The sequence below is a fragment of the Burkholderia sp. BCC0322 genome (assembly GCF_902833045.1).
Lineage (GTDB): Bacteria > Pseudomonadota > Gammaproteobacteria > Burkholderiales > Burkholderiaceae > Burkholderia.
Genome location: NZ_CADFDU010000016.1, coordinates 55178 through 112848, shown reverse-complemented (window position 1 = coordinate 112848; position 57671 = coordinate 55178). Strand labels below are relative to the sequence as shown.

The following is a 57671-nucleotide window of genomic DNA, read 5'->3' as shown; positions in this document are numbered from 1 at the left end:
GCAGCCAGCAATAGCGGTAGTCCCAGTTGCGGTTGCCGCCGATCTTCTCCGGCAGCGACGTGGTCGGCGCCGCGACGATGCCGCCGGTCGGCTCGTACGCGAGCGCCTTCAGCGTGATCAGCGAACGGCGCACCGCGCCCGCGTAGCGGCCCTGCACCTGGCAGCGGCCCGACCATTCGAGCCAGTAGTTCTCGGTGCGCGCGAGCATCGACAGCGGATCGCGCGCGGGCGGCAGCCGCAGGTGCGATGCCGCATAGCTCAGCGAGAACGGCACGCGCTCGTCCGCGTTCACCGTGAATTCCGCGAGCGTATGGAGGTTTTCGCCGGTGAGCGGCACCGGCGTGCGCAGCACGACGGTGTCGGGGCCCGCGATCGCCTTCATGCCGTCCTCGCGGGTCAGCTGCGTGACCCACGGGACCGAGAAGCCGTAGTCGAAGCGCAGCACCAGCTCCATGCGCATCTTCATCGTGCCGTGGCGGCCGACGACGATCCGCACCAGTTCGGACCAGCCGTTGCCGGGCGGCATGAAGTCGATCACGGTGACGGCGCCGTCGGCGCTTTCGTAGTCGGTTTCGAGAATCAGCGTGTCGCCGCGATAGCGGCGCGTCGTGTGCGTGATCGCGGCGTCGGCGGCCGGTGCGAGCAGCCAGCGGCCGTGCTCGGGCGTGCCGAGAAGCGCCGCGAAGCAGGCGCCCGAATCGAAGCGGGGCCAGCACAGCCAGTCGACGGAGCCGTCTTTAGCGATCAGCGCGGCGGTATGGCCGTCGCCGACGAGGGCATAGTCTTCGATCAGGGCGGGCATGGGCAGGCGATCCTTGGGTATTCGAGTTCACAATGCGGACGGCGGTGGCCAAGGCTTCACGCGCTGGCGCCGCGCCCCGTATACTCGGCCGGGCGGCGGAGCGCATGAACGGCCGGCGTTTCGTCCTATCTCAACACTTGAAGCGAATCGATGCAAGGAGGATTCAATGCCCAACCGTTTACGCGAGCGTGACGCACGCGCTTCGACACGAGGGTTCCCGCTTAGGCTCGCTCACTGGATGAAAGGTTTCGCGATCGTGCTCTCCCTTTCCGCGACCCACGCATTTGCGCAGCAATCGCCCGCCCCGGCCGATGGCGTCTACAACCTGCTCGTCGGCACCTATACGGGGGGCGGCAGCGACGGCATCTATGTTTACCGCTTCGATACGAAAACCGGCAGCGTCGCGCCCGTGTCGTCGGCGAAGACCGTGAATCCGTCGTACCTGTTGCCGAGCCGCGACGGTCGCACCGTCTACGCGGTCAACGAACTGCCCGGCGACGATGGCCCGGCGACGCAGCGCGGCGGCGTCAGCGCATTCCGCTTCGACGCGAAGACGGGCGCGCTGAGCTTCATCGACCGCGTGTCGTCGGAAGGGAACGATCCTTGCTACCTCGCGCTGTCGCCGGACGGCAAATACCTCGTGACGGCCAACTACTCGGTCGCGAAGGATCCGGGCGGCAGCTTCGCGGTGTTTCCGCTGCGCGACGACGGCGCGGTCGGTCAGGCCGTGCTGACCGTGCACCATGAAGGCACGGGGCCCGTGAAGGGCCGCCAGGACGGCGCGCACGTGCATTCGACGGTGTTTTCGCCGGACGGCCGTTACCTGTTCGTGCAGGATCTCGGCGCGGACAAGATCTACGGCTACCGCTACACGGTGGACGGCAGCCGCGGGCTGATCAGCCCGACCGACACGCGCTACACGCCGGTGAAGGCGGGCTCGGGCCCGCGTCACATGGTATTCAGCGCCGATGGCCGGTACGCGTACGTGACGAGCGAGCTCAACGCGTCGGTCGAGGTGTTCGGCTACCACGACGGCAGGCTGACGCCGGTCGAGACCGTGTCGATGACCGCGCCGGGCTTCAAGGGCAAGGTCGGCGGCGGTGCGATCCATCTGTCGCCGGACGGCCGCTTCCTTTACGCGAGCAACCGCGGCGACGCGAACGACCTGGTGATCTACGCGGTGAACCAGGCGGACGGCCGGTTGAAGCAGGTCGGCCGCCAGTCGAGCCTCGGCAAGACGCCGCGCGAGTTCCTGATCGATCCGACCGGCAAGTGGCTGATCGTCGGCAACCAGGACAGCGATACGTTCTACGTGTTCAGCCGCCATGTCGAAACGGGGCAGCTCGGCCCGAATCCGCAGAAGGTGGCGGTCGGCAAGCCGGTCGACTTCAAGCTGGTGCCGGTGCAGTAAAGGAGAAAGGGCGCTGCCGATGCAGCGCCCTTTCTTGGGGCGGCCGGTTTCCCGGTGCGCCCGTATCGGTTGCCGGCGGCCGACCGGCCGCCGCGCTCAGTCGGCCGCGGCCGGCACGAGCACCTCGCGGCTGCCGTTGATGCCCATCGCCGATACGAGCCCGGCCGCCTCCATCTGCTCGACGAGGCGCGCGGCGCGGTTGTAGCCGATGCGCAACTGCCGCTGCACCGACGAGATCGACGCGCGCCGCGTGCGCACGACGAACGCGACGGCTTCGTCGTACAGCGGATCGGCTTCCGCGTCAGGCGCATCGCCGAACAGGTCCTGCGTCGCGCCGTCGGCGGCCGGGCCGTCGAGGATCCCTTCCTCGTACTGCGGCTCGCCGAACTGCTTCAGGTATTCGACGATCCGGTGCACTTCCTCGTCGGCGACGAACGCGCCGTGCACGCGCTGCGGATAACCGGTGCCCGGCGGCAGGAACAGCATGTCGCCCATCCCGAGCAGCGACTCGGCACCCATCTGGTCGAGAATCGTGCGCGAGTCGATCTTCGACGACACCTGGAACGCGACGCGCGTCGGGATGTTCGCCTTGATCAGTCCCGTGATCACGTCGACGGACGGGCGCTGGGTCGCGAGAATCAGGTGGATGCCGGCCGCGCGCGCCTTCTGCGCGAGGCGCGCGATCAGTTCCTCGATCTTTTTGCCTGCGACCATCATCAGGTCGGCCAGCTCGTCGATCACGACGACGATCAGCGGCAGCGTCGACAGCGGCTCCGGATCCTCGGGCGTCAGCGAGAACGGGTTGCCGATCTTCTTTTCCTTCGCTTCGGCGTCGCGGATCTTCTGGTTGAAGCCCGCGAGGTTGCGCACGCCGACGGCCGACATCAGCCGGTAGCGTTTCTCCATCTCGCCGACGCACCAGTTCAGCGCGTTCGCCGCGAGCTTCATGTCGGTGACGACCGGCGCGAGCAGGTGCGGGATGCCTTCGTAGACCGACAGCTCCAGCATCTTCGGGTCGATCATGATGAGCCGCACGTCTTCCGGCGTCGCCTTGTACAGCAGCGACAGGATCATCGCGTTGATCGCGACCGACTTGCCCGAGCCCGTCGTGCCCGCGACGAGCATGTGCGGCGCCTTCGCGAGATCGGTGACCACCGGGTGGCCGGTGATGTCCTTGCCCATCGCGATCGTCAGCTGCGAGGCCGAGTGCTGGTACTGGCGCGACTCGAGAATTTCCGACAGGCGGATCATCTGGCGCTTCGCGTTCGGCAGTTCGAGGCCCATGCAGGTCTTGCCGGGAATCGTCTCGACGACGCGGATCGACGTGAGGCCGAGGCCGCGCGACAGGTCCTTCATCAGCCCGACGATCTGGCTGCCGCGCACGCCGAGCGCGGGTTCGATCTCGAAGCGCGTGATCACGGGGCCGGCCGATGCGCCGACCACCGTCACCGGCACCTTGAATTCCTGCAGCCGCTGTTCGATCACCTGTGCCGTTTGCGCGAGGTGTTCCTCGGTGATCATTTCGACGTCGTCGGACGCGGGCTCGAGCAGGTCGAGCGTCGGCAGTTCGACGTTGAACGACGCGGGCGCGTGGAATTCGAACGCGTTCGGGCGCGGTGGGCGGGCGGGGGTGTCGGCGGGCGGCGGCGATGCGGCTTCGATCGGCGCGGCCGGTTCGATCGCGGCGGCGGTGGCTGCCTCGGCCGGCTGGCCAACGGGCATCGCCGGTGCGGGCGCGAGCGCCGCCGGTGCGGACAGGCTCTCGCCGGGGATCGTTGCCGGGGGTTGCGGTGCCGCGGCCAATGGGGCTGCCGGTGCCGCGGAGACATTCGACGCGGACCAGCTTGCCGGCGACGAGGCCGAGGCGGGCGGGGGGGCGAACGTCGTGGCTTCGATTGCCGCAGGTGCGGAAGCGATCGTCGGAGCCAGCGTCGCGGTGGTCATGCCGAAGGACGTCAGCGAGCCGGCCGGAGCGACGGGCGAACTGGCGATCGGTTGCGCTGGCGTTGCTGCCGCCGTGGCGATCGATGCGATCGGGGCGGAGGTCGGTGCAGTTGTGCCGAAAGCGGCCGGTGGTACGGGCAGGCTTGCGCTCGGCTGCGGTGCGACTGCGCCCGACGTGCCGAATGCGCCAAATGTCGTACCCGTCGGCGAGGTTGCCGGGTTGGCCTGAAGCGTCGGGGCGGGCGCGGACGGTGCAGTGATCGGGCCCGACACGACATTGACGGGTGTCGTGGCAGCGATCGCCGGCGCGGTCGAACCGGAAGTCGAAGCCGACGTGCCGGCCGTCGAAGGCGTCATGGCAGGCGCGGCGGACGACGCGAGTGTCGATGCGCGGAGGGGCGAACCGTCAGTCGTGCCCGCAACGCTGGCCGGAGCCGCCGGCGCGATGGATGCAGCGTTCGATGCCGAAGTGGCCGGCTGCGAAAGCGGAGCCGACGCAGCGCTGGTCACGCCGATCGGGGATGCCGGCGCGACGGATGCAGCGTTCGACTCAGCCGGTTGAGCGAGCGAACCGGATGCCGTGCCGATCGCACTGTCCGACAGAGCGGTGACGGCGACAGGCGCATTGCCCGATGCGGATGCAGGCGCTTGCGCGGTCGAACCGTGGGCGGTGCCGACGAGCGGCGACGCAGCACTCGTCGACGGAGCTTGCGCGGCGGCAAACGGTTGAGCCGTAACCGGCGATTTCGGCAATTCCGAGGTGACGGGCGTATTCGTCGTGGCCGGTTGCGCCGTTGCAGGCGCCCACGTCCATGCCGCCGCCGGTGCGGTGTCTTGAGCGATTGCCGTCAGCGGCGCGGCAGGTTCCACCGTATCCGACTTGGCTGCTTCCAGTGCGGCACTCGATGCGGACGGTGCCGACGCCGCTGCAAACGGCCGAGTTTCGGCACTTGTGCGCGATGTCGTTTCGGCGATCGGAGAGGAGGGGAGGGCCGCGAACGGCGCGACGCTCCCGGCGGGCTTCACGTCGGCGTGCGCGTCGGCGATGCCCTGCGGCATGCGGGCCGACGCCGTGCGATCGATCGCAGCAGCCGGTTTCGTCGTGTACTTGTCGTCAGTGTCGAACGATGCCGGCGGGTTGCTCGCGGCGATGTCGTGAACCACCTCGGTCGTCGGTTGCGCAGAGGCGGCGTTGGCCGGTTCCGATCCCGTCACAGCCGTCGACGGCGTGGCGACCGGGTGCCACGCGGACGCGTCGAACCCGTAAACCGGCTGGCTGGCGAGGTCTTCCCACGGCGCGAGGTCGATGGGCGCGTCGAACGCCGGCGCGGGCGTGATTCCCGATGCCGGTGCGGCAACGGCATCGTCGGCGTGCCGGATTTCGTCATCGGCGTGATGCGAGAACGCGGCGGCGTCGCTGCCGGCATTCGACACCGCGTGCGGTGCGGCGGCGTCGAACGCCACGGCGCCCGCATCGGCAACCGGTGCATGGACGGCGGGTGCTGCCGGCACGAACGCGTCGAGCATGATCGGTGCGTTGTCGTCGTACGCGGGGGGCGCATCGTGTGCGAGCGGAACACTGGCGTCATGCGCCGCTAGGCCGTGGGCCGCGGAGGCGAACCCGGTCGGCACGGTCGCTGCGGCCGGCGCTGCCATGCCGGCTGCTGCCGCGGCCACACCGGCCACGGTTGCGGCTGCCGCCGCATGCCCGGCACCGTCCGACTGCGCACCACCCAGCGTCGCCCATTGCGCGGTGCTGGCCTCGATCGAGCGCAGCGTGTCGTGCACGCTCGGCGCCGGCGTGATCGGTGCAGCGGGTTTTTCCGTCCACGCATACAGCGGTGGGCGCGCCGGCGTTTGCTGCGCCGGGCGACGTCGTGCCGCATCCGACGGCAGGCCGGCCGAACCGGCTCCTGCGGCGGGGCGTACCGGCGGGCGCTGCGGCTGCGTGGTGGCCGGCCGCGGCGTGACCGTGGTGCGCGGCGGGGTCGGCTTCAACGCGGCAGTGGCCGGTCGCGCGGCAGTCGGCCGCGGGCGGACGGGTTGGAATCCGGCAGGAAGCGGGGCTGGATCGGGGCGCGGGACTTGTGAGTTTGCCGCTGCGCGCGCGAGGCTGGCGGTGCTGCCGGTCGTCGGCGGCGGCATTGCGCTGGCCGGGGGGATCGGCGCGGGCGGTGTCGGCATGCTGCGCTGGGGCGCGGCCGGCTTCAACCAGCCCGACGGCGCAACAGGTTCCACGTGCGGACGGGCAGGCGTGCTGCTGCGTGGCTTCAGTCGCGCCTGCGGGTCGGGTTTCCACAGCGTCGGGCGCGAATATCGGCCGTTCTGGCGCGGCGCCATCGAATTGACGGTATGCGCGGTGGTCGGCTGGACGATATCGTCGTCGCGATGCAACGCGCTGCGCGGCAGGTCGGCGATGCCGCGCGCTTCGTCGTCACCGCCGTCGCGCGCCAGCTTGACGCCGAACGACGTATCGACCCACGCGGCGAACTGCCGCCAGCCGATGCCGGTCAGCCAGGGCAACCCGGCGAAGAACAGCACGACCATCGCGACCGGCGTGCCGATCGGGCCCAGCACGTGGGCGAAGCCTGCGGAGAACGCATGGCCGAGCGCGTTCGTGTCGGGGCCCGACAGTGGGCTCGTCAGCGTGCAGCTGGCCACGAACACGGCGGCGAAGCCGAGCCACAGGCGGATCGAGCCGCGGCCGGCGAGCCCGCCGCCGCCGGGCAGCATCGCCTGCACGAGACGCCAGAAGAGAAGGAGGAACCAGACGGCGGAGATGCCGAACCAGCCGAAGACAACCGTGTGCATGCTTTGAAACAGGAGTGGGGAGGGGCGCGCGGGGCGCGACCCGCCGAGTTTAACCGGCCGGCGAACAAGACTCTAACGCGGCGTGCATCCGATTCACGTCGCGTGACGCGTGCGCGCGATACACGCGCGTGGCGCGCCGTGCGAAGGCGGTCGGTCGGCCTTCGCGCGCGCCGTGCATCAGGGGCTCCGGTGCGTGAAGGTCAGCGTTGCGCCGGAAGTGGTCACGATCTGCAATTGCCGCGGTTCGCGCATCTGCACGCCGGTCTTGTCGACGTGGGCGAGTGCGTCGAGGTACGCGGTTTCGAGCTGGCCGCCGAGCGTATTCGGGCAGGCCATCCGCGTGCCGGCGAGCGGCCCGAAGCTCAACAGGCCGTTCTTGATCGCGTAGGTGCCCATGTAGCGATTGCAGCCCGAGAACCCGCTGGCGCGCCGGATGCCCGAGTCGGTCGACAGCGCGAGCTTGATCGGCTCGCCGTTGTCGCCGTGCGGGATCGCGCGCTGCGTGCCGTCGGCATTCAGCCAGCTGGTGAGTTCCCAGCTCGTGTCGTCGAGCAGCTGGACGGCGGCCGGATTGTACGGGTCGGGCGCGGGGGCGGCGGAATCGGGGTGGGTCGGCATCGCGCAGGCGGCGAGAAGCGTGGCAAGCGTCAACGCGCAAAGCGGCGCGCGCAACGGGCGAAGCAGGCCGGTGCGTGCACGTGCGGCGGCGGACAGGTGGGACATGAGCCTCGTTCCTCATCGGATTCTGATCAAGGCGTAAGAGTAACGCACCCGCCCCGCGGCAGGCGAGCCGACACTTCACGCGTGAAAACGTTCGCAGCCCGCTTGCGAGCGGCCCGCGGCCGGGCGCCGGCGCGGCGAAACGCGCAAATCCGGTGCCGTGGCGCGTGTTAACATCGGAGCCGTTTTCGTCCTCCACCAGAAGCGGGTAATCACATGCAGATCGGTCAGCGGCTCGGTACGCCGCTCTCACCCTCGGCCACGCGCGTCATGCTGCTCGGCGCCGGCGAGCTCGGCAAGGAAGTCATCATCGCGTTGCAGCGGCTCGGCGTCGAAGTCGTCGCGGTCGACCGCTATCCGGACGCACCGGGCCACCAGGTCGCGCATCGCGCGCACGTGATCGACATGACGGACGCCGCCGCGCTGCGGGCGATCGTCGAAGCCGAGCGCCCGCACCTGATCGTGCCCGAGATCGAGGCGATCGCGACCGACGCGCTCGCGGCGATCGAGGCGGCCGGCCTTGCCGAGGTGATCCCGACCGCACGCGCGACGCAGCTCACGATGAACCGCGAAGGGATCCGCCGGCTCGCGGCCGAGGAGCTCGGCCTGCCGACCTCGCCGTATGCGTTCGCGGATTCGTTCGAGGCGTTCAGCGCGGCGATCGCGAAGATCGGCATGCCGTGCGTCGTGAAGCCCGTGATGTCGTCGTCGGGCAAGGGGCAGTCGGTCGTGAAGACCGAAGCCGACGTGAAGCCGGCGTGGGACTACGCGATGGCGGGCGGACGAGTGAACCACGGCCGCGTGATCGTCGAGGGCTTCATCGACTTCGATTACGAGATCACGCAACTCACCGTGCGCGCGATCGATCCGGCGACGGACGCCACGCGCACCTACTTCTGCGAGCCGGTCGGCCACGTGCAGGTCGCGGGCGACTACGTCGAGTCGTGGCAGCCGCAGCCGATGAGCGCGGCGGCGCTCGAGAAGTCGCGCGAGATTGCGCACAAGGTCACCGAGGCGCTCGGCGGGCGCGGGATGTTCGGCGTCGAGCTGTTCGTGCGCGGCGACGACGTATGGTTCTCCGAGGTCAGCCCGCGGCCGCACGATACGGGCCTCGTCACGCTTGCGTCGCAGCGCCAGTCGGAATTCGAGCTGCACGCGCGGGCGATTCTCGGGCTGCCGGTCGATCCGGCGCTGGGTACGCCGGCCGCGTCGGCCGTGATTTACGGCGGGCTCGACGAGCGCGGGATCGCGTTCGAGGGCGTGCGCGACGCGCTCGCGGTGCCGGGCGCGGACCTGCGCCTGTTCGGCAAGCCGGAAAGTTTTGCGAAGCGGCGCATGGGCGTCGCGCTGGCGACCGGCGCGACCGTCGACGAAGCGCGCGAACGCGCGAAGCGTGCCGCCGCGGCCGTCCGGCCCGTGTCGGCCCGCTGACGCAACCAGGAGAGGACGATGACGCCGAAGTGGCTGCGTATCGGAAAGCTGGCCGCCGCGCTGGCGCTTGCAGTGAACCTCGCGGGTTGCGGCCTCGCGGCCGCACCGTGCCGGGTCGCCTCGGCCGGGCTCAAGATCGTGCCGCTCGTCGGCCATGTCGCGGCCGCACCGACCGACGCGTGTGCCGACGTCATCGATCCCTGATCACGATACCCGTCCCGATCGCCCGCAATAATCGCGCGCCCCGCGAGGGCGCGTTTTCACCCGTCTCGTGAGAGGACCTGCATGATTCGCCAAACCCTCGCCGCGCTCGCGCTCGCCGGCACGGCCGTTTCAGTCGCGCATGCCGCGCAACTGACCGTCGAGGAGATCGACGCCGATTCGCGCCAGTTCACCGTCTACCAGTGCGCGAACCAGAAGCAACCGGTGCGCGTGTCGTACTGGCTCGCAGGCAACGGCCAGAGCTTCGCGCTCGTGCCGGTCAACGGAAAGCAGATGCTGTTCGTCGACACCGTGTCGGCGTCGGGCGCGCGCTACCAGGCCGGCCGCTATACGTGGTGGACGAAGGGCAAGGAAGCGACGCTGCGCGACGAGATCGCTGACCAGAACGCGCCGCCGCTGCTGGGTGACTGCGTACAGGTCGAGAAGAAAAAGAAGAAGGGCTGAGCGCCGGGCGGGAACGTGGATCGTGCTGCCGGGCCTGCGGGCCTACCGGGGCCTGCTGGCGGCCGGCTCCCGGGCCTGACAGCCCGGCAAGCGGGCTGGCAGCGGGCGACCGCGCAAGACGATCCGGGATCAGCCCCCTGAAATCACCCGTGGGCCGATCGGGTGAGTCCGATCGGGTCATTCGTCTGCCGCACGGGCCTGCCCGGGCCCGCCGCGTGAACCGCCGTTGCGGCCGTTCGCGGCGTTGTCACGGACAGATGGCTGCGCAGTGCTACAATACGACCCTTTCCGTCGGCATTCGCGCCGAACGGAGTCCGCACGGCCTGGCGTCCAGCGTTCGCATTGAACCGGTCCCAAGCGCCAGAGCGGCGCCGCGCGGCGCGCCGCGGCTCCGTCTATTTCCGAATTGTGATGAGCGCAGGCCCGGCTGGCCTGACGCACGATGTCCCCGCCGCGCCTTTTGAGCGAAACGCCACCATGTCCGATTCTGTCGCCAAGCCCGTCGACGCAACCTTCGATCAATTCGGCCTTGCCGCCGATATCCTGAAAGCCATTGCGGAGCAGGGTTACACGACGCCGACGCCGATCCAGGCGCAGGCCATTCCGGTCGTGCTCGCCGGCCGCGACGTCATGGGCGCCGCGCAAACGGGTACCGGCAAGACCGCGAGTTTCTCGCTGCCGATCATCCAGCGCCTGCTGCCGCAGGCCAACACGAGCGCGTCTCCGGCGCGCCACCCGGTGCGTGCGCTGATCCTCACGCCGACCCGCGAACTCGCCGACCAGGTCGCCGCGAACGTGCACGCGTATGCGAAGCACACGCCGCTGCGCAGCGCGGTCGTGTTCGGCGGTGTCGACATGAACCCGCAGATGGCCGAACTGCGCCGCGGCGTCGAGATCCTGATCGCGACGCCGGGCCGTCTGCTCGACCATGTGCAGCAGAAAACGGCGAATCTCGGCCAGGTGCAGATCCTCGTGCTCGACGAAGCCGACCGGATGCTCGACATGGGCTTCCTGCCCGATCTGCAGCGCATCCTGAACCTGCTGCCGAAGGAGCGCCAGACGCTGCTGTTCTCGGCCACCTTCTCGCCGGAAATCAAGAAGCTTGCGTCGACCTACCTGCGCAACCCGCAGACGATCGAAGTCGCACGCAGCAACTCGACGAACGCGAACGTCACGCAGATCGTCTACGACGTCGCCGAAGGCGACAAGCAGGCGGCCGTCGTGCAGTTGCTGCGCGATCGCGGCCTCAAGCAGGTCATCGTGTTCTGCAACAGCAAGATCGGCGCAAGCCGCCTTGCGCGCAATCTCGAGCGCGACGGCGTGGTCGCGTCGGCGATCCACGGCGACAAGACGCAGATCGAGCGGATGCAGGCACTCGACGCGTTCAAGCGCGGCGAGATCGAGGCGCTGGTCGCGACCGACGTGGCCGCGCGCGGCCTCGACATTGCCGAACTGCCGGCCGTGATCAACTTCGACCTGCCGTTCAGTGCGGAAGACTACGTGCACCGGATCGGCCGTACCGGCCGTGCGGGTGCGACGGGCGACGCGCTGTCGCTGTGCAGCCCGAACGAGCGCAAGCAGCTCGCCGATATCGAGAAGCTGATCAAGCGTCCGCTCGAAGTGCAGACGCTCACGCTCGACAAGCCCGCGCGCCATCGTCACGACGAGCGCGGCAACGACCGCGGCGGCGATCGCAACAGCGAGCGCGGTGCCGAGCGGGGCGGCGAACGAGGCGGCCGTCGCGATCGCGACGAGCATCGTGGCGCGTCGGGGCGCCGGCCGGGCGGTTCCGAGCGCGGTCATCACCGTCGCCACGAAGCGCCGGTCGACGATTTTTTCCTGAAGCCGTACGAGCCGTCGGCGTCGGCGAAGCAGCACGACGACGCGCAGCCCGCGCAGCAGCCCGAGAAGAAGGGGCCGAAGCGTCAGGTTGCCGCACTGCTCGGCGGGTTCGGGATGCCGCGCAAGCCGTCGGTGTAAGCCGGGCGGATGTGACGGCGCAGCGCGCGAGCGCTGCAGGAAATGCGGGTGCATGCGATGAGCATGTGCCCGTTTTTCATTGGGGCTGCGGTTTGATTGGGGGCGGAGTGGGGCGCAGGCGGCGGGCGATGCAAGTGGCATCCGGCCGCTGCCCGATCGCCGCGGCTGCCGTGCGCTTAGCCGGCCTGCCGCCCGAAGCGCGTCGCCCACGCGGCCGTTGCGGCTGCGTAGAACGCATCGAGGGTCGTGCATGCGAGCGCGCCGCCGGGCGCGAGGCCCAGGTGCGCGGCCGCGGCCTGCAGCGCCGGCAGCGGATCGTCGCGTTCGAGCGCGGTCGCGCCGGTCTGCTTGCTGAGCTTTTCGCCGTTCGCATCGACGACGACGGGCACATGCAGGTATTGCGGCGTCGGCACGCCGAGGCAGTGCTGCAGGTGGATCTGGCGCGCGGTCGAGTCGAGCAGGTCGGCGCCGCGCACGACGTGCGTGACGTGCGCATCGGCGTCGTCGACGACGACCGCGAGCTGATAGGCCCATTGTCCGTCCGCACGCTTGAGCACGAAATCGCCGACCTCGGTCGCGAGGTTCTGCGATTGCGTGTGCTGCCAGCGATCGTCGAACGTGACGATCGCATCGTCGCCGTCCGGCACGCGCAGCCGCCATGCGCGCGCGGGCTTGCCGTGCAGGCCGGTGCGGCAGGTGCCCGGGTAGGCGAGCGTCGTGTGGCGCTCGTGCGCGGCACGCAGCGAATCGGCGATTTCCTTGCGCGTGCAGCCGCACGGATAGACGAGCCCGGCCGCGACGAGCCGTTCTAGCGCGGCCGTGTACGCGGCATCGCGCGTGCTTTGCCAGACGGGCGGCTCGTCGGGCGTCATGCCGAAATGCGCGAGCGTCGCGAGGATGTCGTCGGCGGCGCCGGGCACCGTGCGGGGGCCGTCGAGATCCTCGATGCGCACGAGCCATGTGCCGCCGTGTGCGCGCGCGTCGAGCCAGCTCGCGAGCGCGCCGACCAGCGATCCGAAATGCAGCGGGCCGGTGGGCGAAGGCGCGAAGCGGCCGCGATAGGCGCTCATCGGGGCGCGGGGCCGCGCGCGCTTACGCGGCGCTGGCTGCAGGTGCGCAGGCCGGGCACGACTTGCCGGGCACGTAGCTTGGCGACTGTTGCGCGTCCGGCGTGACGACCGCACGGCACGCGAAGCACGTGACGTTCTCGGTAGGCTGGAGTTGCGGATTCAGCGCGGTGCGGTAGTCGAACACGAAGCAGTCGCCGTGATAGTGCGCGCCGCCGACTTCCTCGAAATACTTCAGGATCCCGCCTTCGAGCTGGTACACGTTCTCGATGCCGATTTCCTTCATGTGGATCGCGGCTTTCTCGCAGCGGATGCCGCCCGTGCAGAACGACACGACCGTCTTGCCTTCGAGGTCGGCGCGGTTCGCGTCGATCACTTCCGGGAATTCGCTGAACTTGTTGATCCGGTAGTCGAGCGCGTCGTCGAACGTGCCGACGTCGACTTCGAATGCGTTGCGCGTGTCGAGCATCACGACCGGGCGACCCGTGTCGTCGTGGCCGCGGTCGAGCCACGTCTTCAGCGTCTGCGCGTCGACGAACGGCGCGCGGCCGAGTTCCGGCTTGATCGCCGGCTTCTTCATCGTGATGATCTCGCGCTTCAGGCGCACGAGCATGCGGCGGAACGGCTGCGAGTCGGACAGGCTTTCCTTGAACTGCAGCGACGCGAACTTGCCCTCGAACAGCGGATCGTGGCGGAGGTACGCGATGAACGCGTCGGTGGCTTCGCGCGTGCCGGCGACGAACAGGTTGATGCCTTCCGGCGCGAGCAGGATCGTGCCGCGCAGGCCGAGTTCGTTGCAGCGGGCGGTGACGAGCGGGCGCCAGTGCTCGTTCGCGTCGAGCGACACGAAGTGGTAGGCGGCGAGGTTGACGATGGTCATGATGGTCCGACGGGAAAACGGCCGCACGGCGGCCCGCAAAAAAGGGGTGCGAAGCCGGGGCGTTGATTCGAAAAACCGTATTATCCCGCAAACCGCGCTCAGGCCGGCATCCAGCCGTTTGGCCAGCCGCGCGACGTGCGGTCGCGTGCATTGGCCGAATGGCCGGCGCGGGGATTTTTTGGGCAGGCTGCGCGGCGGGGCGGCTACAATAGCGCCCATGTCAGATCCCCGCTTCGTCCATCTTCGCGTTCACTCCGAATTCTCGATTGCCGACGGCATCGTGCGCATTGACGACATCGTCAAGGCGGCGGCCGCAGACGGTCAGGGTGCGCTCGCGCTCACCGATCTCGGCAACGCATTCGGCCTCGTCCGTTTCTACCAGGAAGCCCGCGGCAAGGGCATCAAGCCGATCGCCGGCTGCGACGTCTGGATCGCCAATCCGGACGACCGCGACAAGCCGTCGCGGTTGCTGCTGCTCGTCAAGGACAAGGTCGGCTACCTGAATCTCTGCGAGCTGCTGTCGAAGGCGTGGCTCACGAACCAGTACCGCGGCCGTGCGGAACTCGACGCGAGCTGGCTCGACGGCGAGCTCGCGCAAGGGCTGCTCGCGCTGTCGGGCGCGCAACAGGGCGACATCGGGCTCGCGCTTGCCGCGGGCAACGAAGAAGCCGCGCGCCGTCACGCCGAGCGCTGGGCGAAGGTGTTCCCGGGCGGCTTCTACATCGAGCTGCAGCGTTACGGCCAGCCGGGCGCCGAGGCTTACATCCAGCAGGCCGCGACGCTCGCCGCGGCGCTGAAGCTGCCGGTCATCGCGACGCACCCGACGCAGTTCATGACCGACGACGATTTCACCGCGCACGAGGCGCGCGTGTGTATCTCGGAAGGCGACATCCTCGCGAACCCGCGGCGCCAGAAGCGCTTCACGACCGACCAGTATTTCCGCACGCAGGCCGACATGGTTGCGCTGTTCGCCGACCTGCCGTCGGCGATCGCGAACACGGTCGAAGTCGCGAAGCGCTGCAACCTGAAGCTCGAGCTCGGCAAGCCGAAACTGCCGCTGTTCCCGACGCCGGACGGCATGTCGCTCGACGACTACCTGGTCCAGCTGTCGAAGGAAGGGCTCGAGACCCGTCTCGCGCAGCTGTATCCGGTCGAAGCCGAACGCGAAGCGCAGCGCGACACGTATTACAAGCGCCTCGAATTCGAGTGCGGGACCATCACGAAGATGGGCTTCCCGGGCTACTTCCTGATCGTCGCGGACTTCATCAACTGGGCGAAGAACAACGGCGTGCCCGTCGGTCCGGGCCGCGGTTCGGGCGCCGGTTCGCTGGTCGCGTACGCGCTCGGTATTACCGACCTCGACCCGCTGCGCTACAACCTGCTGTTCGAGCGCTTCCTGAACCCGGAACGCGTGTCGATGCCCGACTTCGACATCGACTTTTGCCAGCACGGCCGCGACCGCGTGATCCAGTACGTGAAGGAGAAGTACGGCGCGGACGCCGTGTCGCAGATCGCCACCTTCGGCACGATGGCCGCGAAGGCGGCCGTGCGCGACATCGGCCGCGTGCTCGACCTCGGCTACATGTTCACCGACGGCGTCGCGAAGCTGATCCCGTTCAAGCCGGGCAAGCACGTGACGATCGCCGATGCGATGAAGGAGGAGCCGCAGCTGCAGGAGCGCTACGACCACGAGGACGAGGTGCACCAGCTGCTCGATCTCGCGCAGCGCGTCGAGGGCCTCACGCGTAACGTCGGGATGCACGCGGGCGGCGTGCTGATCGCGCCCGGCAAGCTGACCGATTTCTGCCCGCTGTATACGCAGGGCGACGACGGCGGCGTCGTCAGCCAGTACGACAAGGACGACGTCGAAGCCGTCGGCCTCGTGAAGTTCGACTTTCTGGGTCTCACGACGCTGACGATCCTCGACTGGGCCGAGCGCTACATCCGCCGCCTCGATCCGTCGAAGGCCGACTGGTCGCTCGCGCAGGTGCCGCTCGACGATCCCGCCTCGTTCCAGATCCTGAAGAAGGCCAACACGGTCGCGGTGTTCCAGCTGGAAAGCCGCGGGATGCAGGGCATGCTGAAGGATGCGCAGCCCGACCGCTTCGAGGACATCATCGCGCTCGTGTCGTTGTACCGTCCGGGCCCGATGGACCTGATCCCGAGCTTCTGCGCACGGAAGCACGGCCGCGAGAAGGTCGAGTATCCGGATCCGCGCGTCGAACCCGTCCTGAAAGAGACCTACGGCATCATGGTCTATCAGGAGCAGGTGATGCAGATGGCGCAGATCATCGGCGGCTACTCGCTCGGCGGCGCGGACTTGCTGCGTCGCGCGATGGGCAAGAAGAAGCCCGAGGAGATGGTCAAGCACCGCGAGATCTTCGCCGAGGGTGCGGCGAAGAACGGCCTCACGCGCGAGAAGTCCGACGAGATCTTCGACCTGATGGAGAAGTTCGCGGGCTACGGCTTCAACAAGTCGCACGCGGCCGCCTATGCGCTGCTCGCGTACTACACGGCATGGCTGAAGGCGCACCATCCGGCCGAATTCATGGCGGCCAACATGACGCTCGCGATGGACGACACCGACAAGGTGAAGATCCTGTTCGACGATTGCGTCGTGAACAACCTCGTCGTGCTGCCGCCCGACATCAACCAGTCGCATTACCGCTTCGAGCCGGTCGCCGAAGCCGATGGCAAGCGTTCGCGCACGATCCGCTACGGTCTCGGCGCGGTGAAGGGCAGCGGCCAGAACGCGATCGAGGAAATCCTGCGCGCCCGCGAGGAAAAACCGTTCACCGACCTGTTCGACTTCTGCGAGCGGATCGATCGGCGCGTCGTCAACCGTCGCACGGTCGAGGCGCTGATCCGTGCCGGCGCGTTCGATTCGCTGACCACGAACCGTGCGCAGCTGATCGCGTCGGTGCCGCTGGCGATGGAAGCGGCCGACCAGGCCGAGGCGAACGCGATGCAGGCCGGCCTGTTCGACATGGGCGCCGAGTCGCCGCACGCGCATGCGCTCGTCGACGAGCCCGCATGGGACGACAAGCGCCGCCTGCAGGAAGAAAAGGGCGCGCTCGGCTTCTACTTGTCCGGGCACCTGTTCGACGCGTATCGCGACGAGGTCCGACGCTTCGTGCGGCAGAAGGTCGGCGACCTGAAGGAAGGGCGCGACAAGCTCGTGGCCGGCATCATCGCGTCGCTGCGCACGCAGATGACCCAGCGCGGCAAGATGCTGATCGCGCTGCTCGACGATGGTTCGGGCCAGTGCGAGATCACGATCTTCAACGAGCAGTTCGAGGCGAACAAGGCGCTGTTCAAGGAAGATGAATTGCTGATCGTGCAGGGGCAGGCGCGCAACGATGCGTTCACGGGCGGCATCCGCTTCACTGCCGATACCGTGATGGATCTCGAACGCGCGCGCAGCCGCTATGCGCAGGCCGTGCGGCTGACGATGAACGGCAACGCCGACGCGGCCGCGCTGCGCCGCGTGCTCGAGCCGCACGTGTCCAAGGACGATCCGGCGGCGGTGAACGTGGCCGAAGCGCCCGCGCCGCGCGGCGCCGGGCGCGATGGCGGTCGTCGCCCGCAGGCGCCGCTGCCGAACGGGCTCGCGGTCCAGATCCACTACAGCAACGCGCGGGCACAGGGTGAAATGCGCCTCGGCGACGCATGGCGCGTGAAGCCGAGCGACGTGCTGCTCGCGGAGTTGCGTGCGACGTTCGACGGCAGCGTCGTCGAAATCACGTACTGATCGCGCCTTAGCCGGACGGCTGTCGCGCCATGCGGCCCGTCGCGTCGCCATCGCGCGGTGCGGCGGGCCGTTTTGCATGTTCACGCAAACGGGTCTTGGGCTGGCCATCCGGACGCTATACAATCCGGCGCTGGCCGCACGAACGCGGCGCTGACAGCCGCCTGTCCGGCGGGTGGCGCCGGTATCGCGCATATAAACGGGGGGGCGGATCCGCGCGGCGAGCGGCGACATGCGACCAGGCCATCCCGGAACCGGATGCGGTGGAATGGCCCGTCGCGACGACAAAAAACTGACAGTCACCACATGACCATGGCCAATGGGAACCCGACGCAGCGGATCCTCGTGATCCGGATTGATTTTCTGGGCGACATGCTTTGCACAACGGCGTTTCTCCGCGCGCTGAAGGAGCGCTGGCCCGGCGCGGAACTCCATGTGGTCGCGAACCGCTACAACGCGGCCGCGCTGGCCGGAAACCCGGACGTGGACCTGATCCACACCTACGTCTATAGCCGTCAATGCGAGCGTAACGACCGTCCCGGGCGGATGCGCGCGTTCTTCGACCGGCTGCGACTCGTGCGCCGCCTGCGTCGCTTGCGGTTCGACCTCGTGGTCGTGCCGAACGGCGGCATGCATCGCAGCAGCGTGCAGTTCGCGCGCCAGATCGGCGCGAAGGATTGCCGCTGGCACGATGCAGAGACCGAATTCGACGATCGCAAGCCCAATCACGTCGCGCAGCGGCCGATGTGCCACGAAGCGCTGTCGGGTTTCCGGCTCGTACCCGAACTCGGCCGCGCCGACGTCGACCGCCTCGCGTTGTCGGTTCATCCCGACCGCGCGCTGCAGGACGCGTGGCATCGGCTGCTCGGCGCGCGCACGAAGCCGCGCATCGGACTGTTCGTGACGAACAAGGCGGCCGAGCGTCGCTGGCCGGCGGATCGCTGGCGTGATCTCGCCGAGCGGCTTGCGCCGCACGCCGACGTTATCGTGTTTCGCGACCCGGCCGTCGGCCATGCCCCCGAGGACGACTCGTGGCGCGACGTGCGCGCGCGCCATGTCGCGCCGTCGTCGGTCTCCGAGCTGGTGGCCGCGGCGAGCCTGCTCGATGTGATCGTCTCCGCCGACAGCGCCCCCGTGCATCTCGCATCGGCGCTCGGCGTGCCCGTCGCCGCGCTGTTCGAGGACCGTCCCGAAAAATACCTGCGCTGGCATCCGCTCGGTGTGCCGCATGTGATCCTGCGCGCCGGTGCGACCGTCGACGCGATCGGCGTCGACGAGGTCGAACGTGCGGCGAATCATTTGCTACAGCAGGCCACGCATCGCGACGAACCGTTGGCTGACGCAGCACACGCGCGGCCGGCTGCTGCCGCTGCGACGCCGGTGATCATGACCGTCGCTTCGTAGCACCACGGGCATTGCAAGCACCGCGTATGCCACCGGCGCGCGGTGCGCCTGCCGCGGTGCAGCTCGCGAGCGGGGCCGTATCAGGGCAACCGCACGGCCGGTTCGCCATGTCGCGCCGGCTGCGGCAAAATCCTGTACATTGCCAGCCTTGTTCAGCCAGCCAGACACACCCATCGCCGTGGCCCTGTTTTCTTCCGCCCGCCCGCCCAGAACCATCCTCGTCGCCGCACCGCGTCGCATCGGCGACGTGCTGCTGACGACGCCGCTCGTCCGTTCGCTGAAGGCCCGCTGGCCGGAAGCGCAGATCGACATGCTGGTGTTTCGCGGCACCGAAGGCGTGCTCGAGCACAATCCGGACGTGCGGCGCGTGATCGTCGTCGCGCAGCGCGCGGGGTTCCGCGAGCGACTGCGCGACGCGCTGTCGATGTGGCGACGCTACGATCTCGCGTGCGCGGCGCTGAGTTCCGACCGGCCGCGTTTCTACAGTTGGTTCGCGGGCCGCAAGCGGGTGGGCCTCGTCGATCCGAACCGCGTGACGTGGCTCACGCGACTGATGCTGAACGGGATCGCGATCAATCACCACGAATCCGCGCATACGGTCGTCAGCACGCTCGCGCTTGCCCCCGTGATCGGCATCGAGCCGGTATCCGAGGTCGTCGCGCCCGGCATCGGCGACGATCCGGCGCGGCGCGCGCGCTTCGACGCGTGGCTTGCCGAATCGTCGGCGATCCGCGCCGGCAAGCCGCTGGTCGTCCTGCATCCGTATCCGATGTTCCGTTACAAGCAATGGCGGCTCGATGGCTGGGTCGAAATGATCGGCTGGCTGCGCGAGCACGGCTTCGCAATCGCGCTGTCGGGCGGCCCGGCGGACAGCGAGCGCGAGTATGCGGAGCAGATTGCGGCCGAAGCGGGCGGCGACGTGCTGAATCTGGTCGGTCGCCTGACGTTCGGCGAAAGCGCCGAACTCGTGCGGCGCGCACGGCTTTTCATCGGGCCCGACACCGGCGCGACGCACGTCGCGGCCGCGACCGGCACCGACACGATCGCGCTGTTCGGCCCGTCCGACCCCGTCCGCTGGGGGCCGTGGCCGCAGCACTGGCCGGCCGCCGAAAATCCGTGGCCGCTGCGCGGCTCGGGCCGGCACGGCAACGTGTGGCTGCTGCAGGGGGAGGGCGATTGCGTGCCCTGCAGGCACGAGGGCTGCGAGCGCAAGGTCGACAGCCGCAGCGACTGCCTCGTCAATCTCGGTGCGCAGCGCGTGAAAATCGCGGCGGCCGAGATGCTCGGGCTGCGCCCGCCGGGCCCGGCCGAAGCCGTGGTCGATACGTCGCGACTGCATCGCACGGGATCCGACTGACGCGCGGGCAACGCGCGTTTCCTGCCGGTTACAGGCGGCTTGTCTTGCGACGAGCCGGCCGTACGGCCCGTTTCCTTCGAAGATCGCGAACGCCGAGGTGGCCGAAGCCGTCCGCCGGCGGAGCGTAGGCCGCTGCGCGTTACGCGCTGCGCCGGATCGCCGACGTTTCGCGCGGCAGCGCCTCGGCGCGCTCGCCGCAGCCGAGCAGGATGCCGGTCAGCAGCACGATCAGGTGCCCTTCGGCGAAATCGAGCAAGAGCGAATTGGCGAGACTGCCGATCGCGAAGATCGCGAGCCAGCCGAGCAGCAGATGTCGCGAGCGCGGATCGAGCGTGCGGCTGCCGCGCGCGATCTGCACGATCAGGTTGATGTACAGCAGCAGGCCGACCGAGCCGAGCTGCACGGCCATCAGCAGATATTCATTGTGCGGGTTCGACGTGAGCTGGCCTTCGGCTGCCGTCTTGCCGGCCGTGAGCCTCTCGAACTCCGTCTCGAGGCCGCCCGCGCCATAGCCGATCACCGGGTGCTGGCGATACAGCTCGAGCCCCTTCTTGTACCACTCGAGGCGCAGCCCGGTGGACGTCGCCGCGTCGCTCTGCCGGTATTGCTGTACTTCCGTCACGACCTTCACGAGCCGGCCGTTGTGGACCGTGCATGCGGCGACCACGAGCGCGATGCCTGCCAGCGCGAACACGGCGGCGGCGAGCCCCGCGCGCAGCGCCGACTGCTGGCGCAGCAACAGCACGAAACGCACGGCGACGACGAGGATCAGCAGCAGCGCGATGACCTGCCCGGTGCGTCCCTGCAGCATCACGAACACGTTGACGAGCGACCACGCGGCGACGCCCGCATACGCGGCGCGTGACAGCGTCGTGCGGGCCGCCAGCGCGAGATCGGCCGCCTGGTAGAACAGCAGCGCGCCGAACATGCCGGCGGCGATGTGGTTCTTGAACACCCAGGCGCGTGACAGCGGCAGTTCGGTTGCGTGCGCAGGCCCGATCGCGCTCAGGCCGAGATAGTTGGTGGTCGACAGCAGCAGGATCACGCATAGCGTGCCGAACCAGCAGCGGCGGACGATCGGCGCCCAGTTCGAATGGCGGAAGGCGAGCACGGCGAACGGCAGCAGCAGCAGCTTGTCGTACTTGGCGACCCAGTTCCACGCCTTGTTGTGCGGTGCGACCGTATAGGTGAGGCTGACGGTCAGCGCGGCCAGGATCAGCAGCGCCGCGAGCGAGGCCGGGTCGGTGACGAACGAGCGCAGGTCGCGCCAGAATTCGGGGGAAATCACGAGCGCGGCGGCGAACAGCCCGCAGAACACATTGGTTAACGCGGTCGAGACGGGCACCATGCAGAGCGCGGCAACGGCGAATGCACGGGCGGCGGTCAGGCGCCGCGAGGCGGGAGCGGAAAACGAAAGCATCGGAACCTGTCGAATGGACGAATGCGGCTTGCGTACATATCGTGCCGCGCGTCCCGGCAGGAGATCCGGGACGAACGGCGCAGAGTATACGCGAAGCAGGGCGCGTTTCCGCGTCGTTTTGGGGGCTCGATCAGCTGAGCGCGCGCTTGATCCGCGAGCGCAGCAGCGCGCGCTTCAGGCGCCCTTCGACGGCCGGCGTGTCGAGCGCGACGCGCGTGCCGGCCAGCTCGCCGCGATGCAGGTAGTAGCGGTCGAACGTCGCCTGGGTCATGCCCCATTTGTTCAGAAACTGGCGGCGCCCGTCGTTCTTGACGATCTTGCCCGTGCTCTTCTGCTGGAAGTGGTAGACGAGGCTGTCGCCGACCCCGATGAAGATCCGGCAGCCGGCGTCCCAGAATTTCATCGAGAAGTCGTTGTCGCTGCTCATGCCGGGCGACAGCTCGCTGCTGTAGCCGCCGATCCGGTTCCACCAGTCGCGGTGCACGAGCGTCGGCGGCCAGGTCGAGCCGAGCCAGTCCGCGCGTACGAGTTTCGGGGCCGCCGCGACGAGGCCCGCCGCGTCGAAATGTTCGGCGTCGCGGCCGAAATTGCTGACCACGACGCACGGGTTGCGCGTGTCGACCGGCTCGACCATCGTGCCCGACAGCATGAAGAGATCGGTCGGCATCTGTTCGATGCGGCGCACGAGCGCCGTGTCCCAGCCGGGGCAGCAGAACATGTCGTCGTTCATGTAAACGACGTAGTCGCGCTTAGCGCGCGCGGCGGCCCAGTTCACTGCGTGGCAGATGCCGATGTTGGTCGGCGACGCGGTGTGCTCGATGCCTTCGCTGCGCACCCAGTCGAGCGTGCCGTCCGAGCCGTCGTTCACGTGCACGATGATCTGGTGGTCGTACGCGGAGTGGCGGCGCAGGCTGTCGACGACGAGCTTGAGGTACGGCAGGTTGTTCCAGGTCGGAATGATGATGGAGAACATGGCGGTCGGATTCGGTAGTCGTCGTGGCGGGCGGCGCGTGGCGCAGCCGGTCGGGCGGGCGCGCGCGGCGCGGGCAGCCCGGCATTGTAACGCCGGGCCGGCCGCGCGCCGGGCGGGCGCTTAGTGCGCCCGTTGGTCGCCGAGCTTCAGGAAGCGGTAGTACACGGTTTCCGCGTTGAACACGGCGATCATGAAGCCGGCGCGGCCGTCGAGGAAGCCGCGGCGCAGCACGTAGGTGCGCACGAACGCCCAGGCGCCGCGCGCGAGCGCCTTGCCGAAGCCGCCGCGCTGGCCGGCCGCGCGGCGCTGGCGCGCACCGGCCGTCGAATACGCATCGAGCTTGCGCAGCACCGTTTCGAAATCCTCGTACGAGTAGTGCATCAGCTTGCCGGACAGGCGTTGCGCAGCGCCATCGAACACGAGGCGCTCGTGTACGAGATCGTCCGAGAAGCGCGCGGCGCCGCGCCGGAACAGGCGCGGGATCCAGTCCGGATACCAGCCGCTGTGATGGATCCACTTGCCGCAGAAGCTCGACAGCCGGTCGACCGCATAGATCTGCGCGGCCGGCGCGCGGATCGTGTCGCGAATCGACTGCGCGAGCTCCGGAGTGACGACTTCGTCGGTATCGAGGGACAGGATCCAGTCGGTGTCGAGCGCGTCGAGCGCACGGTTCTTCTGCGGGCCGAAGCCCGGCCAGTCGCGCTCGACGATCACGCGCGCGCCGTGCGCCTGCGCGATCGCGACGGTATCGTCGGTGCTGCCGCCGTCGATGACGACGACGTCGTCGGCGAACGACAGCGCGGCGAGGCACTGGGCAAGCCGCGCGGACGCGTTGAGGGCGATGAGGGCGACGCCGAGGGAGGGTTCAGCCATGAAATCGTCGGAAAGGCGGAGAAAACGGTGGCGGCAGTATACCCGCGGCTCGGCCGCCGCCCGTATCGGCCATGACCGTGCCGGTCGGGGCGGTGCGGCTATAATGTTGAGCCCTTTTCGGCACCCGCCCGACAGGGCGAAATCCCGGGCGGTCACGTCCGGGCGCCGCTTCGCGGCTCAAGAAGGATTGCCTTGGAAACCCAGAACACTCTTCGCAAACCGATGGACGGCACGGGCACCTCGCCCGTGACGGTCCTCAAGCGCCTGTGGCCGTACATCCGGCCGCTGATCGGCATCGTGGTGCTCGCCGTGATGACGATGGGCGTCGTCGCGGCCACCGAGGCCGGTATCCCGGCGCTGCTCAAGCCGCTTCTCGACCACGGCTTCGGCTCGCACGGCAGCGATCGCGCGAAATGGTACGTGCCGATGGCCGTGATCGGGCTCGCGCTCGTGCGCGGCGTGTCGCAGTACGCGTCGAATTACCTGCTCAACTACGTGTCGAACCGCATCCTGCTGCAATTGCGGCTCGAGATGTTCCAGCGGATGCTGCACACGGGCGCGTCGTTCTTCCAGCGCGAGACGGCGAGCACGGTGATCAACGCGATCGTGTTCGAAGTCAACCAGATCCTGTCGGTGCTGACCGGCGTGATGGTCACGCTCGTGCGCGATTCGCTGACGGTGATCTTCCTGCTCGGCTACCTGTTCTACCTGAACTGGCGGCTCACGCTGATCGTCGCGGTGATCCTGCCGGGCATCGGCTGGCTCGTCAGCAAGATCAACCGCCGTCTGCGCCGCCTGAACCGCGAGCACCAGACGCTGACCAACGAGCTGTCGTACATCGTCGAGGAGACGGTCGGCGGCTACAAGGTCGTCAAGGTGCACAACGGCGAAGCGTACGAGATGGACCGCTTCACGCAGATGAGCAAGCGCCTGCGCGGCTACGCGATGCGCATGACGATCTCCGGCGGCCTCGCGCAGCCGCTTACGCAGTTCCTCGCGTCGATCGCGCTCGCGGTCGTGATCACGATCGCGGTCGTGCAGTCGTCGAACGACCAGACGACGGTCGGCGGCTTTGTCGCGTTCGTCACGTCGATGCTGCTGGTGATCTCGCCGCTCAAGCACCTGATCGATGTCAACCAACCGCTCCAGCGGGGGATGACGGCCGCCGAGCTGATCTTCGGGCTGATCGACGAACCGGCCGAGCCGCAGGGCGGCGGCCGGCCGCTGGCGCAGGCGCGCGGCGACATCGAGTTCCGCAACGTGTCGTTCGACTACGGCGCGGCCGAGCGGCCGACGCTCGACCGTATCTCGTTCAAGGTCGCGCCGGGTGAAATGATCGCGCTCGCGGGCCCGTCCGGCAGCGGCAAGACGACGCTCGTGAACCTGCTGCCGCGCTTCTTCGACCCGACCGACGGTGCGATCCTGGTCGACGGCGTGCCGGTTGCCGACTACGACCTCCACGCGTTGCGCGGCCAGATGGCGATGGTCAGCCAGGACGTCGTGCTGTTCAACGACACGATTGCCGCGAACGTCGCGTACGGGCAGACGCCCGATCGCGCGCGCGTGCAGGCCGCGCTCGAGGCTGCGAACCTCGCCGATGCGGTCGCCGCGATGCCCGACGGGCTCGACACGCTCGTCGGCGGTAACGGGATGCGGCTGTCCGGCGGCCAGCGCCAGCGGCTCGCGATCGCGCGCGCGATCTACAAGGACGCGCCGATCCTGATCCTCGACGAAGCGACGTCGGCGCTCGACTCGGAATCGGAGCGCCACGTGCAGGCTGCGCTCGAACGGCTGATGGAAGGCCGCACGACGCTCGTGATCGCGCACCGGCTGTCGACGATCGAGCGTGCGGACCGCATCCTCGTGCTCGAGGCCGGCAAGATCGTCGAAGAGGGCAGCCACGACGAATTGCTGCGCCGCGGCGGCCTTTACGCGCACCTGCACCGGATCCAGTACCAGCAGCAGGCGGCGTAACCCCTGGTCACGCGGCCGCGCGATACCGTGTGCTAGTCTTCATCGGGTAGTCCGAGTGGTTTCGTTCGACGTGACAACACGGAGGGAAGGCACGATGAAGAAGATGCACGGGATGATGCTGGCTGCGCTGATCGCGGCGGGTTTCGCCGCGCCGGCCGCGATGGCGCAGGATCACGACAACCGCAACGACCACGGCGACCACGGCATGCAGCATGGCCATGGCCCGAAACACATGCCGCCCGGCCAGATGCGCCACGAGGAAGACGTGCCGCCGCGCTGGGCCGACCAGCCGCGCCGCGAGTGGCACAGGGGCGACCGGCTTCCCCCCGAGTTCCGCGATCGCCAGTACGTGATCGACGATTGGCGCGGCTATCACCTGAGCCCGCCGCCGCGCGGCTATCAATGGGTCGGCGTCGGCGGGGATCACCTGCTGGTGCAGATCGGCTCCGGTATCGTGCTGCGGATCGGTGACTGACCTGACCGACGGCCCGACACGGATCGCGATGCCACGATGCGTGCCGGGCAGCCGGTTCACCGTGTCACTTTGCCGCTGCCTGGCGGAACCAGCGGCGCTCGATTTTCGACATCACCCAGCACACGCCCAGCGCACACACGGTGCCGAGCGTCACCTCGCCAAGCCGCATCAGCGGAATGTCCCACAGCGGGCCGTTGCCCGGAAACAGCAGCACGATCGTCGCGGTCACGCCGCCGAGCCGTGCCGCGCTGCCGACGTTCAGGCACCAGCAGCAGACGATCACGACCGCGACGGTGATCGCATACGCGACGAGGCGGTCGCCGCCGAGCGCCGCGCCGGCGAAGCCGAGCACGCCGCCGACCATCGCGCCGACGAACTGGTCGCGCGACAGCGACATCGTGTCCGAGTAGTTGTGCTGCGTCACGGCGATCGCCGTGATCGACGCCCACACGGCCTGCTCGGTGTGCAGCGCGCGGCCGATCACGTACGCGAGGCATGCGCCGCACACGGCCTGCAGCGCCATCAACACGCCTTGAGCGAGCCGTTCGCTGAATGACAGCCCCTTGAACAGATCGAAGATCGACTGCTGGATCTGCTGGCGGGCTTCATTGAGTGTCCTGATCGTATCCATCATGCGTTGGCCAAGAAGCGGGTAACGGCGGCGCGCCGGTGTCAGCGCGCCTGTTCGGGCGATGCGGCGGCCGGTTCGTCGGCGGCCGCGTCACCGTTCTCGACGCGCGTTTCGGGCATCACGAGCCAGACCAGCAGCACCGCGAGCGCCCCGGCGCCGGCGAGCCCGAAGAAGCTCACGGCGTTGCCGAAGTGATCGGCGACGTAGCCGGCCGCGGCCGTGCTGAGCGTCGCGCCGATCCCGGCCGCGAGCCCGAACAGCCCGATGCACAGGTTGTAGCGTCCCTTGCCGCCCGCGACGTCGGCCGCGATCAGCGGCAGCATCACGCCGAACACGGCCGCGCTGATGCCGTCGAGCATCTGCACCGGCACCAGCAGGTAGGGGCTGCTCACGCCGGCGAACAGCAGCGCGCGCACCGGCAGCGCCGAGAACCCGAGCAGCAGGATCGGCCTGCGCCCCCAGCGTTGCGCGGAGCGGCCGACCCACGGCGACAACATCGCGACGATCGCCTGCGGCACGATGATGCACGCGGCGATCACGAGCTGTACGTTCTCGCCCATCCCGGCCGTGACTTCGCCGGCCGCGAGGTTCAGCATCGCCGCGTTCGACAGGTGGAACAGCACGACGCACGCCGCGAAGATCAGCATTCGGCGGTCGCGCAGCAACTCGAGCAGCGTTTCGCGTTCGCCGGCTTCGTCGTGGTCGTCGGGCTTCGACGACTGCGGGATCACCTCGTGTGTCGGCTGGATCATCGCGAGTGCGAACAGCGCGGGCAGCGCGAGCACGGCGGTCAGCCAGAACACCGCGCGTGCGGAGAAGTATTCGCCGGTGAGCCCCATCAGGCCCGCCGCGACTGCGCTGCCGATCGACGCCCAGCGCGCGTTGCGGCCGAGCCGGTCGCCGAGGTCGGCGCGGCCGACGAGCGAGAACGAGATCGCGGCCATTGCCGGCACGAGCATGCAGCTCGCGAAGCCGTGGAACACCTCGGCGGCGATCACCGGCACGATCGTCGGGCTCGACGCGAGCAGCACCGCGGACAGGATGATGGCCGCGATCGCCCACGCGGCCGCGCCTTTCTTGTTCTTCAGCGCATCGACGGCCGCGCCGCCCGGCACCTGGCTGACCATCGCGCTGATCGTGCCGATCGACAGCACCATGCCGATCTCGCCCTGCGTCCACTTGTGCGACGCGAGGTAGGACGCGATGAACGGACCGAACCCTGTTTGAACGTTTGCAACGAAGAAGTTGAGCCAGTCGAGGGACCGGAGACTGCGTACGCTGACGGAATGCTTGATCGTCATCGGGTCGCGCTCGCAGAGGAAGCCGGTGCCGGGGCAACGGGCGGGAAAACCGCGACGATCGGCTTGTCGGCCGCGTAGGGCGGCGACGCCTTGATCTGTGCGTCGTTCAGGTCGATCTGCGGGTGCAGCGCCTTGTCGCGCGTGACGAAGCGCAGCGCGCCCCAGCTCGCGGCGATCGAACGGCGGTCGGTATTGACGAGGCCGCCGAGGTCGAGCACGACCGCCTGCGGCTGCGATGCGCGGTCGATCAGCACGTCGACGATACGGCCGATCTTCGTGCCGTTCGGGCGCTCGACGTCGCTGTCGAGCAACGGCAGTCGCGTCGCGGGTGAGGCAGCGGCCGAACCCGACAGCGGCACGGCCTTGGGCCGCGCGGCCGGAGGCAGGTCGCCCGACGGCACGTCGAGCACGATCGGCTCCTGTTTGCCGCCCGGCGTGAAGCGGAACACGTTCCACGGGAAGATGACCTTGCGGTCGCCGACGCCCATGAAGCCCTGCAGGTTGACGACCATCTCGCGCGGCTTGCCGCTCGCGTCGGTCACCATGTCGACCGCGCGGCCGATCACCTTGCCGTTGCGGCGCGCGACTTCGCTGTCGAGCAACGCATGGATCTGGGTGCGGTCGAGCGGGCGCGTCGCGACGATCGGCGGGGGCGGCGGCGGTGGCGGTGTCGGCGATTCGGGGCGCTGCACGGGCTTCGGCCGCGCGACTTCGCGGTGCGGCTTCTTCGGCGCCTCCGGTTCCCCCGGGTGCGTCGGTGCGGGCACGGGCGGCATCGTCAGCGGTTCGCCGGCGGTTTCCTCGATGGGCTCGACGAGCGCCTCGCTGATCGGCGCAGGCGGATTCTGGACCGGCAGCAACCCGCAGCCGGACAGCAGCGCGGCGGCGGCGAGAATCAGGAAGACCGTCGAGGACGGCAACGACTTGCGGGATGCGGGAAACGGAAGTCCGCCGCTCATTGACACTCACTCCATGGGTCGGGGGCGGCACGAGGGCACGCGGCTGGCGATGGATGGCGGGTGCGGGCGGCGCACCACGCGAGGTGAGAGTTTAACGTGTCTTGCTTTCAGGACCGATTTTGATGGCTTGCTGGAGGCGGACTGTCGGGAAAAGGAAGGGATCGCGGCGCGAATCGTGTGAGTGGGTGCCGGTGAGGCGGGGGGACGCGCGACGGCGGAGGGGGAGGGGGAGGGAGCGGGGCGGCGCCGGCCTCGCCCGCCGTGGCGGCGGGCAGGCGCGGGCGCTGCGCGAGGGGCGTGAAACCGGAAGCTCAGGCTTCCGGGTACCACGCGTCGGTGAATTCGCTGACCTTGACGTCGGTCAGTTCCGGCCGTGCGGCCAGCCAGCCGCGCACGAGTTCGCGGTCGGCGTCGGTCGTCGTGCCGCGCGGTGCGCCGGAAATCACGTAAGCGCCGATGCCTTCGTCCGCCGACGCGACGGTCAGCAGTCCGTTCGCTTCGACGAAGTCGATGAACGCGTCGATCAACTGGCCGCGTTCGAGGTCGGACATCTCGTTGCGATAGTGCGCGGTGGCGTTGAACGCGAGTTCCTGGAATTCGCCGATGTGGAGTTTCTTGCGCTGGCGGCGGTTGTGGCCTTGGCTCATGGTGTGTGTTGAATGCGAAAAGGGGAATGGAAAGGGCGGCAGCGGGTGCCGTCGCGGGCGGCCCGGGTGCCGCATCGAAGCGCCGCGCGGCGAAGCCGGCGGCGGATGGACGGAACGTTACATCAGCACGATATCGTACTGCTCCTGGCTCAGGTTCGACTCGACCTGCAGCGACACCGGCTTGCCGATGAAGTCGATCAGCATCGCGAGATGCTGCGATTCCTCGTCGAGGAACAAATCGATCACCTGTTGCGCGGCGATCACGCGGAATTCGCGCGGGTTGAACTGCCGCGATTCACGCAGGATCTCGCGCAGGATGTCGTAGCACACGGTGCGCGAGGTCTTCACCTGGCCCTTGCCCTGACAGGTCGGGCACGGCTCGCACAGCACGTGCGCGAGCGATTCGCGCGTGCGCTTGCGCGTCATCTCGACGAGCCCGAGCTGCGAGAACGTGTTGACCGTCACGCGCGTGCGGTCGCGCGACAGCGCCTTCTTCAGCTCGGACAGCACCGCGTCGCGATGCTCGGCGTTCTCCATGTCGATGAAGTCGATGATGATGATCCCGCCGAGGTTGCGCAGCCGCAACTGCCGCGCGATCGTGTGCGCGGCCTCGAGGTTGGTCTTGAAGATCGTGTCGTCGAAGTTGCGCGCGCCGACATAGCCGCCCGTGTTCACGTCGATCGTCGTCATCGCCTCGGTCTGGTCGATCATCAGGTAACCGCCCGATTTCAGGTCGACGCGGCGCGACAGCGCGCGCTGGATCTCCGTCTCGATGTTGTACAGGTCGAACAGCGGCCGCTCGCCCGTGTAGTGGTGCAGCTTCGCGCTCACGGCCGGCGTGAACTCGGACGCGAATTCGGAGAGGCGCTGGTACGTCTCGCGCGAATCGACCTGGATGCGCGTCGTGTCGTCGTTCGCGAAATCGCGCAGCACGCGCTGCGCGAGATCGAGATCCTGGTACAGCAGGCTCGTCGCCGGCAGCCGCTGCGCCTGCGCGACGATCGTCGCCCACGTCTTGCGCAGGTACGTGACGTCGCCGGCCAGCTCGTCGGAGGTCGCATCCTCGGCGATCGTGCGCACGATGTAGCCGCCTTTCTCGTCCGGCGGGATCACGGCCGTCAGGCGCGCGCGCACGGCCTCGCGCTCGGCCTCGCTCTCGATCTTCTGCGAGATGCCGATATGCGGCTCCTGCGGCAGGTAGACGAGCGTGCGGCCCGCGATGCTGACCTGCGTCGACAGCCGCGCGCCCTTCGTGCCGATCGGATCCTTGATCACCTGGACCATCAGCGTCTGGCCTTCGAACACGGTCTTCTCGATCGGCTGGTGCGGCGTGTTCGACTGCGGCTCGCCGGCGAGGCGCGGGTGCCAGATGTCGGCCACGTGCAGGAACGCCGCGCGCTCGAGGCCGATGTCGATGAACGCCGACTGCATGCCCGGCAGCACGCGCACGACCTTGCCGAGATAGATGTTGCCGACCCGCCCGCGCGACAGCGTGCGCTCGACGTGAAGCTCCTGCACCGCGCCTTGCTGGACGAGTGCGACCCGCGTTTCCTGCGGCGTGAGGTTGATCAGGATTTCTTCGTTCATGGTGGGATTCAGAAGGCGACACGCGCGGCGCGCAACAGCGCTGCGGTCTCAAAAAGGGGCAGACCCATGATACCTGAATGGGAACCGTCGATTCGCTCGATGAATTCGGCGGCGCGCCCCTGGATCGCGTACGCGCCCGCCTTGCCGAACGGCTCGCCCGATTCGACATAGCGCGCGTACGCGTCGCGCGACGCCGCCGCGAAGCGCACCGACGAGCGCGACAGCGCGGGCGGCAGCAGTTCGCCGCTCGCGTCGATCACGGCGACGGCGGTCAGCACCGCGTGTTCGCGGCCCGCGAGGCGCGTCAGCATCGCGAGCGCGTCGGCGGCGTCGGCGGGCTTGCCGAGGATCGCGCCGTCGATCGTCACGGTTGTATCGGCAACCAGCACGGGGGCGGCGGGCTTGCCGCTCGCGACGAGGCGCGCACGCGCGGCTTCGGCCTTCGCGACGGTCACGCGCCGGACGTATGCATCGGCGGCCTCGCCGGGCAGTTCGGCTTCGAGCGCCTCGGCGTCCTCGTCGGGGCGCGGCAGCAGCAGTTCGAAGCGTACGCCGATCTGCTGCAGCAGCTCCTGGCGGCGCGGGCTTTGCGAAGCGAGGTAAAGGAACGGGAAAAGCGCGGGGGGCGTGCTGGACGGCATGGTGTCGTTATCTCGGTGTGCGCACGTGGCGTGCGTCTCGAGGACGACACGTCATGCGCGGTGGTAGGGGTGATTCTGCGTGATGCTCCACGCCCGGTAAAGCTGTTCGGCGAGCAGCACGCGCACCATCCCGTGCGGCAGCGTCATGCTCGAGATGCGCAGCAGCGTATCGGCACGCGCTTTCAGTTCCGGATCGAGCCCGTCGGCGCCGCCGATCACGAACGCGACGTCGCGGCCGTCCTGCTGCCAACCGGGCAGTGCCTGAGCGAGCTGCATCGTGGTCCAGTCGCGGCCGCGCTCGTCGAGCGCGACGAGGCGCGCGCCCTTCGGCAACGCGGCCTCGATCTTCTGCCGCTCGGCCGCCATCACGCTTTCGGCGCTGCGGCCGCCCGAACGCAGTTCGGGCTTGATCTCGCGCAACTCGATGCGCAGCTCGGGCGGCATCCGCTTCGTGTATTCGTCGAAGCCGGACGCGATCCAGCCCGGCATCTTGTGGCCGACCGCAAGGATGAAAAGCTTCATCGGGAGAGGCGTAACGACGCGGGGCTCAACGGCGGCGGGCGGCCGTCTTGCGTGCAGGGCGTGCGGGCGCGGCTTCCTCTTCCTCTTCGTCTTCGCCGCCTTCGCTGGCCGTGGCGAAGCCGCTCCCCTTGCCGCCGCCGAGCTTCATCCGCACGGGCTTGTCGCCCCAGATTTCCTCGAGGTTGTAGTACTGGCGCAGGGCCGGTTGCAGGATGTGCACGACCGCGTCGCCGCAGTCGACGAGCACCCATTCGCCGGTGTCTTCGCCTTCGGAGCTGACGATGTCGCCGCCGGCTTCCTTGACCTTGTCACGCACACTCGACGCGAGCGCCTTGGTCTGGCGGTTGGAAGTGCCCGAAGCGACGACCACGCGGTCGAACAGTTCGGTCAGGTGGCTGGTGTTGAACACCTTGATGTCTTGCGCCTTGACGTCTTCGAGGGCGTCGACGATCACGCGCTGCAGTTTGCGAATATCCATGGATTCAGGAATGGTAGAGGCGATGTTGAAGAATATAGGCCCATACGGCGGCCGGCACATGCTCGGCCGACGCGTCGGGCATTTGCGCATGGCGCGCGATGCATTCGCGCAGGTGGGCGCGGATGTCGGTCGCGGCAATGTCGAACGAAAGGGTCGTATCGATCAGCAGACCGCCAGCCGGCGTGGCCTTCACCACGTCGGCGCCGGCCTGCCGCGCGGCGATTTCCTGCGCGACGTCCGGCGGCGCCGCGCCGAGGTCGAACCCCGGGCGCGTCGACACGCAGATGTGCGCGTAGTCGAACAGCTTGCGCCAGTCGCGCCACGTGTCGAGGCGCACGAGCTGGTCGGCGCCGATCAGCAGCGACAGCGACGCGTCCGGGCCGATTCGCTCGCGCCAGCGCGCGAGCGTCTCGACCGTGTAGGTCGGGCCGGCGTGCTCGATCTCGTCGGTGGCGACGGTCACGGTCACGCCCGGCACGGACAGCGAGCCGGCGGCCGCGCGCGTCATCGCGAGCCGATGCTCGGCGGCCGACACGTCGCGCTTCTGGTACGGCTGCCCGGCGGGCAGCAGTACGAGTTCGGTCAGGCCGAGCAGCTCGGCGAATCGGCGCGCGAGCGCGAGATGGCCGTCGTGGATCGGGTCGAAAGTGCCGCCCAGCAAGCCGATACGACGCGGCAGCGGGGCGGGGCGGGCGGTGGTGTCCAGAAACGCGTCCTTTTCTTGAAGCAGCACGCGTGCGGGTCAGACCCAGTCGCGCGGCACGATGAAGTCGCTGTACAGGCGCGCTTCAGGCGTGCCCGGCTCGGGCTGCCAGTTGTAGCGCCAGTTCGCGACCGGCGGCATCGACATCAGGATCGACTCGGTCCGGCCGCCGCTTTGCAGGCCGAACAGCGTGCCGCGGTCGAACACGAGGTTGAATTCGACGTAGCGGCCGCGGCGGTACGCCTGGAAGTCGCGCTCGCGCTCGCCGTACGGCAGCTCGGCGCGGCGTTCGACGATCGGCAGGTAGGCCTGCAGGAACGCGTCACCGACACTTTGCATCATGTCAAACGAGCGTTCGAAACCGGGCTCCGAGAAATCGTCGAAGAAGATCCCGCCGACGCCGCGCATCTCGTTGCGGTGCTTCAGGAAGAAATACTCGTCGCACCATTTCTTGAAGCGCGGGTAGAGTTCGACGCCGAACGGGTCGAGCGCGTCCTTGCAGGTCTGGTGGAAATGGCGGGCGTCGTCCTCGAAACCGTAAACCGGTGTCAGATCCATGCCGCCGCCGAACCAGAACACGGGCTCCTCGCCGGGTTTCGTCGCGATCAGCATCCGCACGTTCATGTGCACGGTCGGGCAATACGGATTGCGCGGGTGCAGCACCAGCGACACGCCGAGCGCCTCGAAGCCGCGGCCCGCCAGCTGCGGGCGCGCCGCGCTCGCCGACGGCGGCAGCGCATCGCCCGCGACGTCGGAAAAGCCGATTCCCGCGCGTTCGAACACGCGGCCGCCTTCGAGAATCCGCGTGCAGCCGCCGCCGCGCAGGCGTTCGGCCGGCCCGCGCTGCCATGCGTCGGTCGCGAGCGGCGTGCCGTCGAGCGCGCCGAGCGCGTCGGCGATGCGTGTCTGCAGGCTCTGGAGGTACGTGCGCACGCGCGCTACGTCGTAGGTCGAATCGGTCATGTCTGGACTGGGCGCCCCCGCCCGAAGCGGGGGCCGTAAAAAAGGCCTCTGCCGGGCATTCTAACGAACCCCGGCAGAGGGGCCGCCGCCGCACGAGGGCGGGGCGGCGATCGCGACGTCACGCGCTCTTGCGGTTGAGCGCGCGGAAGCCGATGTCGCGGCGGTACTGCATGCCTTCGAAATTGATCTGGTTGATCGTCTCGTACGCATGCTGCTGCGCTTCGCGCACCGAATCGGCGAGACCGACCACGCACAGCACGCGGCCGCCGGACGTCGTCAGCTTGTCGCCGTCGAGCGTCGTGCCTGCATGGAACGTGACGGCCTGTTCGGTCTCGGCCGGGATCCCGTTGATGCGGTCGCCCTTGCGCGGCGCGTCCGGATACCCGTGCGCGGCCAGCACGACGCCCAGCGCGGTGCGGCGGTCCCAGTCGAGCTCGACCGTGTCGAGCGTGCCCGCGATCGCCTGCTCGACGACCTTCGAGAAATCGCTCTTCAGGCGCGCCATGATCGGCTGCGTTTCCGGGTCGCCCATCCGGCAGTTGAACTCGAGCGTGCGCGGATTGCCTTCCTTGTCGATCATCAGGCCCGCATACAGGAAGCCCGTGAAGCGGATGCCGTCCTTCTCCATCCCGCGCACGGTCGGCATGATGATCTCGCGCATCACGCGTGCATGCATCTGCGGCGTGACGATCGGCGCGGGCGAATACGCCCCCATGCCGCCGGTGTTCGGGCCGCGATCCTCGTCGAGCAGGCGCTTGTGGTCCTGACTGGAAGCCAGCGCCAGCGCGTGCTTGCCGTCGACCATCACGATGAAGCTCGCTTCCTCGCCATCGAGGAATTCCTCGATCACGACGCGCGCGCCTGCGTCGCCGAGCTTGTTGCCCGACAGCATCATGTCGACGGCTTCGTGAGCTTCTTCCAGCGTCATCGCGACGACGACACCCTTGCCGGCCGCGAGGCCGTCGGCCTTCACGACGATCGGCGCACCCTTCGCGTCGATGTACGCATGCGCGGCGGCCACGTCGGAGAACGTCTCGTACTCGGCGGTCGGGATGCCGTGGCGCTTCATGAACGCCTTCGCGAAATCCTTCGAGCTCTCGAGCTGCGCGGCTTCGCGGGTCGGGCCGAAGACCTTCAGGCCGCGCGCGCGAAACAGGTTGACGATGCCGGCCGCGAGCGGCGCTTCCGGCCCGACGAGCGTGAACGCGACGCCTTCGCGTTCCGCGAAATCGGCGAGTTCGTCGAGCGCCGTGATGTCGACGTTCTTCAGGCGCTCGTCCTGCGCCGTGCCGCCATTGCCGGGTGCGACGTAGACCATCTGGACGCGCGGCGACTGCGCGAGCTTCCACGCCAGCGCATGTTCGCGGCCGCCGGAACCGACGACGAGTAGTTTCATGGGATTCCCCGCAGACTAGAAAACAGGGCGGCCGGCACGCTCAGGCGCGCCGGCCGCGGATTCGGTCGGGCCGCCGCCGCGACAGGAGCACGGCGGCCGGCACATCATTCCTCGACGATGACGGCGTTCGTATAGACGTCCTGCACGTCGTCGAGGTTCTCGAGCGCGTCCAGGAGCTTCTGCATCTTCGCCGCGTCGTCGCCGGTGAATTCGACTTCGTTCTGCGGCTTCATCGTCACTTCGGCGAGTTCGGCCTTGAAGCCCGCGGCTTCGAGCGCGTCCTTCACCGCCGAGAATGCCTGCCAGTCGCACAGCACTTCGATCGAACCGTCGTCGTTCGTGTTCACGTCGTTCGCGCCGGCTTCGAGCGCGGCTTCCATCAGCGCGTCTTCCGACGTGCCCGGTGCGAACAGGAACTGGCCGACGTGATCGAACATGAACGCGACCGAGCCGTCGGTGCCCATGTTGCCGCCGAACTTCGAGAACGCATGGCGGACTTCCGCGACCGTGCGGGTGCGGTTATCGGTCAGCGTGTCGACGATGACCGCCGCGCCGCTGATGCCGTAGCCTTCGTAACGGATTTCCTCGTAGTTCGCGCCATCCGCGCCGCCGACGCCGCGATCGATCGCGCGCTTGACGTTGTCCTTCGGCATGTTCGCGTCGGCCGCCTTGTCGACCGCGAGACGCAGGCGCGGGTTCGAGCTGACGTCGCCGCCGCCGAGGCGCGCCGCGACCTGGATTTCCTTGATGAGGCGGGTCCAGATCTTGCCGCGCTTCGCGTCGGCCGCTGCCTTCTTATGCTTGATGTTGGCCCATTTCGAATGACCAGCCATACCTTTCTCCGTGCCCGGGCGCGCTGCGCGGGCGATTGTTTCAATGTGTCGTTGAATCGGCGGCCGTTTCGGCGGGCATGAAGCCGCGGGGCCGCGCGTGTCGAGTGGATCGAGATTTTATCACGCGGCGACTGCCTGATCGGGGCCGCCGCGCATGGCCGGACGGCCAGGCAGGCCGTCGCGAGCCGGGCCGCGCGCCGCGCGGCCGTGCCGGTGCTCAGTTCTTGGTGCCGAACAGGCGGTCGCCCGCGTCGCCGAGGCCCGGCACGATGTACGCATGCTCGTTCAGGTGCGAATCGAGCGACGCGACGAACAGCTTCACGTCCGGGTGCGCGTCCTGGAACACCTGCACGCCCTCGGGGGCGGCGACCAGCGCGACGAACATGATGTTCGCGGCCGGCACGTTGCGGCGCTTGAGCACGTCGACCGCGTGCACGGCCGAGTAGCCGGTCGCGACCATCGGGTCGCACAGGATGAAGATGCGGTCTTCCAGGTCCGGCAGGCGCACCAGGTATTCGACCGGGCGGTGGTCGTCGGCGCGATACACGCCGATGTGGCCGACGCGCGCGGACGGAACCAGGTCGAGCAGGCCGTCCGACATCCCGATGCCCGCGCGCAGCACCGGCACGATCGCCAGTTTCTTGCCCGCGATCACCGGCGCGTCGACCTCGACGAGCGGGGTTTCGACCCGCTTGGTCGTGATCGGCAGGTTGCGGGTGATCTCGTAACCCATCAGCAGCGTGATTTCGCGCAGCAGCTCGCGGAACGTGCGCGTGGACGTGTCCTTGTCGCGCATGTGCGTGAGCTTGTGCTGGATCAGCGGGTGATCGGTGATGAAGAGATTCGGGAAACGGCTGTCCTGTTTCATGACGGGGGGCGCCTTGGCGGCAAAAGAGGATCGGGGGCGGCGGCGGGCGCAAGCCGGCCGCGCGCTTATGTCGGCAATTTTACCAAGGCGCGCCGCACGATCCGGATAATATCGACGTCTCACGACAATCCGCGCGCCCGTGCCCGACCGATTGCCCGCCTGACCCGCCCGGGGTCCATGCGCCGGCGCGACGGGGCCGAGCCGGTGCGTGTCGCCACCAAGGAATCGACGATGGATCTCGGTATCGAAGGAAAGACCGCGCTCGTGTGCGCGGCAAGCAAGGGGCTCGGCCGTGGCTGCGCGCAAGCGCTGGCCGCCGAGGGCGTGAACCTCGTGATCGTCGCGCGCACGCGCGACACGCTGGAGGAAACCGCGGAGGAGATCCGCGCCGGCGCGAACGTGTCGGTGACCGCGGTCGCCTGCGACATCACGACGCCGGACGGGCGAGCGGCCGCGCTCGCCGCGTGCCCGCAGCCGGACATTCTCGTGACGAATGCCGGCGGGCCGCCGCCCGGCGACTTCCGCGACTTCTCGCACGACGATTGGATCCGTGCGCTCGAATCGAACATGCTGACGCCGATCGAGCTGATCCGCGCGACCCTCGACGGGATGATCGCGCGCGGTTTCGGCCGGATCGTCAACATCACGAGCTCGGCCGTGAAGGCGCCGATCGACGTGCTCGCGCTGTCGAACGGCGCGCGCTCGGGGCTGACCGGCTTCGTCGCGGGGCTGTCGCGCAAGGTCGCGGGGCAGGGCGTGACGATCAACAACCTGCTGCCGGGCCTGTTCGACACCGACCGGATCGCGACCACGCTCGCCGCGTCGGCGAAGGCGCAGGGCGTGAGCGTCGACGAGATGCGTGCGCGGCGCACGAAGGACATCCCGGCCGGCCGCCTCGGCACGCGCGAAGAGTTCGGCGCGGCGTGCGCGTTCCTGTGCAGCGTGCATGCCGGCTACATCACCGGGCAGAACTGGCTGCTCGACGGCGGTGCGTATCCGGGCACGTTCTGACGCGCCCCCTCGCATCACGATCACCACAACAACCGAACGACGAAGGAACCGGAGATGAGCAAACCCCGCATCGCACTGATTGCGCACGACGCGAAGAAGGACGAGATCGTCGCGCTCGTGGGTCAATTTCGCGCGACGCTCGCGCAATGTCGGCTGGTCGCGACGGGCACGACGGGCGGCCGCATCGCGGCCGCGCACGGGCTGGAGGTCGAGCGCAAGCTGTCGGGGCCGCTCGGCGGCGACCTGCAGATCGGCGCCGAGCTGGCCGAAGGCCGCGTCGACATCGTCGTGTTCCTGCGCGACCCGATGACCGCTCAGCCGCACGATCCCGACATCACCGCGCTCGTGCGCGCGTGCGACGTGCACGACGTGCCGATCGCGACCAACGTCGCCACCGCGCGGATGCTGCTCGACGATCTGGCGCGCAACATGCAGGACGTTTGCTAGGCGCTGCCCGCGCCTGATTGCCCCTGCTATCGGCAGGGCCATGCATGGATGGCCGCGGCGCGCGAGAATCGTGCGTCGCGACGCGTCCCTGCCGTCCGGTTCACGGATGAATCGCCCGGCTCCGCGTATCGGCGACCCGGATTTTTCCCTGACCGAATCAGAAACAAGGAGCGAAACGATGCCGAAAGCAATCCGATACGACCAGCCGGGCGGCCCGGACGTGATGAAGTGGGTCGATGTCGACGTCGGCGAACCGAAGGCGGGTGAAGTCCGTATCCGGCAGCACGCGGTCGGCCTCAACTACATCGACGTCTATTTCCGCACCGGCCTTTACCCGCAAGCGCTGCCCGGCGGTCTCGGGATGGAGGCGGCGGGCGAGGTGACGGCCGTCGGCGAAGGCGTGACCGCGCTCAAGCCGGGCGACCGCGTCGCGTACGTCGGGCAGCCGCCGGGCGCGTACGCGCAGGAACGCGTGATGCCGGCCGAGCGGCTCGTGAAGCTGCCTGACGGCATCGGCTACGACGACGCGGCGTCGGTGATGCTGCAGGGCCTGACCGCGCACTACCTGCTGCGCCGCACGTATCCGGTGAAGGCCGGCGACACGATCCTGATCCACGCGGCGGCCGGCGGTGTCGGCCTGCTCGTGTGCCAGTGGGCGAAGGCGCTCGGCGCGACCGTGATCGGGACGGTCGGCTCCGACGAGAAAGCCGCGCTCGCGAAGGCGCACGGTTGCGACCATCCGGTCGTCTACACGCGCGAGAACTTCACGCAGCGCGTGAAGGAGATCACGAACGGCGCGGGCGTGCCGGTCGTCTACGACTCGATCGGCAAGGACACCTACATCGGCTCGCTGGACAGCCTCGCGCCGCTCGGGCTGTTCGTCAGCTTCGGCAATGCGTCGGGCCCGCTGCCGCCGATCGATTCGAAGGAATTCTCGTCGCGCGGCTCGCTGTTCTTTACGCGGCCCACGCTGTTCTCGTACATCGCGAAGCGCGCCGATCTCGAATCCGCCGCCGCCGAGCTGTTCGACGTGCTGCTGTCGGGCAAGGTGAAGACGAGCATCAACCAGCGCTATCCGCTCGCGGAAGTCGGCCGCGCGCATGAGGATCTCGAGGCGCGCAAGACCACCGGCTCGACGATCCTCGTTCCCTGACCTGCCTCCGCGTGCCGGCGCCCTGCCGGCACGCGCTTTTCCGGACGGCGCGACGGCGCCGTCCGTCCCGCTTCCCGCCGTCCTCTCCTGAATGCCGCGTTTACGCGTTTTTTATACGCGCCCCGATACCTTTGACCCGTCCTTTACGTGCGTTCCCATAAGGTTCTAGTCGTCTGACTTCGACGACGGAGAACACAAAAATGGATGGGGTTTTTATCGGCGCCCTGGTGCTTTTCACCGCGCTGATCCTCGGTTTGATTGCCGGTTGCGAGAAGCTCGTGCAATACGGTCGCGGGGGGCGAGCATGACCTGGATGCTTTGGCTGGCGGGCGCCTCGACGGCCCTGCTGTTCGCGTATCTCGTCTATGCGCTGCTGCGCGCGGAGGACATCGAATGAACGCGAACAACCTGTTGCAATCGCTGCTTTTCATCGTCGTGCTGCTGGCGGCGGCCGTTCCGGTCTCCCGCTACCTGACGGCGGTGATGGATGGCAGTTCGCGCATCGCGCGCGTGTTCGGGCCGCTCGAGCGCGCGCTGTACCGCATCGCCGGCGTCGACGCTAACAGCGAGATGAACTGGAAGCAGTACGCGATCTCGACGATCGCATTCAACGCACTTGGCGCGTTGTTCCTCTATGGCCTGCTGCGCCTGCAGGGCTTCCTGCCCGGCAACCCGCAGCAATTCGGCGCGATGACGGTCGACGGCGCGTTCAACACGGCCATCAGCTTCGTCACCAACACGAACTGGCAGGACTACACGCCGGAGCAGACCGTCAGCTATCTGGCGCAGATGCTCGGCTTCACCGTGCAGAACTTCCTGTCGGCAGCGACTGCCATCGCGGTCGTGGTCGCGCTGATCCGTGGCTTCGCGCGACATACGTCGCAGACCATCGGCAACTTCTGGGTCGACCTCACGCGCGTGACGATGTACGTGCTCGTGCCGATGTCGATGATCATCGCCGCGCTGCTGATGAGCCAGGGCGTGATCCAGAACATGAAGGCGTACCAGGACGTGCCGGTGCTGCAGGCCAGCACCTATGCGGCGCCGAAGCTCGACGCGCAGGGCAACCCGGTGAAGGATGACAAGGGCAATCCGGTGACGGTGCCGACCCCGCTCACGAAGCAGACGCTCGCGATGGGCCCGGTCGCGTCGCAGGAAGCGATCAAGATGCTCGGCACCAACGGTGGCGGCTTCTTCAACGCGAACTCGGCGCACCCGTACGAGAACCCGACGCCGTTCGCGAACTTCCTGCAGATCTTCTCGATCCTGATCATCCCGGCTGCGCTGTGCCTCGTGTTCGGCCGCATGATCGGCGACCGCCGGCAGGGCGTCGCGGTGCTCGCGGCGATGACGGTTGCGTTCGCGGTCGCGGTCGGCGTCGAGGTCAACGCCGAGCAGGGCGGCAACCCGACGCTCGCCGCGCTGCACGTCGACCAGTCGGCGGGCGCGCTGCAGCCGGGCGGCAACATGGAAGGCAAGGAAACGCGTTTCGGGATCGCGCAGACCGGCATCTTCACGGTCGCGACGACGGCCGCGTCGTGCGGTGCGGTCGACACGATGCACGATTCGCTGACGCCGCTCGGCGGGCTCGTGCCGATGCTGCTGATGCAGCTTGGCGAGGTGGTCTACGGCGGGGTCGGCTCGGGGCTCTACGGGATGCTCGTGTTCGCGCTGCTCGCGGTGTTCGTCGCCGGCCTGATGATCGGCCGCACGCCGGAATACGTCGGCAAGAAGATCGAGTCGTACGAGATGAAGATGGTGTCGATCGTCGTGTTGCTCACGCCGCTGCTGGTGCTGGTCGGCACGTCGGTCGCCGTGCTCGCCGATGCGGGCAAGGCCGGCATCGCGAACCCGGGGCCGCACGGCTTCTCGGAAATCCTGTACGCGTTCAGTTCGGCCGCCAACAACAACGGCAGCGCGTTCGCGGGCCTGACGGTCGGCACACCGTTCTACAACTGGATGACCGCGATCGCGATGTGGTTCGGCCGCTTCGGCACGATCGTGCCGGTGCTGGCGATCGCCGGCTCGCTGGCCGCGAAGAAGCGCATCGCGGTGACGAGCGGCACGCTGCCGACGCATGGTCCGCTGTTCGTCGTGCTGCTGCTCGGCACCGTGCTGCTGGTGGGCGCGCTGACCTACGTGCCGGCGCTTGCGCTCGGTCCGGGCGTCGAGCACCTGATGATGTGGCTGGGCGCGTGATGCGCGCCCGCATGGCGACACATTGAAAAGACTGAAGAGATTGAAGAGATCGCAATGACTCAACATTCCGCAACACGGTCCATGTTCGATCCGGCGCTGCTGCGCCCGGCGATCGTGGACTCGTTCAAGAAACTCACGCCGCGCACGCAGTTCCGCAACCCGGTGATGTTCTGCGTGTACGTCGGCAGCATCCTGACCACGATTTTGTGGATCGCGGCGCTCGCCGGCCAGGCCGAGGCGCCTGCGGGCTTCATCCTCGCGATCGCGCTGTGGCTGTGGTTCACCGTGCTGTTCGCGAACTTCGCCGAGGCGCTCGCGGAAGGGCGCTCGAAGGCGCAGGCCGCGTCGCTGCGCAGCGCCAAGAAAGACGTGATGGCGAAGAAGCTCAACGAGCCGCATCCGAAGTCGCCGATCCGCATTACGACCGCGACCGAGCTGCGCCGCGGCGACGTCGTGCTGGTCGAGGCCGGCGACGTGATTCCGGCCGACGGCGAGGTGGTCGACGGCGTCGCATCGGTCGACGAATCGGCGATTACCGGCGAATCCGCGCCGGTGATCCGCGAATCGGGCGGCGATTTCTCGTCGGTGACGGGCGGCACGCGCGTGCTGTCCGACTGGATCGTCGTCAAGGTCACCGCGAACCCGGGCGAGGCGTTCCTCGACCGGATGATCGCGATGGTCGAAGGCGCGAAGCGCAAGAAGACGCCGAACGAAATCGCGCTGACGATCCTGCTCGTCGCGTTGACGATCGTGATGCTGCTCGCGACCGCGACGCTGCTGCCGTTCTCGATGTTCTCGGTCGAAGCGATGAAGGCCGGCCACGTGGTGACGATCACCGCGCTCGTCGCGCTGCTCGTGTGCCTGATCCCGACGACGATCGGCGGCCTCCTGTCCGCGATCGGCGTGGCCGGGATGAGCCGGATGATGCAGGCGAACGTGATCGCGACGTCGGGCCGGGCGGTCGAAGCGGCCGGCGACGTCGACGTGCTGCTGCTCGACAAGACCGGCACGATCACGCTCGGCAACCGCCAGGCATCGACGTTCGTGCCGGCGCCGGGCGTGACCGAGGAAGCGCTGGCCGATGCCGCGCAGCTGTCGTCGCTCGCCGACGAAACGCCGGAAGGCCGCAGCATCGTCGTGCTCGCGAAGGAGCGCTTCAACATTCGCCAGCGCGACATGGGGCAACTGCATGCGACGTTCATCGGCTTCTCCGCGCAGACGCGGATGAGCGGCGTCGATTTGCCCGGCCGCGAGATCCGCAAGGGTGCGGCCGATGCGATCCGCAACTACGTCGAGACACACGGCAGCCGCTTCCCGGAAGAAGTGCGCCGCGCGGTCGACGAAGTCGCGCGCCGCGGCAGCACGCCGCTTGTCGTCGCCGACCTGCAAGAGGGTGCGGCGCGCGTGCTCGGCGTGATCGAGCTGAAGGACATCGTGAAGGGCGGGATCAAGGAGCGCTTCGCGGAACTGCGCAAGATGGGCATCAAGACCGTGATGGTGACGGGCGACAACCGGCTGACGGCGGCGGCGATCGCCGCGGAAGCGGGGGTCGACGATTTCCTCGCGGAAGCGACGCCGGAAACCAAGCTCGCGACGATCCGCGAGCACCAGGCGGCGGGGCGCCTCGTCGCGATGACGGGCGACGGCACCAACGACGCGCCGGCGCTCGCGCAGGCCGACGTGGCGGTCGCGATGAACACCGGGACGCAGGCGGCGAAGGAAGCCGGCAACATGGTCGACCTCGATTCGAACCCGACGAAGCTGATCGAGATCGTCGAGATCGGCAAGCAGATGCTGATGACGCGCGGCTCGCTGACGACGTTCTCGATCGCGAACGACATCGCGAAGTATTTCGCGATCATCCCGGCCGCGTTCGTGACCACCTATCCGCAACTGCGCGTGCTCGACATCATGCACCTGACGTCGCCGGCGTCGGCGATCCTGTCGGCGGTGATCTTCAACGCGCTGATCATCGTCGCGCTGATCCCGCTGGCGCTGAAGGGCGTGACGTACCGCCCGCTCGGCGCGGCATCGCTCCTGCGCCGCAACCTGCTGGTGTACGGCCTCGGCGGCGTGCTGCTGCCGTTCCCGTTCATCAAGCTGATCGACATGACGCTCGCGGCGCTCGGCTGGGCCTGAGCCGGTCATATTTGAAGGAAACATCATGAAAACGTTGATTCGTCCGCTCGTCGTGATCTTTGTCGTGCTGACCGCGGTGACGGGGCTCGCGTACCCGGCCGTGATGACCGTGTTCGGCCAGGCCGTGTTCCCGTCGCAGGCGAACGGCAGCCTGATCGAGAAGGACGGCAAGGCAGTCGGCTCCGCGCTGATCGGCCAGCAGTTCGATGCGCCTAAGTACTTCTGGGGCCGGCTGTCGGCTACCGCGCCGATGCCGTACAACGCGACCGGCTCCGGCGGCTCGAACCTCGGCCCGCTGAACCCGTCGCTCGCCGACCAGGTGAAGGGGCGCATCGCCGCGCTGCGCGACGCGGGCACCGACATGTCGAAGCCGGTGCCGGTCGACCTCGTGACGGCGTCGGCGAGCGGCCTCGATCCGGAGATCACGCCGGCCGCCGCCGCGTACCAGGTCGAGCGTGTCGCGAAGGCGCGCAACCTGGCGCCCGACGCGGTCGCGCAGCTCGTCGCCGCGAACACGACCGGCCGCCAGCTGGGCGTGCTCGGCGAACCGCGCGTGAACGTGCTGAAGCTGAACCTCGCGCTCGACGCGGCCCAGGCCGCGCACTGACTGCGCGTGCGGGCTTGCGGCGGCAAGCGGCGTCCGGCGCGGCCCGATTCGCGCCGGACGCGCCTTTTCCCGACGGCGCATGCGCCGTCTTTGCCTTTTGCGGCGATTTGGAACAACAATGCTGGTACTCGCGCGCATCCGGGCGCTCCGCCATTCTGACGCATGAATCGTCCCGATCCAGACCAACTCCTCGACAAGCTGCAGCGTGACGAAGAAAAGCAGCGGCGCGGCCAGCTCAAGATCTTCTTCGGCGCATCGGCCGGTGTCGGCAAGACCTACGCGATGCTGCAGGCCGCGCGCCAGCGCCTGCAGGAAGGCGTCGACGTCGTCGTCGGCATCGTCGAGACCCACGGCCGCAGCGAAACCGCCGCGCTGCTCGACGGCTTCGACGTGCTGCCGCTCGCGCGCATTGACTATCGCGGCCGCACGCTCACCGAATTCGATCTCGACGGCGCGCTCGCGCGCCAGCCGCAACTGATCCTCGTCGACGAACTCGCACACTCGAACGTGCAGGGCGCTCGGCACCTGAAGCGCTGGCAGGATGTGTACGAGTTGCTCGACGCGGGCATCGACGTCTACACGACCGTCAACGTCCAGCACCTGGAAAGCCTGAACGACGTGGTCGGCGCGATCACCGGCATCCGCGTGTGGGAGACGGTGCCCGACCGCGTGTTCGACGCGGCCGACGAAGTCACGCTCGTCGACCTGCCGGCCGAGGAACTGCTCGAGCGGATGCGCGACGGCAAGGTCTATCTCGCGCAGCAGGCCGAGCGCGCGGTGCGCAACTTCTTCCGCAAGGGCAACCTGATCGCGCTGCGCGAACTGGCGCTGCGGCGTACGGCCGACCGGGTCGACGCGCAGATGCGCGAATACCGCGCCGACCGTTCGATCCAGCGCATCTGGCAGGCGCGCGAGCGGCTGCTCGTGTGCGTCGGGCCGGGCCCCGAGGCGCCGACGCTCGTGCGGGCGGCCGCGCGGCTCGCGGCGAGCCTGAAGGCCGACTGGATCGCAGTCTATGTGGAGACGCCGCGCCTGCAGCGGCTGCCCGATGCGCGGCGGCAACGCACGCTCGACGCGCTGAAGCTCGCGGCCGAGCTCGGTGCGGAGACGGCCACGCTCGCCGGCGCCGACGCGGTTGCCGCGCTGATCGGCTATGCGAAGGTGCGCAACGTGTCGAAGATCGTCGCGGGCGGCTCGCCGAAGGTCGGACTCATGCGTCGCTTCGTGCGGCCGTTCGGCGAGAAGCTCGCCGAACGCGCGGGCGACGTCGACCTGATGCTGATCCGTGCGTCCGCGAGCGACGAGGCGCGCGCCGCACCGCTCGACGCGCGTGCGCGCGACTGGCGCGATGCGTTCGCGCAGTTCGGCACGCATCGTTCGCCGCCGCGGCATTACGTGTATGCGGCCGCGATCTGCGCGGCGATCACGGTCGTCGCGAGCCTCGTCTCCGAGCGGCTCGACCTCACGAACCTCGTGATGCTGTACCTGCTCGGCGTCGTGTTCTCGGCCGTGCGGCTCGGGCGCGGCCCGGGCGTACTGCAGTCGTTCCTGTCGGTGGCCGCGTTCGACTATTTCTTCGTGCCGCCGCGCATGTCGTTCTCGGTCAGCGACACGCAATACCTGCTGACCTTCTTCGGGATGCTGCTGACGTCGCTCGTGATCAGCCACCTGACCTCGACGCTGACGCGCCAGGCGAGCGTCGCGCAGCGCCGCGAGCGCCGCACCGGCGCGATCTATGCGATGGCGCGCGAACTGGGCGCGGCGCTGACGACCGAGCAGATCGTCGAGATCGGCAGCCGCCACGTGGGCGAGGTGTTCCGTGCGCGCGTCGCGTTCCTGCTGCCCGACAGCGCGGACAAGGTGCGGCAGAAGATCGAGGAGCCCGATGCGGCCGTCACGCTGACGGGTGCCGATCTCGACAGCGACGTCGGCCAGTGGGTGTACGACCAGCAGAAGCCGGCCGGCCGCGGCACCGATACGTTGCCTGCGACGGTCGCGCTGTACTTGCCGCTGAAGGCGCCGATGCGCACGCGCGGGGTGCTGGCGGTTGCGTCGCGCGAGCCGCGCGAGCTCGAGGTGCCGGAGCAGCAGCGGATGCTCGACGCATTCGCCGCGCAGATCGCGCTCGCGCTCGAACGCGTGCACTACGTGGAGATCGCGCGCGACGCGCTGGTGAGCATGGAATCCGAGCGGCTGCGCAACTCGCTGCTGTCGGCGATCTCGCACGACCTGCGCACGCCGCTCACGACGATCGTCGGCTTCTCGTCGATGCTTGCGAACGGGCGCGCGGCCGCGCAGGGCGGCGACGCCGCGGCGGCCGAGCGCTTCGCGCAGCGCGAGGGCGAACTCGTCGACGCGATCCACGACGAGGCGCTGCGGATGACGGGCATCGTCACGAACCTGCTCGACATGGCGCGGCTGCAGGCCGGCAGCCTGCAGTTGAAGCGCCAGTGGTCGCTGCTCGAGGAAACCGTCGGCGCCGCGCTCGCCGCATGCAAGCGCGTGCTTGCGCGTCACTCCGCGCGCGTCGTGCTGCCGCCTGACCTGCCGCTGCTGCAGATGGACGCGGTGCTGATGGAGCGCCTGTTCACCAACCTGTTCGAGAACGCGGCGAAGTACACGCCGCCCGACACGCCGCTCGACATCGGCGCCGAGCGCGTGACCGAAGACGGGCTGCCGTTCGTGCGCGTGCTCGTCGACGACTACGGCCCCGGCCTGCCGGCCGGGATGGAAACGCGGATCTTCGACAAGTTCACGCGCGGCGAGAAGGAATCGGCGACGCCGGGCATCGGCCTCGGCCTCGCGATCTGCCGCGCGATCGTCGAGGCGCACGGCGGTAAAATCGGCGCGCTCAACCGCACCGCGCCCGACGGCCACGTGACGGGCGCGCGCTTCTGGTTCACGTTGCCGGTCGAGACGCCGCCGGCCGCGCCTGCCGTACCCGACGACGAACCCGATGTGCCGGGTGCGTCGTCCCCATCCGAATCATTGCCAGACCATGAGTGAACCCAGCCTGACCGTCGTCCTGATCGAGGACGAAAAGCAGATCCGCCGTTTCGTGCGCGCCGCGCTCGAGGAGGAGGACATCGCGGTGTTCGAGGCCGAGACGGGCAAGCAGGGGCTGATCGACGCGGCGACGCGCAAGCCCGATCTCGTGATCGTCGACCTCGGCCTGCCCGATACCGACGGCCTCGACGTGATCCGGGAATTGCGCGGCTGGTCCGAGGTGCCGGTGATCGTGCTGTCCGCGCGCACGCAGGAAGAAGAGAAGGTCGCGGCGCTCGACGCCGGCGCCGACGATTACCTGACCAAGCCGTTCGGCGTGTCCGAACTGCGTGCGCGGATCCGCGCGCAACTGCGCCGGCGCAACCAGGGCGGTGCGAACGAATCGCCGAAGGTGAGCTTCGGTACCGTGAGCGTCGATCTCGCGCTGCGCCAGGTGTGGCGCGACAACGAGATCGTGCACCTGACGCCGCTCGAGTACCGGTTGCTCGCGACGCTCGTGCGGCACGCGGGGCGCGTGCTCACGCACCGCCAGCTGCTGCGCGACGTGTGGGGGCCGTCGCACGTCGAAAGCCACCACTATCTGCGGATTTACATGGCGCACCTGCGCCAGAAGCTCGAACGCGACCCGGCGCAGCCCGAGTACATCGTGACCGAGACGGGCGTCGGCTACCGGCTCGTCGGCGCCGCATGACGGGCCCGGCCGGGGCCGCGGCGGCGCACGTGCGCGTGACGTCGCGCGCCCGCACGGTTGCGCCGGCGCGACAGTCTCGCGGCCGACGCGCGCGTTGTACACCCTGCGCTCATTCCCCGTTATCCTGACCGTTCCGCGAACGAAAACGAGGAGCGTGCAATGTCCGTCCGTCTGGTCGTCATCTGTGCGCTGGCGCTGACTGCGTCTGGCGCGTTCGCCCAACCGCTGCCGCCCGGGCAGCAACCGTCGTCGTCCCAGCAGGCGATGGCCAATCCCGCGTCGGTCAATTGCGCCAAGCTCGGCGGTCGCCACACGATCCGCAACCTGTCGAGCGGGCAGGTCGGCATGTGCGTGTTCACGGATGGTCGCGTGTGCGAGGAGTGGGCGCTGTACCGCGATGACCGCTGCGTCGGCGGCGCCGCGCCGAAGCGCGTATCGAACTGACCGGGCCCGGCCGGTCGCGCCCCCGATCGGCCCCCGGCCACGCGCCGCGTCCGTAAGCATCTTGTTATACTCGGCGCCGCCCGGGGACGACCCCGGGTCATTCGTTTCAACGGGGACGGCCCCATCCGATAAGGAGTACGTCGAGATGGCGTGGGTGTTGTTGTTCATTGCCGGTTTGCTGGAAGTGGCCTGGGCGGCCGGCATGAAATCGTCGGACGGTTTTACGAAGCTCGGTCCGTCGGTGTTTACGATCGTGACGGCGCTGGCCAGCTTCGGGCTGCTCGCGGTCGCGATGCGCCAGTTGCCGCTCGGCACCGCGTACGCGGTGTGGACGGGCATCGGCGCGGTCGGTGCGTTCGTGTTCGGCATCGTGATGATGGGCGAGGCGCTGACCGTCGCGCGCGTCGCGAGCGCTGTGCTGATCGTCGCGGGGCTGATCGGCCTCAAGCTGTCGTCGGCTGCCTGACGAAGGCACCCCGGCGCCCCCGTGCCGGGGTGCCGCACTGCGGAATTGCGCGGTGCCGCCCGTCCAGCCTGTCTATAATGGAACGCATTCGGGCCTGAATACCGTCGTGCTTTTCGCGGCACGCGGTGCCGGTCGCCACGCGCCGCGCGGCTGGTCTGTCCGCCTCGATCCGATCAATCGGCAAAGCGCACGGAAAGTGCAAGGAGAGGGCCATGATCGAAGCCATTTCGCTCGGCGCGGGGCTCGCGTGGGCGAGCGGCCTGCGCCTGTACCTGACGGTGCTGATCGCCGGCGTGCTGGCGCGGTTCGGCTGGCTCCACCTGCCCGACACGCTGGCCGTCCTGACGTCGCCGTGGGTCATCGGCGCCGCAGCCGTGCTCACCGTCACTGAATTCCTTGCCGACAAGATCCCCGCGTTCGACTCGCTGTGGGATGCCGTGCACACCTTCATCCGCATTCCGGCCGGCGCCGTGCTCGCAGCCGGCGCGCTCGGCCATGCGGATCCGACCGTGCTCGCGGTCGCGGGGCTCGCGGGCGGCTCGCTCGCCGGTGCCGCGCATGTGGCGAAGGCCGGCACGCGGGCGATGATCAACCTGTCGCCCGAACCGATTTCGAACTGGATCGCCTCGTCGACCGAGGACGGCCTCGTGGTCGGCGGGCTCGTGCTCGCGTTCTTCGTTCCGCTCGCGTTCCTCGTGCTGCTTGCCGCCTTCATCGCGGCCTCCGCGTGGGCGCTCCCGCGCCTGTGGCGCGGCGTCTCGGGCGGCTTTCGCGGCATGGCGAACCACATGGTGTCGCGGCTGAACTCGATCGGGGGGAAGCGCGATTGAAGGAGCGGCGACACGCGGCGCAGCCGCCGGCCGGGCAACCCGGTCATGAGGTGAGCGCGCCTGCCGGCCGCTTCGGCCTGCGCGACCTGGTCCGCCAGGCCGCACGGATGACCGCGCGCGACTGGCGCGCGGGCGAGTTGACGCTGCTCGTCCTTGCATTGGTGCTCGCGGTCGCGGCGCTGACGAGCGTCGGCTTCCTCGCCGACCGGCTGCGCCAGGGGCTCGAGCGCGACGCGCGCCAGATGCTGGGCGCCGATTTCGTCGTGCGGGCCGATCGCCCCGTCGATCCGTCGTTCGACGGGCAGGCCCGCGCGCTCGGCCTGCGTACCGCGACGACCGCAATCTTCCCGAGCATGATCGCGTCCGCCACCGGCGGGCAGGCGGCCGACGCTGCGCCCTCGCGCCTCGCGGCCGTGAAGGCCGTGTCCCCCGGCTATCCGTTGCGCGGCGCGGTCGAGATCCTGCCGGCCGGCGCTGCCGTCGCGCAGAAGGCCGCCGGGATTCCCGCGCCCGGCACCGTGTGGGCCGATCCGGCACTGCTCGATGCGCTGCACCTGAAAGCGGGGGACACGGTGCGCCTCGGGCTGCGCGTGTTCAAGGTCGCCGCCTCGATCTCCCGCGAACTCGATCGCGGTTTTTCCTTCGTCAATTTTTCGCCGCGACTGATGATGCGCGCGGACGAGCTGGCCGCGACGGGGCTCACGGGCTATGGCAGCCGTGTCACGTACCGGCTGCTGGTTGCCGGCGACCAGCAGGCCGTCGCGCGCTTCGAAGCGTATGCGCACGCACGTGTCGACGGCGGGAAACTGCGCGGCGTCGGTCTGGAGTCGTTGCAGGAGGGCCAGCCGCAGGTGCGGCAGACGCTGGATCGTGCGCGCCACTTCCTGACGCTCGTCGCACTGCTCACCGCGCTGCTCGCGGCGGTCGCGATCGCGATGGCCGCGCAGCGCTACATGCGGCGCCATCTCGACGGCTGCGCGACGATGCGCTGCCTCGGCGTGAGCCGCCGCACGCTCGGCGCGCTGTTCGCACTCGAATTCGCCGGCATCGGGATCGTGTCCGGCGCCGCAGGCGCGGTGCTCGGCTACGGCGGCCACTGGGCGTTGCTGGCCGCGCTCGGCGGCCTGATCGACGTGGTGCTGCCGCCGCCCACGCCGTGGCCGGCGCTGATCGGCGTGGGCGTCGCGCTCGTGCTGCTGCTCGGCTTCGCGCTGCCGCCGCTCGTGCCGCTCACGCGCGTGCCGCCGGTGCGCGTGCTGCGGCGCGAGTGGGGCGACGCGTCGCGCACGGCATGGGCCGCGTACGCGATCGGTGTCGTGCTGTTCGCGGGGCTGCTGATCGTGGCCGCCGGCAACCTGAAACTCGGGCTGATCGTCACGGGCGGTTTCGCCGGCGCGCTGGTCGGTTTCGCGCTGATCGCGCGGCTCGTGCTGTTCGCCGCCGCGCGCGTGGTGCGCAATGCACGCGTGGCCGCGGGCATCGGCTGGCGCTACGCACTCGCGTCGCTGCACCGGCGCGGCACGGCCAGCGCGCTGCAGATCACCGCGCTCGCGCTTGGCCTGATGTGCCTGCTGCTGATCGCGATCACGCGCAACGACCTCGTCGCGGGCTGGCGGCAGTCGACACCGCCCGATGCGCCGAATCAATTCCTGATCGACATCCAGCCGGACCAGCGCGCTGACGTCGCGGCCTACCTGAGCGCGCACGGTGTGCGCGACGCGGTGCCCGCGCCGATGGTGCGCGGCCGGCTCGTCGCGATCAACGGCAAGCCGGTGAACCCGGACGCGTACCCGTCCGAGGAGGCGCGCCGGCTCGTCGACCGCGAGTTCAACCTGTCTTATACGACCGAGCTGCCGTCCGACAACCGGATCGTCGAAGGCGGCTGGTTCGGCACCGCGGCCACGCCGCAGAAGTCGATCGAGGCGGGCCTCGCGAAGACGCTGAACGTGAAGCCGGGCGACGTGCTGCGTTTCGACGTGACGGGGCTGACGGTCGACGCGCCGATCACGAGTGTGCGCAAGCTCGACTGGGGTTCGTTCCGCGTCAATTTCTTCGTGCTGATGCCGCCGCCGGTGCTGAAGGATTTCCCGGCCGTGTACCTGACGAGCTTCCATTTGCCGGCATCGGACGCCGCGCTGCTCGATCCGCTGATCGCGCGCTACCCGAACCTGACCGCGATCGACGTCGCGCCGATTCTCGCGCAGTTGCAGCGGATGATGCTGCAGGTGGTCGGCGCGGTGCAGTTCCTGTTCGCGTTCACGCTTGCGGCCGGCGTGCTCGTGCTGTACACGGCGCTTGCCGGCACGCGCGACGAGCGGGTGCGCGAAGCCGCGCTGCTGCGCGCGCTCGGCGCGTCACGGGCGCAGGTCAACGCGGTGCAGCGCGCGGAGTTCGTCGTGGTCGGCGCGCTGGCCGGTGCGCTGGCATCGGCGGGTGCGATCGCGGTCGGCTGGGTGCTTGCGTCGCGCGTGTTCGACTTCCAGCTCGCCGTCGATCCGTGGCTCGTGCCGGCCGGCATCGTGGCCGGCGTCGCGTGCGCCGGTGCGGCCGGCTGGCTGAGCCTGCATAATGTGTTGCGGCGCCCCGCGCTGCAGTCCCTGCGCGACGCATGAGCGTCGCCGGCGGCCCCGAAGCCCCTGTTTTCCGACTATCCGTATGACCGATGTGAATGACGATGCGCCGTCGCAGCCGACGGCGTTCGAGCTCGTGGGCGGTGAAGCCCGCGTGCGCGAAATGGTGGACCGCTTTTACGACCTGATGGACCTCGAGCCCGAGTTCGCGCAGATTCGCGCGCTGCACCCGGTATCGCTCGACGGCTCGCGCGACAAGCTGTTCTGGTTCCTGTGCGGGTGGCTCGGCGGCCCGGACCACTACATCAGCCGGTTCGGCCATCCGCGGCTGCGCGCGCGGCACCTGCCGTTCCCGATCGCGTCGGTCGAGCGCGACCAGTGGCTGCGCTGCATGGCGTGGGCGATGGACGACATCGGGCTGCCCGAGCCGCTGCGCGAGCGGCTCATGCATTCGTTCTACGACACGGCCGACTGGATGCGCAACCGGCCCGGTTGATCGACCGGTACGCCGCCGCCCGCGCGCGGGACAATCTGCGTCTGGGCGCGTGCGCCGAGCGGCGCGACACTGGCTGCTTCCCCCAATCGATACGAGGCTCGCCCGATGACGACAACAGCGCTGTTTCGCGACGACGCGTACCTCACTCAATGCGACGCGGTCGTCCTGGCCGTCGGCGACGACGGCATCCGGCTCGACCGCACGGTGTTCTATCCGCTTGGCGGCGGCCAGGCCGGCGACACCGGCACGCTGACGTTGCCCGACGGCAGCCCGATCGCGATTGCCGATACGCGCAAGGCCAGGTTCGACGGCGCGACGCCCGACGACGCCGTGCACGTGCCCGTACCGGGGCAGGAGGCGAGTGTCGCGGCGCTCGTGCCGGGCACGCGCGTGGTCGCGGAGATCGACTGGCTGCGCCGCTACCGCCACATGCGGCTGCATACGGCGGCACACCTGATGTGCGCGGTGCTGCCGTACGCGGTCGACGGCTGCAGCGTGACGGCCGACTACGTGCGGCTCGATTTCGCGACTTCCGAGCCGATCGATCGCGATGACGTCGAGCGGCGCCTCGCCGACCTGGTGGCCGGCGCACACCCGGTCACGACCGAATGGATCACCGACGACGAGATGGCCGCACGGCCGGACCTCGTGCGCACGATGAGCGTGAAGCCGCCGATGGGCCTCGGCCGTGTGCGGCTGCTGCGCATCGAGCAGGTCGACCTGCAGCCGTGCGGTGGCACGCATGTGCGCAACACGTCCGAAATCGGCGAGCTGCGCGTCGCGAAACTTGAAAAGAAGAGTGCGCGCACGCGGCGCCTCGTGCTGGAGTTTGCATGACGATCGACACCGGGGTGACGGGCGCGGCGGCGCTCGATCCGCACGCGCGGGAGATTCTGGATTTCTGGTTCGGTGAGCCGGGCTCGGCCGAATTCGGGCAGAACCGCAAGGTCTGGTTCAACGGCGGCGCGGCGTTCGACGACGTGCTGCGCACGCGCTACGGCGCATTGCTCGACGCCGCGTGCGACGGCGCGTGCGATCACTGGGCAGGCTCGCCGTCGGGTGCGCTTGCGTTGATCGTCGTGCTCGATCAGTTCTCGCGCAACATCCATCGCGGCACCCCGCGCGCGTTTGCAGCCGATCCGAAGGCACTCGCGCTCGCGCGCCGCGTCGTTGCGGCCGGCTGGGACGCGCAGTTGCCGAGCGGGCATCACCGCGCGTTTGCGTATCTGCCGTTCGAGCACGACGAGACGGTCGAGAGCCAGCGCGAGGCCGTGCGCCTGTGCGCGGGCATCCGGGACGAGGCAGGGTGCGAGCGCTATCACCGCTTCGCGGTGCTGCACGCGGCCGTCGTCGAGCGCTTCGGCCGTTTTCCGCACCGGAACGCGATTCTCGGTCGGGCGTCGAGCGACGAGGAGATGGCGTTTCTTAGCGAGCCCGGTTCCTCGTTCTGAAGATCCGGGCCGGCGGTGTGACGCGGGGGAGGGGGCAGGCCCGCGCAGTCGCGCGGGCTCAGTGTTAGCCGGCGGCGCTGGGCGGCGGTGCGCATTTCCAAGAGGCTGCTCGTTGCTCAGGCGGTGGTGCCGGTTCTTCCACGCCTGGCATCAGGGCAAGCACGACGCCGTGCCTCCCCGCATTACTCGAAGCGCTGTTCGGGCGTGCGTACGTACACGCGCAGCAGTTCCTCGTTGTCGCCCGGGCGTGCGCCCGTCCAGAACAGCTTCCATTCGTTGCCGGGCGCCGGATCGACGGCCCGCACACCCTGGACGATCATCCAGGTGCAGCGCGTCGTCTTCGCGTCGGCGATCGGCGTGTGCTGGATGCCCGAGAAGTAGTACAGCATCGGCGCTTCCGATTCACCGAGCCCGTGCAGGCTCGCCATGCAGTCGCCGTCATTCCATTCGAGCGCGAGGTGCGCGTTCAGGTCGTCGAACACCGAGCGGTAGCTCTTCGCGACGTCGAGCCACGGCAGCAGCAGCGTGTAAATGAGCCCCCATGCGACGAGTGCGCCGGCGCCCCACGACAGCGCACCGCGCCAGACGCCCGTCGCGCGAAGCTTCGGCAGCAGCGTCAGCCAGCCGACCGTCAGCGCAAGTGCAGCGATCACGAGCGTGGGTTCGATCGGCATCGTCCAGTCGAGCGGCAGCCAGCGGCCAAGCAGCGCGAGATCCTTGCGCGACGAGGCCGGATCGGCCATCACCGCCCAGATTGCCCATGCGAGCGCGGCGGCGGTGCCGAACAGGATGCGGCTCAGATAGTCCCACGCGAGATGCAGTTGGCGCGGCAGGCGTTCGATCGCCTGCGCAGCGACCAGCGCAAGCGGGGCGAAGAATGGCAGGATGTAGAGCTGGCGCGACGTTGCGGACACTTGCAGCACGACGAGCCCGATACCCGCAAACATCACGGGCAGCGCGATGCGCGGCGTGCGCCAGTCGCGCCACGCACCGCGCGCGAGCGCGACGATCGCGAGCGGCGCCACCGGGAAACCGACGAGCAGGAACGCGCGCAGGATGAAGAACGGCTTGTCGTTTTCCGCGCCCAGTTCAGGGACGGAGAACCCGAAGAAGCGGCCGACGTTGTTATCCCAGAACCACGTCATGAACAGCGTCTCGGAGCGCAGGAACAGCGCGGTCGGCCAGATGAGCGCGAACGGCGCGAACACCAGTGCGGCGATGCCGAGCGAGCGCGCGAACGAGCGGGTGCGGCAGGCCGGATAGAGCGCCAGCGCGCCGAGGAGCGTGGCGGCAAACACGAGCGGCACGAACAGCCCCTTCGTCATCAGTGCGATGCCGACGCCCGCGCCGAAGATCGGCGCGGGCCAGCGGCCCGGCGGCCGGACCGGCAGCCCGTGCCGCATCTGCTGCGCGCGGGCGACGTGCTGCATCACGAGTTCGAGCAACCCGCAGAAGCCGATTGCCGTGCCGGCGAACAGCGCGACGTCGGTCATCATGTCGTGCACGTGCTTGATGACGACGAGCGTGCCCGCGCTCAGCACGACGGGACCGATCACGCGCAGATCGAACCAGGAGTCTGCGCGGCTGGCGACGCGCGCCGCGCGCGCGATGAAGCCGAACGCAAGTGCGGCGAACAACGCGCTCGCGAGCCGTGCCGCGTCGTGCAGCGGCATCACGCGCTGCAGCAGCCAGGCGAGGCTGGTCGCGACCCACGCGTAAAGCGGCGGCTTTTCCATGAACGGCAGGCCGGCATTGGTCGGCACCACGAAGTCGCCGGTCTCGAGCATGTGCTGGATGATGCCGAACGTGTAGGTTTCGTCCTGCTTCCACGGATCGTGGCCGAGCACGCCTGGCAGCGTATAGGCGCAGATCAGCGCGGCAACGAACAGCCACGTGCGCCAGCCGAGCAGGAGCGAGCGTTCGCGCGTGGTGCCGGCAGCGGCGGTCGAGGCGGCGACGGGCGTGCCGGCGGCGTCGAGCATCGCAGTGAAGCCGGCGTCGGCGGTCGAGCGGGTGTGCTGGGCCGGGGCGGGCACGGACGTGCGTCGCCGGCTGGGCGCTGCGGTTCCAGGCATGGAAGGAATCTCGGGTCGAGTCGAGCCGGTCCGGCGACATGGGCAGGACCGATTAGGGTCATATCAATGGGTGGCGGACAGGTGTTTATGACATCTGTCTGAATGTCCGCCAGTAAACCACGGAATTGTTACGGAGGTTTACCGTTCGTGTCACGGAATTGTGGAGATTTGTGGTGTCGTGACGACGGATTGTTTCGGGCGGCGATTTTGAAGCGCCGCCGGGCGGAATTACCGGCCGCCGCCGACGTCGAGCAGGGCGCCCGTCGTGTAGGACGCCGCGTCGCCCAGCAGCCAGACGATCGCTTCGGCGATCTCCTGCGCTTCGCCCGCGCGGCCGAGCGGCGTCGTTGCGCCGAGGCGGGCCGCACGGCCCGGCTGGCCGCCGCTCGCGTGAATTTCGGTCTCGATCAGGCCGGGGCGTACCGCGTTGACGCGCACGCCGTGCGGGCCGAGCTCCTTCGCCAGGCCGATCGTCAGCGAGTCGACCGCGCCTTTCGACCCCGCATAGTCGACGTACTCGTTCGGCGAGCCGAGCCGGGAGGCGATCGACGATACGTTGACGATCGCGCCGCCGCGGCCGCCGCGGTCCGTGGACAGCCGGCGCGCGGCTTCGCGCGCACA

At 68.8% G+C, this 57671-nt stretch carries 49 protein-coding genes (2 of these 49 running past the window's edge); 26 read left to right on the top strand and 23 right to left on the bottom strand.

Features of this window, described 5'->3' with window-relative positions:
• A protein-coding gene (locus HWX39_RS31380) for a glycoside hydrolase family 15 protein (protein WP_175971498.1) crosses the window boundary here: on the bottom strand, positions 1-802 show its start. 1028 nt of this gene lie to the left of the window's left edge; only the first 802 of its 1830 coding nucleotides appear in the window; its start codon is at positions 800-802; the stop codon falls past the left edge of the window.
• Positions 803-968: 166 nt separating this feature from the next.
• Between HWX39_RS31380 and HWX39_RS31375 the strand changes: the two genes are divergently transcribed.
• Positions 969-2213, top strand: a complete 1245-nt coding sequence (locus tag HWX39_RS31375) for a lactonase family protein (RefSeq protein WP_175971497.1) — start codon at positions 969-971, stop codon at positions 2211-2213.
• Positions 2214-2309: 96 nt separating this feature from the next.
• Here HWX39_RS31375 and HWX39_RS31370 read toward each other — a convergent pair whose 3' ends face one another.
• A complete protein-coding gene (locus HWX39_RS31370; RefSeq protein WP_175971496.1) occupies positions 2310-6968 on the bottom strand; it encodes a DNA translocase FtsK in 4659 nt (1552 codons plus the stop codon).
• A 177-nt stretch (positions 6969-7145) separates the two neighbouring features.
• Positions 7146-7691, bottom strand: a complete 546-nt coding sequence (locus HWX39_RS31365) for an META domain-containing protein (protein WP_175971495.1) — start codon at positions 7689-7691, stop codon at positions 7146-7148.
• Positions 7692-7904: 213 nt separating this feature from the next.
• Here HWX39_RS31365 and purT point away from each other — a divergent pair, with 213 nt between their 5' ends.
• From purT to HWX39_RS31345, 4 genes are all read left to right on the top strand, one after another.
• Entirely contained in the window at positions 7905-9119 is a 1215-nt protein-coding gene (gene purT / locus HWX39_RS31360; protein ID WP_175971494.1) for a formate-dependent phosphoribosylglycinamide formyltransferase, read from the top strand.
• Positions 9120-9137: 18 nt separating this feature from the next.
• Positions 9138-9323, top strand: coding sequence for a DUF6726 family protein (locus tag HWX39_RS31355; protein ID WP_069248523.1), 186 nt, complete (start codon positions 9138-9140; stop codon positions 9321-9323).
• An 81-nt stretch (positions 9324-9404) separates the two neighbouring features.
• Positions 9405-9785: an MliC family protein gene (locus HWX39_RS31350; RefSeq protein ID WP_060275056.1), complete on the top strand. Its 381-nt coding sequence runs from the start codon at positions 9405-9407 to the stop codon at positions 9783-9785.
• 411 nt (positions 9786-10196) lie between these two features.
• Positions 10197-11765, top strand: a complete 1569-nt coding sequence (locus HWX39_RS31345) for a DEAD/DEAH box helicase (protein WP_175971493.1) — start codon at positions 10197-10199, stop codon at positions 11763-11765.
• Between the two features lie 176 nt (positions 11766-11941).
• Here HWX39_RS31345 and gluQRS read toward each other — a convergent pair whose 3' ends face one another.
• Together gluQRS and HWX39_RS31335 are read right to left on the bottom strand one after the other, a co-directional pair.
• Positions 11942-12835, bottom strand: a complete 894-nt coding sequence (gene gluQRS / locus HWX39_RS31340; protein WP_175971492.1) for a tRNA glutamyl-Q(34) synthetase GluQRS — start codon at positions 12833-12835, stop codon at positions 11942-11944.
• 22 nt (positions 12836-12857) lie between these two features.
• Positions 12858-13712: a sulfurtransferase gene (locus HWX39_RS31335; RefSeq protein WP_175951091.1), complete on the bottom strand. Its 855-nt coding sequence runs from the start codon at positions 13710-13712 to the stop codon at positions 12858-12860.
• A gap of 217 nt (positions 13713-13929) precedes the next feature.
• Here HWX39_RS31335 and dnaE point away from each other — a divergent pair, with 217 nt between their 5' ends.
• From dnaE to HWX39_RS31320, 3 genes are all read left to right on the top strand, one after another.
• Positions 13930-17463: a DNA polymerase III subunit alpha gene (dnaE, locus tag HWX39_RS31330; protein ID WP_175971491.1), complete on the top strand. Its 3534-nt coding sequence runs from the start codon at positions 13930-13932 to the stop codon at positions 17461-17463.
• A gap of 309 nt (positions 17464-17772) precedes the next feature.
• Positions 17773-18864: a glycosyltransferase family 9 protein gene (locus HWX39_RS31325; protein ID WP_175971538.1), complete on the top strand. Its 1092-nt coding sequence runs from the start codon at positions 17773-17775 to the stop codon at positions 18862-18864.
• Between the two features lie 178 nt (positions 18865-19042).
• Positions 19043-20221 carry a glycosyltransferase family 9 protein gene (locus HWX39_RS31320; protein ID WP_175971490.1) on the top strand — a complete coding sequence of 393 codons (1179 nt, stop codon included), beginning with the start codon at positions 19043-19045 and terminating at the stop codon, positions 20219-20221.
• Positions 20222-20360: 139 nt separating this feature from the next.
• On the opposite strand, the gene HWX39_RS31315 is transcribed toward HWX39_RS31320, so the two are convergent.
• The 3 genes from HWX39_RS31315 to HWX39_RS31305 all read right to left on the bottom strand — a co-directional run bounded on the left by HWX39_RS31315 (position 20361) and on the right by HWX39_RS31305 (position 23487).
• Positions 20361-21641 (bottom strand): O-antigen ligase family protein, encoded by a 1281-nt coding sequence (locus HWX39_RS31315; RefSeq protein WP_175971489.1) that lies wholly within the window; start codon positions 21639-21641, stop codon positions 20361-20363.
• Between the two features lie 130 nt (positions 21642-21771).
• Complete coding sequence (locus tag HWX39_RS31310; RefSeq protein ID WP_175971488.1) at positions 21772-22614, bottom strand: glycosyltransferase; 843 nt, start codon at positions 22612-22614, stop codon at positions 21772-21774.
• A gap of 120 nt (positions 22615-22734) precedes the next feature.
• Positions 22735-23487 carry a glycosyltransferase family 2 protein gene (locus HWX39_RS31305; RefSeq protein ID WP_175971487.1) on the bottom strand — a complete coding sequence of 251 codons (753 nt, stop codon included), beginning with the start codon at positions 23485-23487 and terminating at the stop codon, positions 22735-22737.
• Between the two features lie 222 nt (positions 23488-23709).
• Between HWX39_RS31305 and msbA the strand changes: the two genes are divergently transcribed.
• Both msbA and HWX39_RS31295 read left to right on the top strand, forming a co-directional pair.
• Positions 23710-25461 (top strand): lipid A export permease/ATP-binding protein MsbA, encoded by a 1752-nt coding sequence (msbA, locus tag HWX39_RS31300; RefSeq protein ID WP_244135128.1) that lies wholly within the window; start codon positions 23710-23712, stop codon positions 25459-25461.
• Positions 25462-25555: 94 nt separating this feature from the next.
• A complete protein-coding gene (locus tag HWX39_RS31295) occupies positions 25556-25936 on the top strand; it encodes an RcnB family protein (RefSeq protein ID WP_175971485.1) in 381 nt (126 codons plus the stop codon).
• 64 nt (positions 25937-26000) lie between these two features.
• Here the strand turns inward: HWX39_RS31295 and HWX39_RS31290 are convergent, their stop codons facing one another.
• From HWX39_RS31290 to upp, 13 genes are all read right to left on the bottom strand, one after another.
• Positions 26001-26567, bottom strand: coding sequence for an FUSC family protein (locus tag HWX39_RS31290; RefSeq protein ID WP_175971537.1), 567 nt, complete (start codon positions 26565-26567; stop codon positions 26001-26003).
• A gap of 41 nt (positions 26568-26608) precedes the next feature.
• Positions 26609-27868 carry an MFS transporter gene (locus HWX39_RS31285; RefSeq protein WP_175005482.1) on the bottom strand — a complete coding sequence of 420 codons (1260 nt, stop codon included), beginning with the start codon at positions 27866-27868 and terminating at the stop codon, positions 26609-26611.
• Positions 27865-28827, bottom strand: coding sequence for a PRC-barrel domain-containing protein (locus tag HWX39_RS31280; RefSeq protein WP_175971484.1), 963 nt, complete (start codon positions 28825-28827; stop codon positions 27865-27867). Before HWX39_RS31280 ends, HWX39_RS31285 begins: the two co-directional genes overlap by 4 nt.
• Positions 28828-29138: 311 nt before the next feature.
• Complete coding sequence (locus HWX39_RS31275; protein ID WP_175951101.1) at positions 29139-29474, bottom strand: 50S ribosome-binding protein YggL; 336 nt, start codon at positions 29472-29474, stop codon at positions 29139-29141.
• Positions 29475-29591: 117 nt separating this feature from the next.
• Positions 29592-31061, bottom strand: coding sequence for a ribonuclease G (gene rng / locus HWX39_RS31270; protein ID WP_175971483.1), 1470 nt, complete (start codon positions 31059-31061; stop codon positions 29592-29594).
• Positions 31062-31069: 8 nt separating this feature from the next.
• Positions 31070-31702 (bottom strand): Maf family protein, encoded by a 633-nt coding sequence (locus HWX39_RS31265; protein ID WP_175971482.1) that lies wholly within the window; start codon positions 31700-31702, stop codon positions 31070-31072.
• A gap of 51 nt (positions 31703-31753) precedes the next feature.
• Positions 31754-32224 carry a 23S rRNA (pseudouridine(1915)-N(3))-methyltransferase RlmH gene (rlmH, locus tag HWX39_RS31260; RefSeq protein WP_011352746.1) on the bottom strand — a complete coding sequence of 157 codons (471 nt, stop codon included), beginning with the start codon at positions 32222-32224 and terminating at the stop codon, positions 31754-31756.
• A 25-nt stretch (positions 32225-32249) separates the two neighbouring features.
• Positions 32250-32702 (bottom strand): ribosome silencing factor, encoded by a 453-nt coding sequence (gene rsfS / locus HWX39_RS31255; RefSeq protein WP_175971481.1) that lies wholly within the window; start codon positions 32700-32702, stop codon positions 32250-32252.
• Positions 32703-32706: 4 nt separating this feature from the next.
• Entirely contained in the window at positions 32707-33435 is a 729-nt protein-coding gene (locus tag HWX39_RS31250) for a nicotinate-nucleotide adenylyltransferase (RefSeq protein ID WP_244135126.1), read from the bottom strand.
• 9 nt (positions 33436-33444) lie between these two features.
• Positions 33445-34368, bottom strand: coding sequence for an oxygen-dependent coproporphyrinogen oxidase (gene hemF, locus HWX39_RS31245; RefSeq protein ID WP_175971480.1), 924 nt, complete (start codon positions 34366-34368; stop codon positions 33445-33447).
• A 118-nt stretch (positions 34369-34486) separates the two neighbouring features.
• Positions 34487-35764, bottom strand: coding sequence for a phosphoribosylamine--glycine ligase (gene purD / locus HWX39_RS31240; protein ID WP_039370477.1), 1278 nt, complete (start codon positions 35762-35764; stop codon positions 34487-34489).
• A gap of 104 nt (positions 35765-35868) precedes the next feature.
• The gene (locus tag HWX39_RS31235) at positions 35869-36597 is read right to left on the bottom strand and encodes a YebC/PmpR family DNA-binding transcriptional regulator (RefSeq protein ID WP_175951107.1); all 729 of its coding nucleotides are present in this window, start codon (positions 36595-36597) and stop codon (positions 35869-35871) included.
• A gap of 217 nt (positions 36598-36814) precedes the next feature.
• On the bottom strand, positions 36815-37465 hold the full coding sequence (gene upp, locus HWX39_RS31230; RefSeq protein ID WP_011352740.1) for a uracil phosphoribosyltransferase: 651 nt from the start codon (positions 37463-37465) through the stop codon (positions 36815-36817).
• 231 nt (positions 37466-37696) lie between these two features.
• On the opposite strand from upp, the gene HWX39_RS31225 reads away from it, so the two are divergent.
• The 16 genes from HWX39_RS31225 to HWX39_RS31150 all read left to right on the top strand — a co-directional run bounded on the left by HWX39_RS31225 (position 37697) and on the right by HWX39_RS31150 (position 54975).
• Positions 37697-38476, top strand: coding sequence for an SDR family oxidoreductase (locus HWX39_RS31225; protein WP_175971479.1), 780 nt, complete (start codon positions 37697-37699; stop codon positions 38474-38476).
• Between the two features lie 54 nt (positions 38477-38530).
• Positions 38531-38923 carry a methylglyoxal synthase gene (locus HWX39_RS31220; RefSeq protein WP_175971478.1) on the top strand — a complete coding sequence of 131 codons (393 nt, stop codon included), beginning with the start codon at positions 38531-38533 and terminating at the stop codon, positions 38921-38923.
• Between the two features lie 178 nt (positions 38924-39101).
• Complete coding sequence (locus HWX39_RS31215; RefSeq protein WP_175971477.1) at positions 39102-40076, top strand: quinone oxidoreductase; 975 nt, start codon at positions 39102-39104, stop codon at positions 40074-40076.
• Between the two features lie 304 nt (positions 40077-40380).
• Positions 40381-40473: a K(+)-transporting ATPase subunit F gene (gene kdpF / locus HWX39_RS31210; RefSeq protein WP_017331558.1), complete on the top strand. Its 93-nt coding sequence runs from the start codon at positions 40381-40383 to the stop codon at positions 40471-40473.
• Positions 40470-42275 (top strand): potassium-transporting ATPase subunit KdpA, encoded by a 1806-nt coding sequence (kdpA, locus tag HWX39_RS31205; protein ID WP_175971476.1) that lies wholly within the window; start codon positions 40470-40472, stop codon positions 42273-42275. Before kdpF ends, kdpA begins: the two co-directional genes overlap by 4 nt.
• Positions 42276-42329: 54 nt before the next feature.
• Positions 42330-44414, top strand: coding sequence for a potassium-transporting ATPase subunit KdpB (gene kdpB, locus HWX39_RS31200; RefSeq protein WP_175971475.1), 2085 nt, complete (start codon positions 42330-42332; stop codon positions 44412-44414).
• 25 nt (positions 44415-44439) lie between these two features.
• Positions 44440-45021 (top strand): potassium-transporting ATPase subunit KdpC, encoded by a 582-nt coding sequence (gene kdpC / locus HWX39_RS31195; RefSeq protein ID WP_175971474.1) that lies wholly within the window; start codon positions 44440-44442, stop codon positions 45019-45021.
• Positions 45022-45183: 162 nt separating this feature from the next.
• The gene (locus tag HWX39_RS31190) at positions 45184-48027 is read left to right on the top strand and encodes a sensor histidine kinase KdpD (protein WP_175971473.1); all 2844 of its coding nucleotides are present in this window, start codon (positions 45184-45186) and stop codon (positions 48025-48027) included.
• Positions 48020-48718, top strand: a complete 699-nt coding sequence (kdpE, locus tag HWX39_RS31185) for a two-component system response regulator KdpE (protein ID WP_175951114.1) — start codon at positions 48020-48022, stop codon at positions 48716-48718. The genes HWX39_RS31190 and kdpE overlap by 8 nt, the downstream gene beginning before the upstream one ends.
• Before the next feature lie 159 nt (positions 48719-48877).
• Positions 48878-49162, top strand: coding sequence for a DUF333 domain-containing protein (locus HWX39_RS31180; protein WP_175971472.1), 285 nt, complete (start codon positions 48878-48880; stop codon positions 49160-49162).
• 145 nt (positions 49163-49307) lie between these two features.
• Positions 49308-49628: a quaternary ammonium compound efflux SMR transporter SugE gene (sugE, locus tag HWX39_RS31175; RefSeq protein WP_089425993.1), complete on the top strand. Its 321-nt coding sequence runs from the start codon at positions 49308-49310 to the stop codon at positions 49626-49628.
• Positions 49629-49840: 212 nt separating this feature from the next.
• Complete coding sequence (locus tag HWX39_RS31170) at positions 49841-50458, top strand: DUF4126 domain-containing protein (protein WP_175971471.1); 618 nt, start codon at positions 49841-49843, stop codon at positions 50456-50458.
• Positions 50459-50565: 107 nt separating this feature from the next.
• On the top strand, positions 50566-53070 hold the full coding sequence (locus HWX39_RS31165; RefSeq protein ID WP_244135127.1) for an FtsX-like permease family protein: 2505 nt from the start codon (positions 50566-50568) through the stop codon (positions 53068-53070).
• 43 nt (positions 53071-53113) lie between these two features.
• Entirely contained in the window at positions 53114-53524 is a 411-nt protein-coding gene (locus HWX39_RS31160; protein WP_175971469.1) for a group II truncated hemoglobin, read from the top strand.
• Between the two features lie 105 nt (positions 53525-53629).
• A complete protein-coding gene (locus tag HWX39_RS31155) occupies positions 53630-54361 on the top strand; it encodes an alanyl-tRNA editing protein (RefSeq protein WP_175971468.1) in 732 nt (243 codons plus the stop codon).
• Complete coding sequence (locus tag HWX39_RS31150) at positions 54358-54975, top strand: DUF924 family protein (protein ID WP_175971467.1); 618 nt, start codon at positions 54358-54360, stop codon at positions 54973-54975. Before HWX39_RS31155 ends, HWX39_RS31150 begins: the two co-directional genes overlap by 4 nt.
• Before the next feature lie 182 nt (positions 54976-55157).
• Here the strand turns inward: HWX39_RS31150 and HWX39_RS31145 are convergent, their stop codons facing one another.
• Both HWX39_RS31145 and HWX39_RS31140 read right to left on the bottom strand, forming a co-directional pair.
• Complete coding sequence (locus tag HWX39_RS31145; RefSeq protein WP_175971466.1) at positions 55158-57050, bottom strand: glycosyl transferase; 1893 nt, start codon at positions 57048-57050, stop codon at positions 55158-55160.
• Positions 57051-57278: 228 nt separating this feature from the next.
• Positions 57279-57671: the 3' portion of an SDR family oxidoreductase gene (locus HWX39_RS31140; RefSeq protein WP_175971465.1), read on the bottom strand. It continues 369 nt past the right edge of the window; the window shows 393 of its 762 coding nt (coding positions 370-762); its start codon lies beyond the right edge, outside the window; the stop codon is at positions 57279-57281.

Bases quoted from the DNA above. Each gene is read 5' to 3' on its own strand.
- HWX39_RS31375 (WP_175971497.1), top strand. From the start codon at position 969: ATGCCCAACCGTTTACGCGAGCGTGACGCACGCGCTTCGACACGAGGG.
- HWX39_RS31370 (WP_175971496.1), bottom strand. From the start codon at position 6,968: ATGCACACGGTTGTCTTCGGCTGGTTCGGCATCTCCGCCGTCTGGTTC.
- HWX39_RS31365 (WP_175971495.1), bottom strand. From the start codon at position 7,691: ATGTCCCACCTGTCCGCCGCCGCACGTGCACGCACCGGCCTGCTTCGC.
- purT (WP_175971494.1), top strand. From the start codon at position 7,905: ATGCAGATCGGTCAGCGGCTCGGTACGCCGCTCTCACCCTCGGCCACG.
- HWX39_RS31355 (WP_069248523.1), top strand. From the start codon at position 9,138: ATGACGCCGAAGTGGCTGCGTATCGGAAAGCTGGCCGCCGCGCTGGCG.
- HWX39_RS31350 (WP_060275056.1), top strand. From the start codon at position 9,405: ATGATTCGCCAAACCCTCGCCGCGCTCGCGCTCGCCGGCACGGCCGTT.
- HWX39_RS31345 (WP_175971493.1), top strand. From the start codon at position 10,197: ATGAGCGCAGGCCCGGCTGGCCTGACGCACGATGTCCCCGCCGCGCCT.
- gluQRS (WP_175971492.1), bottom strand. From the start codon at position 12,835: ATGAGCGCCTATCGCGGCCGCTTCGCGCCTTCGCCCACCGGCCCGCTG.
- HWX39_RS31335 (WP_175951091.1), bottom strand. From the start codon at position 13,712: ATGACCATCGTCAACCTCGCCGCCTACCACTTCGTGTCGCTCGACGCG.
- dnaE (WP_175971491.1), top strand. From the start codon at position 13,930: ATGTCAGATCCCCGCTTCGTCCATCTTCGCGTTCACTCCGAATTCTCG.
- HWX39_RS31325 (WP_175971538.1), top strand. From the start codon at position 17,773: ATGGCCAATGGGAACCCGACGCAGCGGATCCTCGTGATCCGGATTGAT.
- HWX39_RS31315 (WP_175971489.1), bottom strand. From the start codon at position 21,641: ATGCTTTCGTTTTCCGCTCCCGCCTCGCGGCGCCTGACCGCCGCCCGT.
- HWX39_RS31310 (WP_175971488.1), bottom strand. From the start codon at position 22,614: ATGTTCTCCATCATCATTCCGACCTGGAACAACCTGCCGTACCTCAAG.
- HWX39_RS31305 (WP_175971487.1), bottom strand. From the start codon at position 23,487: ATGGCTGAACCCTCCCTCGGCGTCGCCCTCATCGCCCTCAACGCGTCC.
- msbA (WP_244135128.1), top strand. From the start codon at position 23,710: ATGGACGGCACGGGCACCTCGCCCGTGACGGTCCTCAAGCGCCTGTGG.
- HWX39_RS31295 (WP_175971485.1), top strand. From the start codon at position 25,556: ATGAAGAAGATGCACGGGATGATGCTGGCTGCGCTGATCGCGGCGGGT.
- HWX39_RS31290 (WP_175971537.1), bottom strand. From the start codon at position 26,567: ATGGATACGATCAGGACACTCAATGAAGCCCGCCAGCAGATCCAGCAG.
- HWX39_RS31285 (WP_175005482.1), bottom strand. From the start codon at position 27,868: ATGACGATCAAGCATTCCGTCAGCGTACGCAGTCTCCGGTCCCTCGAC.
- HWX39_RS31280 (WP_175971484.1), bottom strand. From the start codon at position 28,827: ATGAGCGGCGGACTTCCGTTTCCCGCATCCCGCAAGTCGTTGCCGTCC.
- HWX39_RS31275 (WP_175951101.1), bottom strand. From the start codon at position 29,474: ATGAGCCAAGGCCACAACCGCCGCCAGCGCAAGAAACTCCACATCGGC.
- rng (WP_175971483.1), bottom strand. From the start codon at position 31,061: ATGAACGAAGAAATCCTGATCAACCTCACGCCGCAGGAAACGCGGGTC.
- HWX39_RS31265 (WP_175971482.1), bottom strand. From the start codon at position 31,702: ATGCCGTCCAGCACGCCCCCCGCGCTTTTCCCGTTCCTTTACCTCGCT.
- rlmH (WP_011352746.1), bottom strand. From the start codon at position 32,224: ATGAAGCTTTTCATCCTTGCGGTCGGCCACAAGATGCCGGGCTGGATC.
- rsfS (WP_175971481.1), bottom strand. From the start codon at position 32,702: ATGGATATTCGCAAACTGCAGCGCGTGATCGTCGACGCCCTCGAAGAC.
- hemF (WP_175971480.1), bottom strand. From the start codon at position 34,368: ATGACCGATTCGACCTACGACGTAGCGCGCGTGCGCACGTACCTCCAG.
- purD (WP_039370477.1), bottom strand. From the start codon at position 35,764: ATGAAACTACTCGTCGTCGGTTCCGGCGGCCGCGAACATGCGCTGGCG.
- HWX39_RS31235 (WP_175951107.1), bottom strand. From the start codon at position 36,597: ATGGCTGGTCATTCGAAATGGGCCAACATCAAGCATAAGAAGGCAGCG.
- upp (WP_011352740.1), bottom strand. From the start codon at position 37,465: ATGAAACAGGACAGCCGTTTCCCGAATCTCTTCATCACCGATCACCCG.
- HWX39_RS31225 (WP_175971479.1), top strand. From the start codon at position 37,697: ATGGATCTCGGTATCGAAGGAAAGACCGCGCTCGTGTGCGCGGCAAGC.
- HWX39_RS31220 (WP_175971478.1), top strand. From the start codon at position 38,531: ATGAGCAAACCCCGCATCGCACTGATTGCGCACGACGCGAAGAAGGAC.
- HWX39_RS31215 (WP_175971477.1), top strand. From the start codon at position 39,102: ATGCCGAAAGCAATCCGATACGACCAGCCGGGCGGCCCGGACGTGATG.
- kdpF (WP_017331558.1), top strand. From the start codon at position 40,381: ATGACCTGGATGCTTTGGCTGGCGGGCGCCTCGACGGCCCTGCTGTTC.
- kdpA (WP_175971476.1), top strand. From the start codon at position 40,470: ATGAACGCGAACAACCTGTTGCAATCGCTGCTTTTCATCGTCGTGCTG.
- kdpB (WP_175971475.1), top strand. From the start codon at position 42,330: ATGACTCAACATTCCGCAACACGGTCCATGTTCGATCCGGCGCTGCTG.
- kdpC (WP_175971474.1), top strand. From the start codon at position 44,440: ATGAAAACGTTGATTCGTCCGCTCGTCGTGATCTTTGTCGTGCTGACC.
- HWX39_RS31190 (WP_175971473.1), top strand. From the start codon at position 45,184: ATGAATCGTCCCGATCCAGACCAACTCCTCGACAAGCTGCAGCGTGAC.
- kdpE (WP_175951114.1), top strand. From the start codon at position 48,020: ATGAGTGAACCCAGCCTGACCGTCGTCCTGATCGAGGACGAAAAGCAG.
- HWX39_RS31180 (WP_175971472.1), top strand. From the start codon at position 48,878: ATGTCCGTCCGTCTGGTCGTCATCTGTGCGCTGGCGCTGACTGCGTCT.
- sugE (WP_089425993.1), top strand. From the start codon at position 49,308: ATGGCGTGGGTGTTGTTGTTCATTGCCGGTTTGCTGGAAGTGGCCTGG.
- HWX39_RS31170 (WP_175971471.1), top strand. From the start codon at position 49,841: ATGATCGAAGCCATTTCGCTCGGCGCGGGGCTCGCGTGGGCGAGCGGC.
- HWX39_RS31165 (WP_244135127.1), top strand. From the start codon at position 50,566: ATGACCGCGCGCGACTGGCGCGCGGGCGAGTTGACGCTGCTCGTCCTT.
- HWX39_RS31160 (WP_175971469.1), top strand. From the start codon at position 53,114: ATGACCGATGTGAATGACGATGCGCCGTCGCAGCCGACGGCGTTCGAG.
- HWX39_RS31155 (WP_175971468.1), top strand. From the start codon at position 53,630: ATGACGACAACAGCGCTGTTTCGCGACGACGCGTACCTCACTCAATGC.
- HWX39_RS31150 (WP_175971467.1), top strand. From the start codon at position 54,358: ATGACGATCGACACCGGGGTGACGGGCGCGGCGGCGCTCGATCCGCAC.
- HWX39_RS31145 (WP_175971466.1), bottom strand. From the start codon at position 57,050: ATGCCTGGAACCGCAGCGCCCAGCCGGCGACGCACGTCCGTGCCCGCC.